Genomic DNA, 57,671 nt, shown 5'->3' with positions numbered 1-57,671 from the left:
AAAAGAAAATTAGAGTTCACATTGATACAAGAGATGAATTTACACCTGGCTACAAATTTCATGATTGGGAGATGAAGGGTGTTCCTTTAAGAATAGAGATTGGGCCAAAAGATCTAGCAAAAGGTAAGATGGTACTAGTAAGACGAGACAATCAAAAAAAGACTGATATTTCTTTTGGCGATATTGAGACTGGTATCGAATCAACACTAAACGAGATACATCAGAGTCTCTTTGAAAAAGCAAAGAACCTCTTGGCTGAAAAAACTAGAGTAGTAATAGATTTTGAGAAATTTAAATTAGAATTAGAAAAGGGTTTGTTTTTGAGTTCTCCTTGGTGTGGTGATCAAAAATGTGAAGAAAAAATAGAGGAAACAACAGGTGCAGACATTCGTGTGCTTCCTTTTGATAGTAAAAAATCAGATGCACCATGTATAATATGTAAGAAACCTAGCAAAGAGATGGCAATATTTGGCCGTGGCTATTAATTTCTAGAATTTGTTTTATTTAATTATCCAGAATCTACTATCAGGTTACTTTTCATTTCAGGATGAATTGTAGAATAATACTTGAACGTGCCAGCTTTATCGGCAATGAAATTGATTGTCTGTGCTTGGAAATAATTCAATTTTTTAGTATGTACGTTGAATTCATCTATGTTTAGATCATGTTGTGTTCCAGTCTCTTTATCCTCATTGATTACGTGAAGAGCCACTAATTGTCCCTTAATTACATGAATTGATGCGTCTATTGCGCCTGATGCCAGAGTTTTTTTGCCTTGCCTGGTTGATTGCTCTTCAAAATAATAACCATTCTGACTATCATGTGTAGCCAGAATGTAAATATTAGTAGGAGGTGCAAAAACTGGAGTTGTTCCATTAACTGGAATCAGAGTACCCAAGGAAAAATATCCGCCAATTGATGCCGCTGCTGCAATAACTGCAATACCAATAATTGTGCCTCTAGTAAAGAATTTATTTTTATTATTGTTTTTTTGATGTTTTCGCACTGATAAATAATCTATGCTTGTGTATATTTAGGTAACTAAGGTTCATTGAAGAACAATGATTCGTAAAGAATATCTATTACTTTTAAAATATTTTACTTCGGTGACAAGAAACGAAAAGGACAGAGGTTATTCTTATAACTGCAGTAATAATTCTTGCAGCCATAGTTACAATTCAATCTACTAATGGTAATCCCCTTACGAAAAATTCTCTTGCAATAGCACCTGGTCCCCAAGGTCCACCTGGTCCACAAGGCATACAAGGTCCACAGGGCCCTCCTGGTCCTCCCGGTTCATCAGATCAGACATCAACTGGACAATCAGATCTTACATCAATATTTAAAAAAGTAGAAAATTCTGTTGTCCAGATAACAAGCAAGGTCTCAACTGTAGACAACAATGTAATCATAAACGGAATGCCGCTTCAAAGTCAATCCACTAGACTTGGTTCTGGATTTGTATATGATAAAGAAGGACGCATTATTACAAACAATCATGTAGTAGAAGGATCAAAAACTGTAAATGTCACTTTTGTTGATGGAAATACCTATACTGCCAAAGTAGTAGGAACTGATCCTGATAATGACATTGCAGTTATACAAATAATTGATAATTTTTCAGATGAAAATATCACGCCTCTAATATTTGGAGATTCATCACAACTTGAGGTGGGCCAGCAAGTAATTGCAATAGGCAATCCATTTGGTCTGAGTGATACAATGACACATGGAATAATCAGTCAGGTTGGTCGCCTCTTACCAAATGAAAACTTGGGATTTAACATACCTGATGTAATTCAAGTAGATGCTCCCATCAATCCTGGCAATTCAGGAGGGCCATTGCTAAACACCCAAGGTGAGATAATTGGGATGAATACTGCCATTAATACAAACACAGGTGAATTTTCTGGAGTTGGATTTGCCATTCCATCTAATTCAATTCAGCGAGTGGTTCCACAATTAATCAAAAACGGAACATATGCACATCCATGGCTTGGCATAGCTGGAACTAGCATGAATCCAGATGTTGCATTAGCAAATGGATTGGCCAGAAATTACAAGGGTGTAATTGTTGATCAAGTTGTAAAAGATGGGCCTGCATTCAAGGCAGGACTGGTACCTGCTACTTTGGATAATAACAACATTCCTCATGGAGGAGACATAATCACTGCAGTTGATGGGCACCCAATTAAAACAATCTATGATGTTATCTCCTATGTGGATGATCAGAAATCTGTTGGAGACAAAGTAGTTTTAACAATAAACAGACTGGGTAAAACAATGGACTTGACCTTATTGCTACAAGCAAGACCTGCGGCATCTTAAAATTGAAAACTATAAACTAAAATTCCAAAGTTTATCAGTTGCTTTTTTAATTCCAATTCTTGGCCTTGCCTTAATTTCAGATTTTTTTATTTCCTTTCCTTCAATAACAAATAAACCAGAACGTTTTGTCAAATCCTCGCCATATTGCTTTTTTGTTATTTGTAATGCCTGTGTGAGTTTTGCAGGACCGTTTGCAAGGTTTGAGATTGTGGTTTTTCGTTGTTTTATCATAAAATCAATTCCCTCTATTGGTTCTAGTGCACGAAAAAGAACAGCGCCTGCTCCAAAATCATTATTTTTTGCAACCACGTTTACACAATAATGCATGCCATATGTGAAATAGACATATGCCTTTCCTACCTGCCCAAACATTGCCTTGTTTCTTTCTGTCATACCTACAAAAGAATGACTAGCTGCATCATCTTTGTATCCATATGCTTCTGTCTCAACTATCATGCCAGAGATTATTTTTTGTCCAATTCTTCGTACAAGCAGTTTGCCTATCAAATCTTGTGCAACATCAACTGTATCTCTATCATAAAATGACCGTGAGATAATTCTCATGGTATAGTCTCTACTTTGATTCCTTTTTTCATTTTCTCAAGTGTTTCTACCAGTGTTTTAATGTCATCTTTTAAGACCTGTCCAAGAGTTGGGGTGTATATTACCGCTGCTGGATGTACACTAAGAAAATACAACTGGTTATTTTTTTTTATTATTCTACCCCTGTTCTTTGTGATAGAGTCACCACCCAAGATAGAAGCATATGCAGTATTTCCCAATATACAGATAATTTTGGGTTTAATGATATCAAGCTCTCCAGATAGGTATTGGTGACAGGAATCTCTTTCTTCTTCTAGTGGTACTCTGTTGTTTGGTGGCCTGCATTTTACAACATTTGTTATAAAAACATCATCTCTTGATAGACCAGCATACTCTAATGCTTCTGATAGAATTTTTCCTGCAGCACCCACAAATGGCTCGCCCTTTAGATCCTCGTTTCTTCCTGGTGCTTCCCCTATGAACATTATTTCTGCATTGTAATTTCCTTTTCCTGCAACAGCATTAGTTCTTGATTTTGAAAGATTACATTTTGTACATGATATTACTTGTAATCGTAATGCATCCATCAAATCTGACATTATGTTCCCACACTTTTTACTGTAGCAATTCCTCTCACATGTGGCCCACCATTACCCATTCGCATAATTTGCATAGGATCGCCCTTACCGCAATTTGTAATTGGTCTTATTGTGAAATCTTTTCCACATGCATCAATAGAATTGAAAAAATCAGGTGCAATTCCCATAACAATCACATCCCTAAGTAATTCTCCTAATTCGCCATTCTCTATCTTTTGTGCAAACTGGCACGATATGCTCCAGTTGTATCTCATCATATCAATAGATGGAACTTTCATGTTAGAAATAAGATAGCCATTTTTTACTTCTTTTATCATTTCTTGAGGATCCCAATCTCCTCCCTTTATTGCCGTACATGCCATTCTAATTAACGGCATAAACCCATAGCCTGTAGCTCGCATTCCGGAATTTGGCTCTGTATTGAAAATAGATGCAGTTTCTCTGCTTTGCATGTGATTTATTAGAATGCCATTTTCTATCAGTGATTTTGGTTTTGCAAAAACTCCCTCATCATCATATTTGTAATATCCAAGACTAGGCAGTGTAGGATCATCTATTACATTTAATTTCTCAGAACCAATTTTTTCTCCTAGCTTTCCTGCCCACCAAGCACCCCCCGCCCAAGCCATTTCCTTTCCAAGTACTCTATCTGCCTCTGAAGGATGACCTAGAATTTCATGCGAGAGTAGTGCAACAAAATCAGGATTCATTACAACAGTTGCTTTATCTTCTTTAGCAGTTTTAGCATCTAAAAGCTCTGATGCCTTTTGTGCTACAAATTCAGATGTATTCATGATGTTATTTTTATCTAGTATCATCTCCAATCCTCCCCTGCCCCCTTCTGTAGCATTAACAGATTCTGTCAGGCCAGATTCATGTGCAGTTGCGGTAACATTGGCTATTGTATCCTCGAATCTTTGAGTTATTTTTGCGCCATCACTGTTTACAAAATATTTTGAAATAGTATCATGCTCCATTGATATGGAAGATTTGTGAATTCTTTTTTTACTATGTATTATTCCATCACACTCAAAACCAATTTTTGTCAGCTCCTCTAGTGTGGGTTTTCTTGATACTGGGAAATTTATCTCATCTACATATACATGACACTCTGCAAGTTTTACCTTTTGTTTTTTATTTGTAGAATAATGTAATGCACTTTTTACTGCATCTAGTGTGGCATTTTTTATCTCATCTAGTGACTTTGGATTAGAAATGGAAAAAAATCCCCATGCCCCATTAGCAAGCACTCTAATTCCCATTCCAGAGTCCCTTGAAGATGTAAAATGTTCAATCTCACCATTTTCTAAAAGAAATCCATCACTTTGTACTGCTTCATACCTAACATCACAATATTGGGCACCACAATCCATTGCAAACTGCATTGACTTTTCAGCAAAATCATACAATTCCATTATAGAACAGTTTGGTTCTTCCCAACTATTTATTTATGCTAGGGGGAGGAATTTGATTTAATTTTTGGAAGGATGAAGGAAAATGTGGCACCTTTACCCAGTTCACTTTCTACCCATATTTTACCATCATGTGTTTCAATTATTCCCTTACAGATTGAAAGCCCAAGACCGCTGCCACCCTTTTCTCTAGTTGAGGACGTATCTACCTGATAGAATTTTCTAAATATTTTATCAAGAGCGTCCTTTGGCAATCCAATACCATTATCCTTAACTGAGACCTTGACTTCATCAGATAGTTCTTCAACTGATATCTCTACTTTACCATTTTTTGTTGTAGCCCTAAATGCATTTTTAATTAGATTAGTAAGCACCTGACTGATACGTTCTTCATCATAATATGCATGGACATCTGTTTTAACATGGTTCAGAAGATCAATTCCGTTTGAGATTGCCTGTGGCATCATTAGTACAATTATTTTTGAGATGGTGTCTTTGAGATTGTCAGTTTTTCTCACAATCTTGAGTTGTCCTAGTTCTAATTTTTGTGCATCAAGAAGATCAGATATCAATTGTAGCAGTGTTGCAGAGCTTGTTTTGATTACCTCGAGCCTTTCTTTTTGGTTTTTATTAAGACTGCCCAAATGTTCTCCAAGTAAAATATCAGCATACCCTTGAATTGGCACCAGGGGAGTTTTTAATTCATGAGTGATCATTGCCAAAAATTCATCTTTTGCAATTTCGACTTTTTTTGATTCTTCATTCTTTTGTTGTATGGTTTCTGACATGAGATTAAACGTGTGTGCCAGAGTACCAATCTCATCATTTGTGGAATAATCTATTTTTTCACCATAGAAACCCTCCTTTACACGTGAGAGTGCCCTAGTGAGCATGGCTAGTGGGTTTAGTGATCTTCTAATTGTAAACATCACTATAACAAAAACTACAATGTCTGCTACAAGCAATGCCAATACAGCATTAACTTTAGCCTTTAGTGTATCATCAATTAGTTTGTTCCACCCATCTACAAAAAATCCAGTTGTAGAAAGCATCACATCTCTTTGTGCATCTAGATTATGCAGTGACTTTCCAAATTCCGCAGAAAGCAGAGGTGTTGATTCAATAAATTGTATTTTTAGCTCTACAGATTCCCACAATGGATCAAGACTACGTAATGATGCTGCGTTTTCTCTAGGAATGGCCTGAAGTGTTTCTTTGGTTATCTGGACTCCATCAGTATTTGAAGTATCTATTGGCAGTCCTTCTAATTTTTTCAGATCAGCATCAAACATAATCCTATCTTTTTTTATGATATCAGTATAGTTTCCTTTTTCCCCAATTGAGATAAGAAGTGTGTTTTCACCAATTGATTTTGTAAGTGTTACAAGTTCTGCTGCAATTTCTTTATGCCTATTGTAATTTCTGTCTAGTGGCAAAAGATCATTAGATACACCGTTTGTTAGTGTTATTAGATCTCCATTTTTTCCTAAAATATACTCTAATGCGTTTTTGACATCAGGATTAAAGACAGACTCTTGTCTGATTTCTTCTGCCTTTTGTTTGTAAATATTCCATGCATTGCCAACATCCATGTATTTATTTTGCAGCTCATTTGGCACGGCAACAATGGTAATTCCATTTAATTGCCCTCCACTACCTAGAGTATTATAGGTACTTTCAAAGTCGGCAATTTGTTGAGTTAGGGTTTGTCTGTCCATCTCATTTCCGCTTGCTATAGAGTTTGCAGTTCCTGCAATTCTCTCAACTGTAACCTTGAGATTGCTTGCACTGCTAATTGAATGCAATACTGCTTGATTTTCCTGTGATGTTTGCAATAATACAAATAGATTAAGCAATGAAACACCGATTATGACGGCAAGCAAAATATACGTCTTAGAAACAATCTTCATTTTGTATAGTTTTAGACTAAGAGCCTATAAAAGTTGGCATGAAACTAGTCTAATCTAGTTATAATGTCTGATGAGTTTGACAAGATTGCAAGGCAGGAGATTCAAGAAGAATTAGATGGTCTAAAACAAATACTATTGCAATGCAATAATGATAATGATATTTCCAAATATGGCAATAAAATTGAGAAACATCTTCATAAAATAAAAGGACTAGCTCCCATGATGAACCAAAATAATGTTGGTGAGATTGCCAAGTTAAATGACACCATATTACAACATGTTATAGAAAATGGAGTGTCAAGTGGAATATATCAAATCATCAGTGAATCCATATCCATGATGCAAGAAATTTTTAATGATACCAATAAAAAAAACATTGATGAATTTAAAATAAAAATCCGAAATACTTTATCTCATATTTTTAATCAAAATACATAACTGCACTTAAATACAATCAAGCCTAATTTTTGTCAAAGTATGGCACGCATAATGATTGCTGATGATTCAGATGCAATTAGAATGGTATTAAGAGACATTTTAGCTATTGGACATCATGAGCTTGCAGCAGAAGCAGCAAATGGAATTGAAACAGTTGAAAGATACAATCAAACCAAGCCCGATTTACTGCTACTTGATATGGCAATGCCAAAAAAAGACGGCATTTCTGCATTAAAGGATATACTTGTTGTTAGCCCCAACGCCAAAATTATTATGATAACTGCTAGTGATAACATCAACACAATGAAAGAGTGTATCGAGGCTGGCGCAATGGCATATCTATTGAAGCCCTTTGATTTTGAAGATGTTCTAAAAACCATTACCAGGGTACTTGGTGCAAATGATTAACTGTATTTGGGTTTAATGACACCCCTGTTCTTATATAGAAAAATCATTGTGATATCATCAGGTCATGGCTCGAGTAATGATTGCAGAAGACTCTGATGCAACTAGACTAGTTTTAAGGGATTCACTCAAAATAGGCCATCATGAAATAGTAGCTGAAGCAGTTGATGGAATAGATGCAATAGAAAAATTTAATGCAACAAACCCAGACATACTATTACTAGATGTGGCAATGCCAAAAAAAGACGGCATATCAACACTCAGAGAAATAATCTCATCCAATCCTGATGCAAAAATTATTATGCTAACTGCAGACGAAAATTTTTCTACCATCTCTCAAAGTTCTGAGGCTGGTGCTCAGGCGTATATAGTAAAACCATTTCGTTTTGAGGATGTGCTAACTGCAATTACAATGGCACTTAATTAAAATCACAAATTAGTTGATCTAAAACCTTCACTTGTTATCCATTTTGCCTGTTCAAGTTTGAATTTATTATTACACCTAATACACATGTATTCAATTACGGGTTCTGGAAACTTTTCACCACAGTCAGAGCAGATATAGTAATTCTCTATGGTCTTGTAATCAACCCCAATTATTTTGATTTCCTTGTGACATTTTGGACAGATATTGTTTTTGTACGAATCCTCAACTGAGACATTTCCGCATTTAAAATGTTCAATGAGCTTGCCTTGCTTGAAATTTGTTTTGCCACATGACGGACAAGAAAAATTTTGTCCAATTTTTACAGAATTACACATGTTGCATGAAATTTCCTTTATACTTTCAATTGATATGGCTTTGCCTTCATTTGTTAGATTTTTTAAATAGTCTAAAACTTCATCGCTTTTTTTTCCAGTATATTCAGAAATTCTAGCAAGGCTGATTCTTCGAGATGTTCTAAGCAGAGAATCTATTTCCTTATGATCATCTGGAGAGGTGTGCTCGAGAGATTTATCTTCCTCCTCAAGTATCTCCATGGTATTTTTTATGTTCTCAAATCTGATTGGTTTTTCAATATATTGATAGGCGCCATGTCTTAGAACATCCTTGATGGAATCGTCTGTTCTCTCATTTGCAGTCTCTATTATTATCTTGGTGTCAGGACGAATACTAAATAACTCTGACATTATATCATTGGCATTCATGTCAGGAAGACTATAATCAAGTATGACAATTGGCATCTTGTTTGCTCGTACTAGTTCCTCAAATACTTGGATTCCAGACCTGCCGCTATTACAAATTTGTATATTTTGATAATCAAGTTTTTTAAGAAAATTCTGAATTAGTCCTGCAACAGCGATACTGTCTTCGATTATTAGAATATTCTTTTTTTGCAAAGACATTGTCATATGTTAAATTACAAACTGAATATATAGGATTTGTATAGCTATGATTAAAAAGCGCAAAATAATCTCACTAATCGATGGAAAAGATCGTAGTTGACACCAGCATCATCATAAATGGTGAGATTACAAAGTTAATTGAATCAGGCAGTCTAAATAATTGTGAGATAATAATTCCAGTTGCAGTACTTGATGAGCTCCAATCACAAGCATCACAAAGTAAAGAGGATGGATTTGTTGGGTTGGGAGAGATAAAAAAAATTCGTGAGATATCTGGAAAAAATAACATTACTTTGAAATTTGAAGGAGAAAGGCCAAGCGCAGATGACATTAAACTTGCAAGCCGTGGAAGAATAGACGCAATAATTAAAGATATTGCAAAAAAATATGATGCCATATTTTATACTGCAGACCATGTTCAATCACTAGTTGCCCAAGCAGAAGGCATTAAAACCAGATATTCAAAGCCTGATATCAAGACAACAGGTTTAGAGTTTGAAAAATTTTTTGATGAGCAGACAATGAGTGTCCACCTAAAAGAGGGAACAAAACCCATGGCAAAACGAGGAAAGCCTGGGGCATTTACACTAGTAGATTTGGAGGATATAGTCCTTACAAAAGACTATCTTAGTGAAATAACAGCAGAGATTCTTGAAGCATCAAGGGTTGCCAAGTCAGGACAAGTAGAGATATCAAAGCCAGGAGCACTGGTAATCCAGTACAAAGATTATAGAACAACAATAACACATCCCCCTTTTTCAAATAGTTATGAGATCACCATAACACATCCAATAATAAAATTATCTCTGGAACAATACACCATATCTGAAAAATTAATGACTAGATTTTCAGATAAAGCAGAGGGCATACTTATTTCTGGCTCTCCAGGTTCTGGAAAAAGTACATTTGCCTCTAGTCTTGCTGATTTTTATTCTAAGAAAGGCAAGATAGTCAAGACTCTGGAATCTCCAAGAGACTTGCAGGTAAATGAAAAGATAACCCAGTATACTCTTCTTGATGGTAGTTTTGAAAATTCGGCAGATATCTTGCTTCTAGTAAGACCAGACTATACAATATTTGATGAGGTTAGAAGATTTCAAGACTTTAGAGTATTTGCTGATTTAAGGTTAGCAGGTGTTGGCATGGTGGGAGTTGTACATGCAAATGCACCACTAGATGCAATTCAGAGATTTATTGGAAAAGTTGAGCTTGGCATGATTCCTCACATACTAGATACAGTTGTATTTGTTAAAGCTGGAAACATTGTTCAAGTTTATGAATTAGAATTCAAAGTCAAAGTACCAAGTGGCATGACAGAGCAAGACTTGGCAAGACCAGTAATAGAGGTACGCAATTTTGAGAATCATGATTTAGAGTATGAGATCTATACATATGGTGAGGAGAACATTGTCATACCAATCTCAAAAGAGGCAAAAAGTGGAGGCATAGAAAGACTGGCAGAATCAAAAATAAGAGAGACAATACGCAGATTTGATCCTAATGCAGAAATTGAGATTCTATCAAATAATAGCATCAGAGTACAAGTTGACAAGGAAGTCATGCCATCAATAATTGGGCGTGGTGGTATAACAATAAATGAACTTGAAAAAACACTAGGAGTGCATATTGATGTAGAGTCAAAAGAGGAGAGTTCTTTTGAGAGAGGAGAGAGTTTTGAAATGTCTGAATCTGGAAACAATCTCATACTAGAAGTAGATCCTAGCAAGACTGGAATGTCTGCTGATATCTATGTAAAAGACAAACTTGTAACGTCATCATATGTTGGAAAAAATGGCAGGATAATTATCTCTAAAAAATCTGACAGTGGAAAAAGAATAATGAAGGCTGCAATGTCAAAACATGATCTCAGAATAATAGTATGAAATTAATCACTCAAAATTACTAAGAACCTTGGGATTTGCTTTTAGATATGTGATGAATTTTCGCAGTTGCTTTATGGTTTTTGGATTAAGGTGGTGCTCTATTCCTTCTGCGTCTTTATTTGCTGCAGCATGATCAATTCCAAGTAATTTAAAGAACTCTAATAGTATTCCATGCTTTTGTCGTATTGTGGCTGCAACTGTATTACCTTTTAAAGTCAGATTGATTCCGCGATATTTTTCATATTCCAGATATCCATTCTCATCTAGTCTTTGCAGCATCTTTGTCACAGAAGGTGCGCTGACATTCATGTATCTTGAGATATCAAGAGTATTTGCATATCCCTTTAGCTCTACTAGTTCTGATATCACCTCTAGATAATCCTCCATTCGTGAACTGGAATCTGCCTTGGCTGACTTGTGAGCCTCCTTTATAGATTCAAGTCTTTCAGCGCGTTTTTCCTTCATATTTTGGCAAGATATACCTTGAATGATATAATCTGTTCTCTTTGTATAAGAAATCTTTACCTCGTTGTGATTGATCTTTACCATGGAATTTTAACTAGAAAAAATATAGTTCTTAGCATGGATGAACATTATAAGAGGCATATTGCTAGAATTAAAAAAATCGGCGAGTCTGCCAAGAGAAGAACTGAGATTTACTCTGGACTTGCCAGTCTAGATGACAGGGGAACTGCACGCACTCTGGGGTCTTTGCAGCGTGCATCTGCACCTGGAAAAAAACTACAAAAGATAGGATTTATCTTTCTTATCTCACCTGACCCAATTACCACGCCTCTTGGAATTCCCATGATACTTGCTGGAAGATACATGGACAGAGTCTACAACGGTGCTACCATTTCTGATGTGGGACATGAAACTAAAAAAATGGCTGGAAACTTTAGTGATATCAAAGATCACATGAGCTAAGTCTGCGTTGATTTTTTTATTTTTATAGTCCAGATAAATATACTAGAGATCTTCAATCATATTTTGAGCCCTGTTACCGCAAATAGGACATTTGCTTTCATATTTTGTTGCATGAATAGAGTAAACATTTCCACAATATCCACATGCACGCAAAGTATCCTTATTGACCATAAAATCCACAAGACCATTTATTTTATAGTTATTTAATATTGTGGAACAAGAGTATAGTTTACACAGATACCGAACCTAATTGTACAATGTTTTTACTTTGTCAACCAATTGACACTGAATAATTGCCAACTTGACAGAACCATTTTTTATGCCATTGGTTTTTAATGTCGATATAGACAAGCCAAGTTTTGTTGAATTATTTCCATAAAGAAGAATTTTAAAATGAAAAAAATTTAACTTTTTCAAATGCGAAAGATCATTAATAAATATAAGAATCCATCATATAACTTGGGTTTGGTTGGTAATCGAAGCATTTGGATATTTGGTTTCTTATCCATTCTTATTCTATCAATGCCATTGAGTTTGACATATGCCATGCCAATAAGCGCAGGCTATGATTTATTTGAGACCATTCCTGCACCTCATGATTTTGGCAGCCCTATTGGTACTGTTGTGCTAAAAGGAGTCCCCATCGGACCTGGCAATACTGATACCATAGTTCAACGCATGTCAGGAGTGCCAGCTGGTGGAACAGGAACTATTCCTATTGAGCTCGTTGAACTTTCACTTGAGAGTGTTAGTCCAGTTAATATCGGGGGAAACTTTTTTGATGTTTTTGTCACAATAGATAAATTGCATTTGCCAGGTGCACATCAACCCGATACACTAACTCCTAGTGTAGGTCAAATTCTGATTACAAGTCACAATGATGCTACTGGCGGCGGCACGATGGATAGTTTTTTTGATGTCTTTGTAGATGTGACCCTGGTACCAGTCGGAGGTAACATTAATGACCCAAATAATCCCCACTTTGCTCCCCCTACTCCACTACATCTAGTTAGTCTGGGCGATCCTTGGTCACACACCCCTCCTCAAAACTATCCCACAGATCCTTCTTTTCCAAGCGGCTCATTTTTCTCAGGGCCCATATCTTTTAATGGAATACATCCTATTGTTCCAGCCCAAGTTCAATCGACATCAATTCCAGACTTTCCATTTTCCTTTAGCTTGGTAATTATTTTTGTTGCCATATCAGCAGTGTATCTTGGTATCAGACAAAAGATGATACCAGGCTTCAAGCATTTTTAGCTACAAGGAATAATTCTTAAAAACCTTCAACTCTCAAAGAACTAATTCCCAAAAATTTTCTATATCTATTTACAAACTCTGCCATCTGCTTGTAATTATTTTTGTATTGATGTTAGTATGTGTTACAAAACTTCGCTTGTCTATATCCCCATTAGTTTTTAACTAGAGTTTTTTCTGTATATGGCGTGGCATCAAGAGCCCAAGTTCTAATACCCATAGTAATTGCTGCAGTCATAATAGGAGTTGTTGGAGTATTAACAATACCATCTGATTCCAAGCTTGCTGAAACCAGATTCCCAATGGGAACGGTAAAGCTTGACGATGTCACTTTGGATGTACAGGTAGCTGAAACTGATGCACAAAAGACACGTGGCTTGATGTTTCAAAAACAGCTTTCATATGATCAAGGAATGATCTTTGTATTTAATTATGAGCAGATAGTGCCCATATGGATGTTAAACATGCAGTTTCCATTGGACATAATTTGGTTTGATACATCTGGAAATATAGTACATATAGCAAAAAACGTAGCTCCTTGCCAATCTGCAATTGAGACAGCAACTTGCACGGTTGATAATGGCGGTGGAAAAAATGCCAAATATGTTTTAGAAGTTACTGCAGGCTTTGTTGACAAGTTTAACATTACAGAAAAATCCAAGCTTCAGATAATTTCTATCTAGTATTTTGAATGGATTGTTTTACTTCATCAAAGGCTGCCTGCACTTCACTTACTGCAGCTTCATTTTCTAGTGTGCTGATATCTCCAATCTCATCTCCCCTTGCAATTGCTTTTAGCAGCCTTCGCATTATTTTTCCACTACGTGTTTTTGGGAGTCTTGTGACAAAATACAACTGCTCAGGTGAAGCAATTGGGCCTATGACATTTCTTATGTGAAGTGTGATCTCATTTCTTAGAGATTCACTACCAGAGTAACCATCTCGTAGTACAATAAATGCAATTATTGCCTCTCCCTTTACATCATGTGGAATGCCACATACTGCAGATTCTGCGACGGATTTATGCGATACAAATCCACTTTCAAGCTCTGCAGTCCCTAGTCTATGGCCTGCAACTTTGAGAACATCATCTGCTCTGCCTAGCATCCACAAGTATCCGTCCTTGTCCTTGATTGAATAATCACCAGGATAGTAACTTGTTTTATATTTAGACCAATATACTAGATTGTACTTTTCATCATCATTCCACAATGTCAAAAGCATTCCAGGCCATGGTTTTCTAACTACAAGATATCCCTTGGTTTCTGGGGCAACCTCATTTCCTGATTCATCAACTACAGCAATGTCAACTCCTGGGATTGGTCTTGCAGCAGAGCCTGGTCTGAGTGGAACTGTCTCTAATCCAGGCACTGGTGATATCATTGCACCACCAGTCTCTGTCTGCCACCAGGTATCAACGATGGGACATTTCTTTTTGCCTATCACATCATAGTACCACTTCCAAACCTCTGGATTGATTGGCTCTCCAACTGTTCCAAGGAGACGTAATGATGAAAGATCATACGAGTTTGGAATCTCATCACCAAACTTCATGAACATGCGCAGTGCAGTTGGTGTTGTGTAAAATATTGTTACTTTATATTTTTGAATAATCTCCCACATTCTTGCATGTGTTGGAAAATCAGGAGCTCCTTCATACATTACTTGGGTTGCACCATGTAGTAATGGGCCATATACAACATAGCTGTGTCCTGTAACCCATCCAATATCTGCTGTGCAAAAATAAACATCAGAGTCCTTGATATCAAAGATCCACTTGAATGTAGAATACAAATGAGTAAGATATCCTCCAGTGCCATGCAGTACACCCTTTGGTCTTCCTGTTGTTCCAGAAGTGTATAGTATGTATAATGGATGTGTGCTTTCCAGTTTTTCTGGCTCACAGTTTTGTGATGCAGTCTTCATAAGATCAGACCATTTTTTGTCCTTTGGTGATATGGTTATTGGAATCTTTGCTCTCTCCAATACTATGACATTTTGTACAAAATCAAGACCAGAGATTGCTTCATCTATTATTTCTTTTAGTTTTATTATACTACCACGCCTGAAACTCCCATCTGCGGTAATCACAATTTTAGAGCCAGAATCTTCCACTCTGTCTTTAATTGACTTTGCACTAAATCCAGAAAAAATTACAGAGTGAATTGCACCAATTCTTGCACATGCAAGCATTGATATCAATAATTCTGGAACCATTGGAAGATAGATTGTTATTCTGTCTCCTTTTTTTACTCCAAGTGATTTTAGTACATTTGAAAACCTGGATACTTCAATCCATAAATCATGATATGTGATTTTACGGCTCTCGCCATTCTCACCTTCCCACAAGAGCGCAGTCTTTGTTGCGTTTTTTTGTACCATGACATCAAGGGTATTATATGAGGCATTGAGCTTGCCGCCTACAAACCACCTTCCAAATGGGGCATTCCATTGTAAGGTGTGATTCCACATCTCAAACCAGTGGAGGTTTTTTGCCTGCTCTGCCCAGAATGTTATAAAATCGTTGTCTGCTCTTTTTCTTGTATTTGAATCGCTGTTTCCAAGACCAATCAAATAATCAATCAATATGATATCTATTCATTCTCTATTAAAAAAAAGATTTGCCAAAAAGGAGGCTGGGAGCGAACCCTAGTCCTATTCTTTTGACTTATTGGGATGACATTCTACTAAGCCAATCTGAATCTTGAGAATCTTCTGCACCGTCGGCTCCAACGGCAACAGGCTTTGGCGATTGAGTGGGGGGAGTTGTATTAGTAATCGCCTGGCCAGGTGTTGGTGCTACAGGTTTGGTTGGCTCTGTAATCGGGTTGCTTTCTACTTTACCCAAATACGAAACGGCGGCTGAATGAAGTTGTTCCTTTGGGTTTTCGGTACGCTCCACATTTTCCACGGAAAGGTCTGATATTCTGTGTTGAATGTTTACAATTTCTGCCTTTTCATGCTCTATGTGTTCTATTATCTCTACAGTCTGTGTCTTTACAGATTCATACTTTGCATCTGAGATCTCGTTGCTCTTGTATTGCAACTTGGCATCAAACACAAGCATTCTGATTGACTTGAGTTGGCTATCCAACTCTGAGAGTCTGTGATCTAATTTTTCTTTGATCTGTTTTTCAGATTCATCTAGAGTTAAAAGTTTCATCTTGTATTTTTCGTGGATGAGCTCTGCATCCTCCTTCATGTCGTCATTATCAGATACGATGTCTATCAAAGCTCGTATTCGGCGCAATGTGAGACCCTTTTCACGTAACAATCTTTGAGCTTCTAATCTCCACCTAGGGATGAAAATTACAAAAGCACCTTGTACTACTAGTTGTTCAAACGGTATCTGCCTGAGTCCTTCAGAGCCACAATCAACACCAACGGTTTGTACACTTCCGTCAATATCAGTTATGGTTCCGACAACCTTGCCGATAAAAGTGCCGTACATGTCCTTGACTTGCTTGCCGATAAACTCGATCTCTTCTTTGCTCATTGCGTATTGGTTCTGAAATCAATATAATCAGCAAAGTGTTAACAAGCTTTCAAGTTTTGGTAAGATCATTTTAGCTAAGTCTACGAGAGGGATTTGGGAAAATTTCGCAATTTTAAAATGTCTATTGCATATCATCATAATTATGATTCAAAAAGAAGACTTGGACGAAATTCTGCATTTTGTATCAAAAAGATGGGTTGACTTGAGCCGCGATGAACAAAACAAATCCTTTGAGAATTTGCCAACTGACTTTTGGATGAACTCAATTGGAGGAAGAGCTGGCACTGGCAGATGGGTGACAACTCTGATGTATACTGAAGACGAATCAGAAGCTGAATCATTTAAGGAAGTGCTTCTTCGCTGGCAATCAAAACACAATTCGACAATGCATCATTTCCCTGATCTAATTCAAATTGGAAAAAAGTAGATTATTTATAATTGAATAGAGTCGAACATATAATGTCGGAATTTTCCAGTTCTGAAAAAGAAATTTTATCAAAGCATTTTTCAAACACAGAGGATTCTGTCTTTGCAATCATAACACCAAGACAAGTTGATCGCGGAGCACTAATGTCAAGATACAGCAGGTCGGATAAGAGCATGCGAAAAATTTTTCTTAATGAATTTTTACAAAACGAAAACCGCGGTGAAGAATTTTACAATCGTGTCTTACTTGAATATGGTGATGATTCAGTAGCCGAGCTTGGTGAAGCACAAATTGCAATCGAAGGTCTCTCCAACATTGCAGTAAAAAAAATTGAAGACCGTAGAATTGGTTTATCATATCTTGAAAAATCTTCTCGCTATGTATCCTGGGATAAAAAAATAAACGGCGAGTACAAATTTTTTAGAGAACCTGATATAATGAATTCTAAATTTGCTGACAGATATTTGGAATCATGTAATCTTGATTTTGAAATTTATTCAAAAAATATACAGCCAATGATCTCTTTTATCCAGGAAAGAGAACCAATCAACAATCAAAAATTTAAAAACAATGCAGGAGATGAGGTTTCCTTTACACGCCTCTCAAGTGATGATGAGATAAAATCAGCCACAAGAATTTACAATGCCACAATAAAGGCAAAGGCACTAGACTCACTACGAGGCATCTTGCCTGCATCCACTCTAACTAATGTTGGAATAACAGGAAACGGCAGGGCATTCGAGTATTTACTCACAATACTATTTAGTTCAGCACTAGAAGAGGAGAGAACACTAGCCTCAAAGATACACCAGGAGCTTGACACTACCATCAAGTCATTTGTGAAAAGAGCCGATGACAAATATGGCAAGGCATTGCAAAAATATCTAAATGAATTAAAAACAACTGCCATTAATCTAAATAAAAAGCACATCAAACCAAAAAGAAATGGTGGTTTTTCAGTCAACCTCGTTGATTTTGAATCATCCAAAAAGGCAGAAGAGAAGATAATTTCTGCCATACTGTATGAGCAGGCGCAAGGAATTTCATACCATGACATTCTTTACCAAGTAAAGAAGCTAAGTCCTGCAGCAAGAAAAAAAATCATCCAGACATTTGCCAACCTTAGACAAAATAGAAGACACAGGCCTCCCCGTGCATTTGAAATGACAGAGTATACTTTTGATTTTTTAACAAACTTTGGAATGTTTCGTGATCTTCACAGGCATCGAGTGCTAACATTAGAAAGACAACTACTAACAACAAATCATGGATTTTGTATTCCAGATGAAATAATAGCACTTGGAATCAAAAAAGATTTTGAAGACTGTATGTACAAATCAAAACAAGTCTTTGATGCAATGCATTTCAAAATGCCAGAGCAAGCACAGTATGTTGTAAACTTTGCATACAACTATCCATTTTTTATGCGATTAAATCTAAGGGAGGCAACTCATCTAATTGAGCTTAGAACCGTACCACAGGGTCACCAAGATTACAGGAAGGTTGCCCAGAACATGTTCAAGTTGATAAAAAAGACACACCCAAGTCTTTGTGGAATAATCAAGTTTGTTGATATGAACCAGTACAAGCTAGAGCGCCTAGAAGCGGAGAAAAAAATAGAAGAGAAACGCAAAAAACTAGAATAAACTTTTCAAATTTTAATTCTTCATAAAAGCAAAATAAAATTTTCAAAAAAAGATTATTCCAAACCTGGTAATTGAGTTTAATCAAAAAATTAGGTCTATTTTTCTATCGATCATTTTTAGATTCAAATTTTTAGATTTTTTATTAGTATGTAAGATCGCTTTACCATAAAGAAGCCTTTTGTCTGTCCCATGGCGTGTCATACTCGATCATAATACATTTGGGGATCAAGCCTTGCTGATGACTAGAACAAAATCAGTCTCAATGGAAGCTGTCGCACCAGGAATATTCAACTCTGAACCCGGCACCGCATTATACGAACAAAAAAGTCAATTAGATAAAATAAAAACAGAGCTCTTAAAATTTGGATTAACTCATAATCAGGCCAAAGTCTACATTTATCTAGGAAAGTATGGCGCAAAGACTGCTCCCGAAGTTTGCAACTCACTAGAACTACCACGTACTGAAACTTATCATATTTTAAATACATTACAAAATTTGGGAGTGGTAACATCAGAATGCTGCCAGCCTACAAAGTTTGATGCCCTACCACTATCCAAAGTAATTAGAACACTGGTAAATTCTGAAAAAGAACGAGTAAACACACTATTACAAAATGAAAAAGAACTAGTAGAAACATGGAACAAGATTCCATCATTTGCCGTAGAGACAAACGAAACAAAAATGGACAAGCTGCAAATGCTCCAGGGTGCTCCTCAAATTCACAATAAAATAAAGGACATGATCTCTCGCGCCAAAGAAGAGGTGGTCATGCTTTGTTCACCAAGAGATTTTTCAAGATTTTATCATGCAGATCTTGTGGAATTACTTGTAAAGTCTCCTGCATTTGAGAGAGTAATCATTTCACCATCTCAAACCATGCCTGAAATTACTGAAGTAAGCAGAGAGAGAATCAGAATTTTGCCAACTGGAAAAAAAGACAATCTGTGTTTTGTTATCAAAGATTTTGATGAGGCACTATTATTCTTAAGAAACGCCAATCATCCCTCACACAATGTCTTTGCGGTATGGTCAAACTCTGGTTCCATGATAGATTCCTTACGAGCACTGTTTGATTACTCCTGGGAACAGTCAGAAATCACATACTAAATCATGTCAAGGATTATAAACGAGGAAACGCAATTACCTTTCCTAGACGGGGGTATGGGTTTGATTAAAAAAGAGGGGTACTGGAACAGCATTTCCATTTATGGCAGACCATATTTTTATTCTCAATTAACCAAATTTTATTCAAATGGAGATATTGATTTATGGTAAATAAGGACCACATCCATGTCATACTACAACTAGAGGAAGCAAGAATTGGTGACCATGACAGATTAGAGTCTATAAAAAATTCTCTAAACACAGGCCAAGAATTACCAGAGTCTGACAAGAAATACATCGAAGAGCAGGCCGCACAATTAAAAAAGGCAATTGAACATCAAATGCTAGCAGACTGGGCGATGGATTTTGTTAAAAATTTAAGAGAAAAAGAAAAGGAGACTAGCTCATATAGAATAGACAAGGAATTTTTAGAACAGGCATCTACAAAATTAAGAAACGTGATAGAATCTGAAAAGGAAATAAAATGGACGCAAACCATCATTTCACAATTAAAAGAAGCAAAGATAGGAGATGCTGAAAAGCTAAACCATATCAGTATACAATTGAAGAGTGGGAAAAACATTGAGGAGATGGACAAGCAATATCTTAGAGAAAAAGAGATGCACCTTCGACAGATAATAGATTGTAAAACCAAAGTAACACTGACCCAAGTGGCAAGTAAAAAATTACAGGAAAGGGAACAGAATCATTCTAAAAAAATTGAAAGAATCATACATGCAATTGAGAACGGAAATCAAGTTTCAAACAGAGATCTTCGATATCTTAATGCGCGATATGAAAAATTGCAATCTGCACTAGACTTGCAAAACAGGACTGATTGGACCATATCCACGATTCAAAAATTAAAAGAACATGGAGTTGGAGATTTTGCAAGACTAGACGAGATCAATCAATTACTAGAAGACGAGATACCAGTTCCAGAAAATGATGTCAAATATCTCAAAGAAGAATACAAGATCCTAAAGCAAATGCTAGACCACAAAAAGAGGATAGAGCAGACAATATCCATGGTAAACGAACTGCAGGAAATAGAGATTGGTAATTGTGAGAGACTATCTGAGATCAAATTACTATTACAGCAAGGAAAGCCTGTCCCAGAATTTGAGATCAAATACCTTGCAAATAAATACAGACTATTAATGATAGTAAAATCGCAGGAAAACAGACAAGGTACAGTTGAGATTGATTTTAATTCCATTTTAAACGAACTTCGTCACTAGGCAAGTACAATCTTAAAGTTTCTAAATTAGAATTATACCCAAAAAAACAGACAGGCTTTAGATTTTAATCTACTTGAACCACTGCTCTAGGGTGTGACTTTTTTTCTCTATTGATTTTTTTAACCTGTTAATTGATGTCTCTACTCTATCGCGAGAAAAGCTTCGCTCAGAAGAAAGATAGTTTATGATTCCTTGAAAATCAGATTCTCCAAATTTTATCTCATTTACAGTAGCAATTTTGGGATGCAAAAATATCTCTCTGATTTGATTGTAATTTATCTCCTCTAGCTTTTCCTGGATTTGCGGGACTAGTTCCAGCTTGCCATGTTCCTTTATTGCCTTAAGTGCAGTCTTTGGCCCTATTCTCTCAAAACCATTTGGATTAAAATCAGTACCAATTAAAATTCCCACATCAACTAGTTGCTCTCTTGACAGACCAAGATCTGCTAGTGTTTTTTGAAGATCAATTATCTCAGGTTCAATCTCAATTGTGGTATTTCGGTTTGGCAACTTTCTTTTGCCGCTATTTGAAAAGTTTCTAACTAGTTTTTTTGCTCCAAATAATAAAGAATCAAAGTCTTGGCTTGCAGATGCGTATGCCTGTCCTGTCATGGTGAGACTAGCGGCAGTTGCCTCACCTTCAGATGGCGCCTGGATATATGGAATGCCAAATAATCCCAAAAGATGTTTAGAGTCTTCTACCATGTCATCTTTTAGTACGGATGTCTGCTGGGCGTATTTTTTTGCCTCATCATACTTTCCTTCTGTGAGTGCCTTTTCAAACTTGATTGTTGCGTCTTTTTTTATCTGCTTTCGTCTTTCAATTTCTGCAGACTTTAGCGATGGCGGTCTTCCATCAAAAACATAAACTGGTTTTATACCAAGAGATAGAAAATTAATATTTCTATAAAATAGTCCTGTTATGTGACTGGTGATTCTTCCTCTTGCATCAGTTAATGGCAGTCCCTCAGGTCCACGTATTATGGATAGAAACTGGTAAATTGCATTATACGCATCAATAGCAACAACTTTGGATGAAAATGATTCCAGGTTTGTTTTTTCCCTGTGACAAAGCGCCTTGAGATCTAGACCCATAAAATCATATCAATGGTATAGAATTTTTGCTTTCCTATTTTTTTCTAGTGCCAGACTTTGCTTCCCATCCGCGCTCTATAATTTCTTCATAAATGTTTGAGAGTTTTGGTATTGGCTCTCCTTTTTCAGCTGCAACCCTTACCTTATCCCTGTAATAGTTTTCAATTGCCTTTGCAACCTTTCCATCAATTGTTATAGAAATTCTAGACTTTGTCATTATACCATCGTATCTACCATATCATCATATCCAGATATAAATAATAAACTATCTACTATCAACTTTACACTCAAAGCAGCACAAAGCCATCTTTTGTTATTTTTAGCGTGATGGTCTTGTCTTTTGGTAGCCCCAAGTCCATCAAAAACTCTTCAACGGTTTTATCATCTTCTAGTGCGTATTTTGTACCCTCAAACTCGATTGAGACGGTCTTTTTTGTTAGGGCTTCCAATTGTTCTTATGATATATAGTCTACTTTATATCCTTTATTATATATTTGATCACTTAAAATCCTAACTGTATTTATTTGCCAAGATAAGAGATGGTACAGGCTGCCAGGTTAGCCAAGCGGTACGGCGACCGCCTCGAGATCATACATACAAGGTAGCGGTTGTGCTTTCAGCACACAGGGGTTCGAATCCCTTACCTGGCGCCTTGAACTCATTGATTGATTGCAAAATCATATTGGAAATGAAATCATACAGAACCCAAATCAGGCTTTATCAACTATATGCTAGTTCCATTATTGGTTTATTGGAATTTCACCAGTACTTTATTGAATCTGACTATAACGAATTTAATACAATAAATGGTAATAATTGTGAAAAAATGTCAATATCAAGACCTAGAAAAGCAATCAGCGCGGTATTGACCACCATAATTATCTTGGTCGCCTCTATAGTTTTAGGAACAGGTGTGGTAATTTATAGTACAGGCCTTTTCCAGAGTGGAGGATCGCAGCAAGCAATTCAAGTACAAGGACTAAAGGGATGGGTAGCATCGAACTTTACCCAAGGTTATTCATGGGGAGCTTTTGCTGTAAAAAATACAGGAGACAAGCTTGTGTCAATCAATTCAATCACACTGCGAGGTGTAGCCGTTCCATATACTAACATGTATTCTGATATCAATCAGACACAGACAGCTGCTAACTTTCAATCTCAGCTCATAACTACAGGGATAAACAATCTAGGAAACATGCAATCCAATCCTCCTACCGCATATCAAGTTGCTACTTGTCCAGCTGTTATCACCACCAACGGTATGCCAAACGAGATTACGATTAGTGAAAACGGCACATCTGATGTAATACCTGCACCCTATTCCAGAGTGCAGCTATGCCTTTTGCAGCAAAGTGGACCAATCTCATTGTTACCTGGTAATATAGCGATTATCTACTTTAGGGGTCCTAATGGACTGTATGGTACAACTGATGTAGGTGTCACATCTACAGTTAGTGTTCTAGCAGGAACTGCGCCAGTTGCACAAACAATCAGACTAGGAAGCAGTTAGGACTTTTTTTATTATTTTTATTAAAATAAAAAACTGGGTTTGGTCAGATATCATTTTAGAGATTGATCTATAATTTAATCTGTTCATGTCTACAAAGTTGAACTAGAACAATTATCATTAATAATTTTTTTTATATAATTATGAAAAAAAGATCTTCCATTATTGGTATCATATTTAGCATGATTGCAGCTATTATTATGGTCCAGTATATTCCAAATTATACCAATTCTGATGTGGTAATCAAAAGACCATCACCTTATAATCAAAGCACAATCATTTATGATGATGCAAATATTGACATTGTAAATAATACAATCTATGTCACAGGTTCAATTAACGGTAATCAAACCAGAACCATAACCATTCCAGCAGACAAGCTTCTTTTCTCACACACGTATTTTGTAAATGAGAATTACACAATAGACCATTCCATGATCTCACCTAATCCAATAAATTATGATACATACGAAAAAATTGGATTATTTAATACAACAAAAAACATTGTATTTGTTTATCCCATTTTTACCCAAGCTGCATATGATGAAAATGGATTTTATTATTACTATAACAAATTGTGTGATTCAAAATGTCTTACTGTAAAAATTCCACAAGAAGAGCATGGCAAATACACATCTAGTATAAGGGCTACAGCCATACTATCAATTCTAAACTATTCGCATATCACTGATATTGATATTGACAAAAATCCTGGCATTTTAAAAAAATTCGACAGAGTCATACTACTACACAGTGAATATGTCACACAAAGAGAATTTGATGCCATTACCTCACACCCTGATGTAGTCTATCTTTTTCCTAATGCACTTTATGCCAAAGTAAAATCCGACTATACAAAAAATACAATCACTCTAGTTCGGGGTCATGGCTATCCTGATAATAATATACGAAATGGGTTTGACTGGAAATTTGACAACACTCAATTTGAGTATGATAACCAGTGCGATAACTGGTCATTTTATAAAATCGATAATGGCAAGATGCTAAACTGCTATCCTGCGTTTAGAATGTACTATGATAGTGAATTATTGACTGCGATCAAAGGATGATTGCTTTTCACATTATGGTAAGAAAGACACGTTAAACAGATCATATGAGGGGTTTGGGGTTCTCATATAATCTGATTAACTATACTAGGCAAAGTTTTGTAATTAAAAAAGATAGCGCAACAATAATACTGAACAATGTTACCTAAAAAATTAACCGAGTGTTGTTGCGATCTTGTCTTGATCTTTTCAGTGGATTTTGACGTGTGATCTGAGGTTGGAATTTATTTTAATATGATATAATCAGACCTTTATCTAGCCTCAAAAGATGAAGGGACCTTCCACATTCCGTATATAGTACAATCTTCTATAACAAATGGGTAAGGTATGCTTTCAGAGAGTATTGATGCTGACAAAGTTAGTGACATTGCAACAAAATTCTTCAGACAAAGCTACTCCTCTATTGAGATCATGGACAAGACCCTAAAAAATGAGATTTGGGTTGTCAAAGTATTTGTAAGCTCATTTAATCAACAGTCACATAGAACACTTTCAATCGAATCTAAGACTGGCAGGATTATTAGTTGTGAGTAACATGCAAGACTGACAGAAATAATATTAAGACTAGCATACTCTGATACGAATTGATCTTCTATACGAATATGACACAAAGCATATCTTGACAAGTGCTGATAATATCAATGGTGTATTTAGTATCAACAAAGATGCAGTAGAACAACTAGCGGAAAAATTTTTTGGACAACAACAATCTAATGTAATGGTAAGAAAGGCAGAGTCTAAAGGCAGAACATGGATAGTGACAGTGTCAACTGGCATGCCACCTGTGCTTCGTAAAGTCAGAATAGATGCAAAGACTGGAAGGATATTAGGTGTAGAGTGATCCTGGTTTTTCATATCATGAGAGAACAGCCAGCCACAAAACAGAACATTATTCCATAACATTCCACCCGATTATTTTTATATGCGGATGCGATAGATCAATCTAATGAAATATAGAAGTAGATCAGATATCACTGCAATGATCTTAGACTCGGCAAGAACAGGGGCTTCAAAAACAAAGATAATGTACAAGGCATATCTATCGTATGCACAGGTTATAGAATACCTGAAATATTTACAGCAAAACGACCTGCTGGCATATGAAGAAGGTACCCAAGTTTACAGGCCAACTGAAAAGGGATTGAAATTCTTGAATCTGACAAATGAACTAACTGAAATGACAGTTGTTGCCAGCTCAAAGAACTACAACATGTTGTAGAAATCCTAGACACTGACAAGAAAAAAATCAGTCATCTTAACCAATTGTTAATTGGTTTTTTTATTTAGTATGGTTTGTGCTGTATGAACAGTACTAGCTTTTTACTGTCTGTGGAATCTCCTGATTGTGCATATACAACAACAGAATATTTACCTAGACGAGTGTTGTCAGCAATTCTAAAGGTTTGATAATAATAGCCATGATTATCTGTCAGTCCTGAAAATGACTTTACTTGCACCCCATTAGGATCTAAAATCTTGGCTGTTATTTTGGCATTAGAAATAAAACCATAGTATTGGTCAAACTTTGCTCCAGGGTTTTGATTTGTATAGAAAACTTTGGCATTTATGAAAAAAGAGTATCCAATTCTGGTATGATCAGAATATTTTACCACTAGAGTGATTTTATTTTGAGATGCATGCATTTCAGAATATGCAGCAGGTAATGATATTGCAAACATGATTACTATACCTGTGATGATTAAAAGGTCTAGTTTCATCAATATCTATAATGCTAATCTAGAATAAATGTAATACTGCTACACTCTGAATCTAATTGTTTTCTAGTATACTGTAAACGTGTTTTGATTAATTTTTAAAAAATTGAAATTAATTTTTGCGTTTTAATTTTTAGGATTTTATTCCATGATAAAATTTATTTTGTATTTTATTCTACAAATGATTTTTCAAAAAAATATTAAAAACATTAAACAGTCCAGATGAGGACAATTTTTATTCGTAAAAACTGTCCTGCCAATTCTTTTGCAATTGATTTTTTCTTTCGAGTCGTAGTTTTACGTCAAACAAGTAGATTAACATTTTGATTCTCTATAGAGATTTTCAATTCTCTATAGAGAATAATAATGCTTTAGTATCATAAAACCAAATCTTGATCATGACATCAGTCATTGAAACTCAACAAAGAAAAAAACAAAGCTGGTACATAAGGAATCCGGATGTACTTAAAGCAGTAAGATATTTTGTATCTTTTAATTTCTCTGAAAAAGAATCACTAGAGGAATTATCAAAAAGAGGATACGATATGACTGATAGAACATTTCGCAGAATCAAAAGCAAACTTGGACTAAACAAACAAAGATTAGACCATATCATAAAACAGAAATTTTTATCAAATACGGTTATTACTTTGGATACACTAGAAACTATACTTGAAAGATTATTTGAGATGCGTAAGAATTGTAAAAACCCTTCTGAGGAATTAAAGATAATTTCAGAGATAAAAAAGACCATAAAGGACATTAATGATCTACATGATTCTGGTCCTGTAATTGCCTCTCTACTAGATCTGGAAAAAAAGGAAAATGGCAATGAGAAAGAACCTACGTAGAGCTCTTGCAAAGTCAGAAATGCAACTCTCTGATTTTTCAAAGTTTGAGATTCCATATCTAGAGTGGAATTTAAAATTTAGAAAAAAAATAGAAGGTCATGCCAATGTTCTAAAATATCTACCAATGTGGCACACGCCTTATCGTGACGAATCCCCGTGGCAAATGTATTGTATAGCAAGACAATTAGGCAAGACAACATTTGGTGGAGGTCTACTAGCTTACTATGGCACACAACTGCGCAAGAAAGGAGTCTATGTCACATTTGAAGACGAGTCTCTAAGATCATTTTCTAGTGACAAATACAGGGGCTCTATACTTCACCCTGACAACCCGGAAATATTTGATACCATCAAAGGCGGGGAAAATTCCAAGGGTGCAGTATCACGAGTGGAATTTCGGACTGAATCCTCTACATCGCTTGTAACAGATGCCAACCAGATGCACCACATTGAAGGAAAATCAGCTGATCTGCTAGTCTTTGATGAGGTGCAGAACCTTGACTTGGGGGCATATGAAAAGGCAAGAGAATCGCAAGCATGGACGCAGGGGAGGACCGTATTTATGGGAATTGGCGGGGAAGTAGGAAGTTTGCACCACAAGTTCTGGCTATCTACCAATCAGATGGAGTATCATTTCAAAAGAAAAGACTGGAGGAATCATTTAGAATTTGATAAACAAGGTCTAGTCTGGGGGGACTATCTAGTGGATTTGCTTGATGGCACCTGGATTGCAAAAGCTCCCCAGAATTTGCAGCGCCATGGCTACAAGCTAACACAGGAAATGTTTCCAAACATACCATTATTAAAAAAGGATTGTGAAAAATACCACATATCAGAGGAGCATAGCATAGAATGGAAAAGGGAAAACTATACCTCTACATGGTTTCAAAAACATGTACTGGCTAATTTTGTAAAAGGACAGAGTAGACCATTCTCAAAGGAATCAATGATGAAATTGTTTGACAAGGATTCATCATTTACAAGACCAGAAGATGTTGATCATGAAGATGGTAAAGTATATGCATCTGCAGATTGGGGTGGAGGAAATGTTTCATTTACCATACCTCTGATAACCCAGTGTGTGGTTCCTGAAGCTCCTATCTTCAAGGTCTTGCATATAGAAAAGATGGACGAGCCAGATGTGGAAAAACAGGCAGACAGATTCATTGATTTATGTAATGCATACGAAGCTGATCACATTACAATAGATGCTGGCGGTGGTTCAAGGCAAGCTCAAAAAGTAGAGACAACGTTTGCTAATAGATGTACAAAAATAGCATACATTGCAAGGCCTGCCATGCCATTACCAAAAGATAGTGAGACTGAAAGACTAGACCGAGAGAACAGATACATCATTGACAGGACATATTCAATTGACAGACTAAAAGACATGATAGACCATCCATATGTGTATGGAAATTATGCATTTCCTAAATTCATAATTCCTGCTGCTGATTTTGATAAAGTGTCCTGGATAATAGATCACTTTGAGGCAGTAGAAGGTGAGATGATAAAATTGAGCTTAACAGGCCAGGAATATATGAGATATGTCCATGACACTTCAAGGCCTGATGATGCAGTTCATGCATTTAACTATAACTGGATTGGACAGATGATACATAAAAAGTCGTCAGAGATTTGGTGGAAGTCATTTTGATATGACAATACCTGATGAATTTTCAATATGGAAGTGTCCCCACTGTGGGACTGAAAATGATCACACCACCTGGCGATGTTTTAAATGTGACAAGAAAAAAGAAAAATGGTCAACTGTAAAAAAAATCTTTGCTAGACAAGAAAAGCAAAAAGAGGACAAAATTTCAAAAGAGAGACAAAAAAAGATAGACAAGTTAGAAGAGTCCTCACCAAACCATGACAGTACGATAAGCTTTGACTTTAAAAAGATCAAACGCTGGAGGTAATCCTACGATTTTAGAAAAAATAATTCTTAAAATAAATTTGAAAAGTTTTGTTGTGAGCCTTACAGGATTCACAGTATTGTGTTTAGAATTTTGAAGGTTTATTCTACTTATTTCCAAAAAGTAAGATCATTTTTTATATTCTTAAGATCAATGAAATGGCAGATTTGGGTTTAGGATTAAAGGATTCATCGTCTGGTATTGTGGCTATTTTTGTAATTACAACAATTGCTCTAATTGGATTTTCTAATCATGATGCTTTTGCTGTAAGCTATGACATTAAGGACCAAGCATCATGTCTGTCTCTACCTTCCGGTAGTCCAAGCTGGGACTCAATTGGACACATATGTACAGTTACAAACATTTCTCTGACGCTAAATAACGGAGACTCGCTTGCCATTGAACTTGGAAGTACCCTTACAACTAATGGAGGTACAATCACCATCAACTCTGGTGGTACCCTGTCAAACTCTGGCAACATTCAAAACCTTGCTGGTTCAGCCAGCGTCACCACCAGTGCAAGCATTACTAATAGTGGCACCATCACCAATTCAGGTGCCATCAATAACAGCGGTCCCATATACAACTCTGGTACCATAACCAACTCTCACTTTGCTCACATCGCCAATTCTGGCGCCATCACAAACACTGGCACCATCTCCAACCTTGGTACCATATTTCATAATCCAGGTGGCACTATCACCAACTCGGGTATCTTTACAAACTCTGGTAGCTTCAACAACGGCGGCACAATAACCAATGGCGGTACCATGACTAACTCTGGTACCATAAATAACAACCATATCATCTATAACATCGCCTCCGGTACCATCAACAACTCTGGCACAATCTACAACCCCGGCACCTTCTACAACTTTGGTACTATAGAAAATGCTGGCACCATCATCAACCACGCCGGAGTAATTATTGATAATAATCCAGGTGGCACCATCAACAATTCTGGTATCATCACCAACTCTGGCATCATCAATAACAACCTAGGAGTCATCTCCAACTCTGGCACAATTAACGAAGGTTGTGGTTCCAGTATCACGGGAAATACCATTCAAGGTACAGCTCCAATCAATACATGTACATCAATTCCAGAATTTCCATTTTCGTATAGTATGATAATTATTTTTGTTGCAGTAGCAGTGGTTTACCTATCCATAAGACAAAAGATGATGCCAAACTTCAAGCGTGTTTAGGTTAATTTTTAAAATAAAAAAAGGATTGGCCCTCTAGACACTTTTGAGGTCGTCAGCCAAATTGAGAAGAAAGGCTCCTGTCTGTTTAGTGTAATAAAGGGCGTTAAACTTTTTATCGTATTTAGGTACCTGCACCCTTTTGTGTGAGATTTTAGATATTTTTTCTATTTTTGACGTTTTTTGAGTATTTTGGAATAATCTAAATTTATCTCTTTTATGAGATTTAAGGTATCATCTTGGATTAGATCAAGATTTGGAATAACGCAATGGCCTCCAATAAATCCAGGAAACATCTTTGGCCTGTTTCCTAGGAATTTATGAATTTCATCTGCAAAAGACCACATTTCATCATAATCTACCTGGTTCTTGATTGCAATCATCTTGCTGAGTTGTGCATAATTGATTAGCCACCCATAGTATGAAGTATCAACTACAATCTTTGCAAGCTCTAGTGATATTGGTTTTGACATTCTTTTTGTTTTAACTTTAGACTTTTTCATTAGTTCTTCATATGAAGTGATTGCCCAGCTTCGCCTTGGTGCATCTTCCTCTATTGCATAAAACTTGGTATAACGCCTTAGATCATTTAACATTCTCTTATGCACTCCCCTAGTTGCACTGTACATTACAGGAATAGATAGTAGTGATTGAATTTTTTTTGTGGTACCAGGGCTAATTGTACTATGAATGACTATACCTTCAGGTGAGAATCTTTTTGATAAATTGACAACATCTTGTGGAAATTTATCTGAAAATGGAATACAAATGTGCAAAAGACGTGTCTTGAGATTTACAAATTTTTCATGTTTCTTGCTGTCAACTAGTTTTTCATTTTTATCATACCCAATTGTTGGAATGCTTTTTGAAATTAACTTCATGATTGGCATTCCTATTTCTCCTAATCCTGCTACAACATCTTTACTTTGCAAATCAATTCCACTAGGATTATCCCCTAAATTAACTAACAGTTTTTAGTTGTAAAAAAATTCTATCGATGTTGATGATTTTCAGTTGAAGATAATTGAAAAAATATTTGTGAGCCTAAAAAGAAAATAGGTTTATTCTCTATACACTTTTTAGGTCGTCAGCCAAGTCAGCCGAGTCTTTTGCAAGATCAGCGGTTGCTTTTGCCAATGCTTTCAGATCAGATGTAGTTTTTTCATGATGAAGTATATCTTTTGCAAGGTCTGCTGTTATCTTGTCTACTTCTTTTTGGTCATGTGCAACATCTCTCTTGTCTTGAGCAATGTCATCGCATTGCTTGTCATACTTTTCACTATTACAGTCCGTGCCTTTGTTATTGTTATCGTCTTTGTCTTTTCTATCTTTTTCATGTGACTTGTCATTGTCTCTGGAATTTGTTTTTCCATGGTCACTATCTGCATAAGCAAGTGATGGGACAACAAGGACCGCACTCAAAAGCAATACTACTGTAAGAGTAGCAAATGAGATTGACGTCTTTTTTGTTTTATTGGCAGTCTCTTTATTCAAGTTGATCTCAAATATAACAAGGGGTACTAAAGTCTCATATTGTAATGATATACTACATACCACTTCCACTTTTGGGAATGAGAATCATCTCAAATCATATGTAAAAATGGAGATTAACGCGTCTTTTTTTTATATTACATAATGGTTTAGTGTGTTTCAGCATGTGATTTTGGTTGTTTTATTATGGGTAAAAATCCTTCAGGTTTGATTCAAGATGCACGTAGAGTAATTACAAATTAAATACATACACCAATCTATATCACAAGAATCCGTAGTTATACCATGTCTGAAACCGTACTAGACAACAAGGATCTGGAATTAAAGATTCATCTTTTATTTGAGACTCTGAAACAGCACAAAAAGATTTTTGCATCTCATCACTCCTCAGAAATTAAAGTGAATCTTTTATCTGACAACTTTGAGCATTTATTTAGTAGAGTTAGAGACTTTTGTGATTCCATAACAGGATACTCGAGAGAGCTTGAAGATATCGTATCAGAGACCTATAGATCACATGATATCATAACGGCACCATAGTGAACAGTCCTCAATTGATTTTTTACACAAGATCAACTGCAGATCATATAGAACTTAAAATCATATTCCGACAAAAAAATAAAATTATGTCACACAGTTTGAACAGAATCTGATCAAAGCATACTACAGATTCAAAATAAAATCATAAAGAAATAATTATGAATTTAAAAAAATAGAATTGTTTTCTACTTTATGCTTGCCAAGTCTGCAGCCAAGTCAGCCGAGTCTTTTGCCAAATCGGCATTTGCTTTGGCTAGTGCTGCCTTGTCATCTGCAATGTCTTTAGCGTTCTTTGCCTTGTCTTTTGCTAAATCAGCGATAGCTTGTGCAAGGTCTTGCTTGTCTTCTGCAATATTCTTTGTGGCATCAGCTATTGCTTCCTTGTCTTTTGCAATGTCTTTCTTGTTCTTGTCTTTTGCCAAATCAGCTGTTGCCTTGTCTAGTGCTGCTTGATCCTTTGCAAGATCTTTTGTGGCCCTATCTATTGCTGCCTGGTCCTTTTCAATATTTTTACTGTCACCTGCAATGTCGTTTGCAAGATCTTTAGTTGCCTTGTCTATTGCAGCTTCGTCCTTTGCAACATCTTTCCTGTCTGCTGCAATGTCATCGCATTGCTTGTCATATTTTTTACTATTACAATCTGTGCCTTTGTTATCTTTGTCTTTATCTTTATCGTCCTTGTCTTTTCTATCCTTGTCTTTGTCTTGACTTGTTGCATATGCTGCAGTTGGTACAAGTAATGCAGAGCCTAGCAGTATTACTATCGTCATTGCAGCTAAACCGATATACAATTTCCTTGCTTCTCCTACATTACTATTAGACAACTACCGATCGATCGAATATGCTATATTAAAGCATTATGTCACAAAAAAAACAAACAGGGGGAATTTCCAACTTTGGAAATTGCTCTGTATTTAAATTTTATATCATTTTTGAAAAAATAATAATCAATTACACGTATAAGAAATTAATTCATATCACTTGAAAACTTTTTGTAATTTTTTAATTTTTTTGTAATGTGTAGTCAAGTTAAAATAAAATTATGATAAATTTTTCGTGCTTGACTAGTTTCATATTTTGTTTTGAATTTTTTTCTACCAGTCTACACTTGTATATGAAATAATTAATTTTATTTTTGGTATAGTTCTTCAAATATTTTAATTTCTACAAACCTTGCAGGATTGCTATTTTTTATCGGTCAACAAATCAAATCCCACTCCAATCATTGTCATCATCCTTTTGAATTTTAATGTCTGCACTTTTATCTTCATCTTGAATTTTTGTTCTTGTGCTTTCCTCTTCTTCTTTTATTGTAGGACTGGTTTCTGAAACTTTTTGTTCTGACTTGGATCTTTTTGCTATCAGATTAATTATAATTATAGTAACAGCAAGTACAATTCCAAGACCGACAACAATGTAAAGTGATGTTTTATCTAATTTTTGCACTACACTTAATGTTGTTTTATTTGCATTGTTGTATGTAAGATTCATTTTGTTTAATGCATCAACGTTTGTAGGATCAATGGCAAGAACATTATCATAATATAAGATTGCTTTATCATGCTTGCCTAGATTGTCATATGCTATGCCAATGTTATATAATGCATCTGTGTCACTTGGATTAATAGCAAGAACCTTGTCATAAGATGAGATTGCTTCGTCGTATTTTCCCAAATTTGCAAGATCAACACCTTTGTTGTTTAATGAATCTGTGTCATTTGGAGTAATAGCAAGAACCTTGTCATAATATGAGATTGCATCATTGGTATTGTTCAGTCTATCAAGTGCAAGAGCAGTGTTGTAGAGCGCGTTTATGTTAGCAGGGTCTATGCCTAGTGTCTTGTTATAGTATGATATTGCGTCTTGGTATTTACCTTGGTCAAAAAGAGCATTTCCTTGCTTGTATAATTGCTGAGATATTGGAGCTGGCGTGGTTGCATTGTTTACTGGTGCTGATTTAATGGTAGGAGAATTAACAGGTGAGGTGCCATTTGACAGGGTTGCAGATACTTTATCTTTCATATCTAGAGAATCAGGAGGTAGGGTGTTGTTTGACAGAACTGGGGATTCAACAGGTGAGGTGCCATTTGACAGAGTTGCAGATACTTTATCTTTCATAGCAAGAAAATCATAAAGTGATTCACGAAATGGTGCGTGTGAATAGGATTTATTTGAAAATACTTGCGCATCACTTTGATTTAAGGTGGAAAATATTACCATTATAGATAGCAATACGATGAATCCGTAAAATTTCATGCATATGGTACCTCCTTTCCTGATTGAAAAGGTTGCGTCTCTTTCTTGAAGAACCATAGTTCGGATCATATTACGAAGGAGATACAAAATAAAAATTTGTGACCATTCTTAACGAGATTGCAACAACCCAAATACAAATAGGTAATGCCATGAGCAGATTTATTCTCCGGCTCAAATAAAATAATGCTATTGCTGCAGGTATTTGAAAAGGAATGTCGTAGAATACTCTAGATTGAATTAAATCATTACCAAAAAGTAGAGGAAGAATTCCAATAGCAAGAAAAAGTGCCAAGAGAATATTTGGAGGCTCTCGTAGATTAGATCGAACAAGCCAGTATAAACCTAGAATCAAAATTATAAAATTTCCAAATTGTCCACCGGCGAAATTTTGCATGGTATCATTTAGAGTGCTCCAGGATAGAATCAACTGTGGTATACCAGCTCCTTGGCTAGCAAGAGTTACATCTTGTGAGATCGCGCCGTGCACATTAGTTATGACAGTCCTTGAAACATCGATTGCAACTGTGAGTAGGACAACTAGAAAAACAAGCGCTACTCGTTTTTTGTCATAGTGATGTAATTTATACATGAGAATCAAAAAAACAGACATCACCGCTGTTAGGACAGTCCATGTGTGTATGTGACTAAAAACCAAGGCTATCATTAGTGAGATGTAAGCAACAAGGTTTAGCTTACCAGATTTTTTTAAGAATCTAATTAGAAATACAAATGATAAATATCCTATAACAAGTGCAAACAAATTGGCATAATATCCCGCGTATATGCCGATTAATGTCTGAGCTGAAACAGCTGTGAGAAAGGCAGCAAAAAGTGACATGTTATCGTTTGAGGTAAGCTCGCGCGTCAGAAGAAATATGCTCAAAACTAGCATTGGAACAAGTATCATTGGTAAATGATCAACGGTTACCGATAGATCGCCAGGTATCATCTTTGCCAGACCATACAAAAAGATCAAGGTGATTGGTCTATCTCCACCACTAATTCCAACAAAGGCCTGATGAATAAATCCTGAGGGGTCTTTTGAATCCATCAGATTCCTTAAAAAAATAACATAATATGCACTATCAGCCCCAACCTGTTGATTATTGTTATTGATTGCAGGATAATGAGGTACAAGTGAAAGAGCAACTGAGAAGAGAATAATGAGTAACAAATATGGGATTTTATTTCTAGATTTTTTGTTGGAATCAGAAAAAAAGGAATTCTCATCAGTTTTGAACATTTTGATTAGAGATTTTCCTACCAAAAGTTTTACCGAAGATCCTGTGATTAAAAGAAATATCAAAAGAGATGAAAAACTACCAAATAACAAAAAGATATCATAGGCGTAATCCTTGACTATAATTTTGTTTGATTGAAAAGAAAATAATTGTATCACTGATACTATCAAACTAACAGTGGCTAAAGCAGTAAATAGTATGGCTAGATAATTTAGATTTAAGTTTGTTGAGTAACTAAGAATCTTTACAGTTGCAAAGCGATTGTAAATTAAAAATGACAATATAATTGGAAATGAAAATAATATGGCAGCATCAAAAGTGATATTACCTCCAAGTGCTGCTATAGCTGTAGAGCCGACATATATTATAGGTATGAAAATTTTTGGTTTCTTCAATAGAGACAAAGCAAGCCAAGAAGCTGTTCCACAGACAATAATTAGCTGATCAACATGTTTGTCTAAAATGTGAATAAGAAATGGTTCATGATAATTAAAACGATTTTCAAGAGGAGCTATTCCCACTTGAAAATAAGAACCGACTGAAAAAATATAGAAAAATAAAGTTGCTCCAAATATTACGGAAGATATGATCAAGGCGGGTGGATTTCCATGACCAAGAACCTTTGCCAAATTGAGACTAGAAATCATTGTTGACGCCATAAAGTTGCATAATATTTGATATCATGAGACCCATGTTAAAGATATTTCCAACATAGAAAATTATCATCTCTCCTAATGATTCGTATGTAAAGAACATTACAGATAAATCATTATAATACTTGAACATTAGTTCATAATGACATTGATGGATTTATCTACGTTAAATAAATACGACCGCAGCGGAATGCATAAAATTTATGATATATGGCCTGAACTGGCATTGGAATCTTACAAAACAAAAATAGACGTTGTTGATTTTAACGGCATAGACCACATAGTGTTTGCTGGAATGGGTGGTTCTGGTGCTATTGGAGATATTTTTTCTTCCATATTATCGAAAACTAATGTTCATGTTAGTATAGTCAAAGGATTTGTTCTTCCAGAGACAGTAGATTCCAATACTTTGGTTGTAACAACAAGTGTTTCTGGCAATACCGTGGAAACTCTTGCGATTTTGGATTCTTCATATAAAAAGAACTGTAAAATAATTGCCTTTTCTTCGGGTGGAAAGATGCAAGAATATTGCATAAAAAATAAAATCGAGCATCGAAATTTTCAACAGATGCATTCTCCTCGGACATCATTTCCTATCTTTCTATATGGTGTATTGAAAGCATTAGGGAATATTATTCCTATGAAAAAAGAGGAGGTTCTAGAATCTATCAGATCTTTAGACGAACTACAAAAAAAGATAAACTCATTAAATCTAGATAATAAAAATCTCGCTCTGGATATTGCATCTTGGATTTCAGGAATTCCTCTTATTTACTATCCTTTCGGATTGCAATCTGCTGCTATCCGATTTAAGAATTCACTTCATGAAAATACAAAGAGCCAAGTCTTTTTAGAAGAAATAAGTGAAGCATGTCATAATGAAATTGTTTCCTGGGAAAGACCTACTAATGTCAAACCAATTTTAATTGAAGGACAAGATGACCATATCACAACCAAGGAAAAATGGCAAATACTAAAAGAATACTTTGGAACAAAGAGAATTGATTATAAGGAGGTGGTTTCTGTTCCAGGAAACATTCTAACCAAATTAATTAATTTAATTTATCTACTTGACTATGCGTCTATCTATTTAGCTGTCATGGGAGGGGTAGACCCATCTCCTACACACTCCATTGATTTTGTAAAGCGCAGACAGGATATTCACAATATAGAGATTATCAAATCCAAATTTCTATAGAATTCCGAAGCCGATAAAATCACTACCACACTACACACCATCCAGCCGTTAATTCTGTAAGAGACAGTGGGAACATAGTTTTATGATTGTGGTAGTGATGGTCTTTTTACTAATAAGATAATTTGTGAAATTATAACTGTACACAGAAAAATGGATGAGAGCTTGAGACTTTTGCATATAAATCAATAATACGAACCATGTGTGTTATAGATAATACGGATAAAAACTCAAATAGAAGAGTCTCGTTTGATCGGATACAATGGTCAGGGAACAGGATAAAAAAATTATTGTTTGTATTCCCGCATATAATGTGGCTAGGGTTATCCGTCACTTAGTAATAGAATGCCTCAAGTATTCTGATGATGTAATTGTCTGCGATGATGGTTCCATAGACGATACTGCGGCAGAGGCTAAGAAAGGTGGTGCCACTGTAATAAGTCATTCAAAAAACAGCGGCAAAGGAGCTGCAATGAAATCTCTTTTCAATATTTCAAAATATCTGAAAGCAGATGTAACAATAACAATGGATGGCGATGGTCAATTCCTGCCACAGGAGATTGATAAAATTGTTAAACCTATCTTTGAAGGAAAGGCCGACATAGTAATAGGCTATAGATTTGAGGAAAATAATCAAATACCAGCATACAGAAAAGTAGGTAACAAGATTTTAGACAAGATGACCAACATGTCATCCGAGTTGCGTTTCCGAGATACACAGAGTGGATTTAGGGCTTATTCAAGTAAAGCAGTAGATCTTATTAGCTTTGAATCAGAGCGGTTTGGTGCAGACGCAGAGATTCTCATTGATGCATCAAGAAAAGGATTAAGAATTGCAGAAGAAAAAGTCACAGTTCTGTACAATACAGGAGAAAAGACTTCGACTAAGAATCCCATTTCTCATACTGGAGAGGTTGTAAACTCTCTAGTGGAATTGATTGCGCTCAGACGTCCTCTAAGATATCTTGGATGTCCAGGTATTGTATTAACGTCCCTTGGATTAGCGTTTTCAATTCTGACAATAGGGCTCTTCAATCATACTAGGTATTTTTCCATCCCAATGACGATGGTTGCCATAGGATGCGTTATGGTAGGAGTAATGCTCATTTTAATGTCGGTAGTTTTGTTTAGCATTGGCAGAGCTATGCGAAAAGGATATTCATAATTAACATTACTATGTCATTAGTAATTTCTGATCTTAACTACCGATCTTTATTGATAATTTTACCCATGTTTGAGAAATTTGCTATTTTAAAATAATCGTGATTATTTTTGAAATCAAAATATTCACAAAATGAATCAGGAAAACATATGGAGGAAACTACAAATGGATAACACCTTATCAAATAAATGTAAAGGAAAGACAATCTTTGTTACTGGAGGAGCAGGATTTATCGGATCAGAGGTCATTAGGCAGATATCGTCTTTTGGAGCAAATGCCATCGTTTTTGATAATTTATCCTCTGGTAAAAGACACTATTTGTCAAATCTCAAAAATGTAAAATTTATCAAAGGTGATATTAGAAATCGAGGAGTAATTTCTCGAGCATTAAGGAATTGCGATTACATTATAAATTTGGCTGCATTGCCATTTATACCTGATTCTTATCACTATCCACAGGAATTTTTTGATGTTAATACAAATGGTACCTTGAATGTTGTTCTTGAAGCAATAAAGCAAAAAAGTATAAAGAATTTTGTCCATGTTTCCACAAGTGAAGTTTATGGCTCGGCTAAAAAAAATCCAATGGATGAAAACCATCCTACCCTTCCGCAATCCACATATGCCGTAAGCAAACTTGCTGCAGACCGAGCGGTTTTTACGATACATAAAGAACATGATTATCCGGCTGTTATTATCAGACCTTTTAATTCCTATGGCCCAAGAATAACTCAACCATATATCATTCCCGAAATTATTAACCAAATATTACATAGAAAAGATACAGTAAAACTTGGAAATGTTGAGTCGTATAGAGATTTTACCTATGTCGCAGATACAGCTAGAGGTATGATTTCCGCTTTGTTTAATGAAAATGCGGTTGGAGAAACCATCAACATTGGAAGCGGTGAAACCTACAAGATAAAAGATTTAGTGGAAATCATAGCTGGTATAATAGGAAAAAAGATTCACATTACAATTGACAAGAAACGTTTCAGACCATTTGATGTTCAAAAATTAATTTGTGATAATCGTAAAGCAAAGAAGGTATTGGCATGGGAACCGGAAATTTCAATTAAAGATGGATTGACTAGAACTGTTAATTGGATGAGACAGAATCCGCCTGATTTTGCTACTCCCTTTGAAGGATGGGCAAAAACTTACAGAATGAACTTGAATCGCAAAAAGTGATCAATTGAACACTGTACCAAAATCAGTAATCAAAGCAATCGAAGAAAAAATCAAAAAGCATACAGACTTCATACCTGGACAGAGTAAGATCCCATTAATAGAGCCCTCCTTTGGATCTGCCGAAATAATAGAAGCATTAGATTCATTGTTAACCACAAAAGTGACTATGGGAGAAAAGGTTAGAAAATTTGAGAAATTATTTGCAAAATATCTCAAATCTTCTTATGCCTCAATGGTCAATTCAGGTTCATCTGCTAATTTAGTGGCACTATCTGCATTAACTAATCCTTGGTTTTCAAAAAGGTTGAAGAAAAATAGCGAAGTGATAACACCAGCAGTTACTTGGGCAACAACAGTCTATCCAATTACCAATCTTAATTTAAAACCAAAATTCGTGGATATTAATTTAGAAAATTTCTGCATAGATACAGAAAATTTAGAAGATACGGTTTCTTCTAACACTTCATTACTTTTACCCGTTCATCTACTTGGAAATGTGTGTGACATGTCAAAAATAAAAGAAATTGCAACAAAAAAAGATCTTCTAATAATGGAAGATTGTTGTGAAGCTCATGGAGCTCAATACAGGGGTAAAAAAGTAGGAACGATAGGAGATATTGGAACTTTTAGTTTCTTTCTTTCCCATCATATTACTACCATTGAAGGCGGGATGATAGTTACTAATGATGAAACATTATACGAGTTATCTAAAGCATTAAGAGCATTCGGATGGATTCGCGATCTTAAACTTAAGAATCAATATACAAGAAAATACCCCCACATAGATCCAAGATATTTGTTTGTAAATACTGGTTATAATTTCAGACCCACTGAGATTCAAGGTGCTTTTGGCATTCACCAAATTTCAAAGTTAGAAAAGTTTATCAAAATAAGAAAGGAAAACGCAAGATATTGGGATAAAAAACTTGGACAGTATGAAGAGTATTTTATTTTAACAAAAGAAGCTCCAAGAACAAGATCAGTTTATTTTTGCTATCCATTGACTATCAAAAAAGACTCTCCATTTGATAGAAAATCACTTTTGGAATATTTGGAAAAAAAGAAAATTGAAACACGTCCTATAATGTCAGGTAATTTTTTGGAGCAACCAACTATACAATTCATTCCTCACTTAAAATACGGTAAATTGGACAATTCAAGGCTGGCTATGCGTAACTCATTTTTCTTTGGAAATCATCACAAAATTGGCAAACAGCAACGAGAGTATGTAGTGGATATGATAGCACAGTTTATAGAGAGAAAATTATGGAAGCGATGAAACTGCATAGAACTAAGTAAATAACAGTCTACTGTAAGTCATTTGCATTATCAAAGATATTTTTTAGTAGATTGTTTCTATTAGTAATAGAAAATTCTCCTTCTTCCAAGGTTTTCTTAGCTGCCCCCCCAATTTTATCTCGCAATTTTTTATCCTCTATAAGTAACTGCATTTTCTCGGCAAGTTTTTCAGTCATATATGATCTGATTTTTCTCACTTCGTGCAAGTATGACAGGGCATGTTCATTTGGTAATTCGTTATTGGAATAAAATTTTTCAATATTAGTAGGTCGTATTAAAAATCCATTAGTACTGTCACGAATTAATTCGGATGTGTTAAAAATATCAGTGGCAATTGTTGGAAGACCATAACTCATGGCTTCCAAGACAGAAAGATTCATAACTTCATAACCAATATGTGGAAAAATATCACAGGTAAGATAGAGATCTTGTATTTCTTCCTGGCTGATCATATTTTCAATAAGTACTATACCCTCATTATTCATAATTTGGTTTCTTAAGCTTTCAGGAATTTTTGATTTAATAACTAGCTGTATTTTATTACCGTATTCTTTTTGCAATCTAATAAACGCCTCAAGAGTTTCGTAGAAGCCCTTGAACTCAAAATTTAACATATTTCCGATATTTGCACTCCCCATAAACAGGAAGCGTATGATAGAATCTTTTTTCTTTTTTTGAATTGTTTTCACATCAGTGGTATATCTGACAACTTGAATTTTTTTTTGTATTACCTCATCATCAAAAGATTGCACGATTGTTCTTTTTGCCCACTCACTCCATGCAATAATTTTTTTACAATTATCCTGTCGCAGTTTTTTTGCAATCATTCCCTTCACCAGGGACAAATCAGAATATCCACTCCAAGTGGATGCATGTTCAGCATCTACTACCCACGGTTTCTCACTGGTTATGATGTGCTGAGCAGCATAAATCAAATCAGTATTTGGCGGTATTGGCACGTTGTCACGGAGTTGGTAAATTAAATACGGTAATGCCTGTACTTGATATAGTATTTTTTTGTATATTGCACTACGATTTTTACTTGTCAGTGTGCTGAATCTATTTACAGTTGAATTTTCAGGAATTATTATATTATATCCCTCTGGTGGATTTCTTTGTATTTGCCTGTAAATCTGATGCACTGGTACACCGTTAAATCGTGGCTTTACGAATACAGTTTTCAATAATTTATAATTCAAAGTTCTATTGTATAATTGTTAATCCTCAGATTTCGCATCTTGAGATGGTGTAATTTTTAATATTTTCAAACTAATTTGTCTCTTTCTTGGTTAACCTAAGATAATGTCGTAGTATCGTAGGGAAGATTATGCTTTCATCAAATTGTTCTGCTTTAATTTTCGCGTTGTTACCTAATTTTGACCGTAACGAATCATCAGTAGAGAGCAAACCAATAGCGTCTTTGAGCTCATGAGAATTATAGGGATTGATAAGCAATCCCTCTTTACTATGTGTGATCAAAACTCGGTTCGCCGGAATATCACTACATATTATTGCACAGCCGCAACTCATAGCTTCCTGTAATGCACTTGACATACCTTCCGTGTAGGATGGGAGTACAAAAATATCGAAGGATGAAAGAATTCTAGAAATATCAGTTCGATAGCCACAAAAAATAATTTTATCTTCAATATGTTGTCTTTTAGCCTCCTCTTTAAGATGAAATTCCTCGAGGCCTGTTCCAACTAAAACCAATTTTAAAAAAGGATGGTCTTGTATTACTTCTTTAAATGAATCTAACAACGTAATGAGATTTTTCTCTGGAGATAACCTACCTACGAATCCAACAATTTTTGTTTGATCATCTATGCCTAATTCTTTTCGGATCAAATCTCTATCGGTTTGTGAGAACGTAAAATTTTTTAATTTTAGTGGAGTTGGCATGTATTCTACTGTTTTACCAAGAATCTTCTCATAGTAGTCCTTTATTTCAGAATTCGAACCCATAGTACTGTCTGCACTCTTTAATGTGAAAATATCTAGATTATATTCAAGCTTTAGTAATATTTTACCTAGTCTCCCTTTGAGGGTAGATGTAAGAGTTCTATGTCTGATTCCGTGTGAATCTACTATGACGGGTATTTTCAGAATCTTGCCAGTTATTACTGCAGCCAAGCCTGAATAGCCACTGTCTAATGCGTGTATTAGTCTTATTGGCGTACTCATATTAATTGATAGAATTTTGACTATACAAAGTAATGAGAAGAAAATCTTAGAAAGCATGTAAACAGCATACGGTGCATTTACTACGATTCCTTTTCCATTATTTTTTTTATCTTTAGTCATTTCAAGGTTAGGTAAGTAATTTACTTTTACGCCCAGAAATTTGCTGCCAATGATGACTACATTCAAGTTCTGTTCCCTTAACCATCTGCCAAGAGAAAGTGCGTAACCCTCCTCTCCAAACACTGATTCAGAAATCCTGCCTTGTGTTACAATACAATACATAGACTAGTCATTTCCCATAATATTATTTGTCCAGCAGATTATGAACCATCTGAAAAGTAGCATATCCATAGGACAGAGAGATATATTTGGACCACGGATCATACTTTACATCACCCCTTGTCACCAAATATAAAGAAGATGTTAAGAGTCTGGTGAAATATGTTTGGTTGTTATGATTTTTCTTTTGTTATCATCTAGATTTTTTATTGTACACCTATTCAGATGCAATAAGAAGAGTATGTTATTTGGAAAAAATATGATTTATAATAGTAGCACAAATATGTGTAAAAACGTAGGATTATCAAGATTTGTCAGACACAGTTATAGTAAGATCAAATTTAATTATTTATGATCCTAGAGTAGGGAAAATAGCAAGATCATTAAAGAAAAGATACCCAGTAACGGTATTGGGATGGAATAGAGAAGGAATCTCGGCAGAATTAATTAAGAGTTATGCGATTCCACTCAAACTTTTTAATCTGAAAGCACCGGCCGGAAAACCTTCTCTTGTTGCATATTTGCCTTTATTTTGGATTTGGATTTTTTTCAAGTTGGTTATTTACAGACCACAAGTTGTTTACGCGTGTGATTTTGATACTATTTTTCCTTGTTATCTTTACAAGATAATATTAAGGAAAAAATTGGTTTTTGATATTATTGACAGATATGCCATGACACACATTCCTCAAAAATTTACAATATTGTATATGCTTGTAAATTTATTTGAAGAAATATTTGGAACAAAAGCTGATATGTTTGTAACTGTTTCAGAAAAATTACTTTCAACATTCAAAAGAAAATCAAAACAATGTGCCATCATAATGAATTGCTCGGAATATCGTCCTAAAAATGAAATAAAATCAAGAGACAACATTCTGACTCTGGTTTATACCGGTGCAGTAGCAAAGATGCGTGGATTAGAGAGAATAGCTGAGGCAATAAAGGGTCTAGATGGTGTAGAATTTGTAGTCGCAGGTAAAGTTTTGGACCAGGACCTTCTAGAACAAATTTTAAGACTGTCCAATATAAAATATAAAGGTCTTTTCCAGCAAGCGGAATCTATAGATCTAGAAGCAAGTTGTGATGTGATGATTTGTTTATACGATTTGAGGATACCAAATTTCAACTTCGCATTACCTGTCAAAACATTTGAAGCCATGATGTTGGGATTGCCAGTAATCACAAACGTGGGATTTGAATTAATTGATGAAGTAGACTGTGGCATTAAGGTAGAATATGATGATCTAAACCAAATAAAATCAGCCATAGTTCGTCTCAGAGATGACCAAGAATTACGTAGAAGACTAGGAACCAACGGTCGTAAGGCATTTGAACAAAAATACAATTGGGATAATTCTGAACAGGAATTGTATAAAATGTACGATAAGTTGTTGAGATAACTATCCTGATAAAAAAATTAATCAAAATAATTCTCAGTTTTTTCTATACGATTTGTTTTCAAGTTTGTATTATGAATATTTCTCTGAGTAAAAGGTTACTAAAAATTTTTGTATTCTTTTAGAAACGGAACGTCATCAATTCAAATTTTTGACATGGATAACATTTATACCTTAAATCTGCCATGTCATATAAAAATATACATTCACTATTGGTAGCGTATAATATATTGGTCAAATTCTTCTCATTTGTATCCCTCAATAAGATTGTCCTGAAAGGTCTAAATGTAGATGACTGTCACTTTTCACATGGATGTAGGTCTTGTATCATTTGTAATAAGATTAAGAAATACTCCAAAACGTTTTCTGTTAGAATGCTTGAAGAGTGCACTATCCCAGACATACAATAACATTGAAATCATACTAGTTTTTGATAAGGGCGATCCGGACAAAGACGCAGGAATTCGTGAAGTAATTTCTGGTTTTCATGATGAGAGAAGATTACAAGTTTTTTACAGAGAAAAAGGTGCTGGTCTGTCCGATGCAATGAATTACGGTCTTATGAAATCAACAGGAAAATTTATTGCTGTTTTAGATGCTGATGATAAATGTTCAGAAAACCGAATTGAGCGTCAGCTTCAATACATGTTGGAGAAAAAGCTTAATTTTGTGGGGTCATGGGCTAACATTATTTCAGAAGACGGGAATGTAATTGCTAGATTTAAACCTCCATTGTCCCACATTGATATTCGCAATAACGTAATGATCCATAATCCCTTCTACCACAGTTCAATACTTTACGAAAAGGATATCTTGACTAAAGTGGGCGACTATATCACATACTCAGGTTCTGAGGAATACGATTTTTATCTGAGAGTAATTAGTAACGGATACAAAGTTGGTAACGTTCCAGAATTTCTATGTTATTATCGGAAATGGGAATCTTCCTTTGTAACTTCTTCCAAATGGGGTCAACGGAAAGGATATGTCAAAATAAAATTTAATGCAATAAAGAAATATCATTATTTGCGATTGACTGATTTGTTCTATGCCATACTATCGCTTATGGTATTTTTTGTGCCATTAGGAAAAGAGAATTTGGCATCATCAACGTTGGGATGGTATGAAATTATTAATACAGCACAAGATTCATCACAGGAAAAAAAAATTGATTAAGTTTTTACAAAGAAATCTAATCAAGTGTTTAATCAATAGGAATGACTAAAATAATTGTTGAAAGAGAAGTACATATTTTTACTTACATAACTATTAAACAGAGATGTTTATGAAACTTAATTATGCAAAATGCTACCAAGATAATCACTTTGGCAAAATTCAAAAGGAATCAAATCTGTTCTCATCTACTTTGTCACCTTTTGTAATTTGTGCATATAGGTGAATGACTTGAAAATCTTATTCTTTTTACACTTTTCAAATCCATCTCCTAGCGCCGCTTGGACTAGGATATCATTCTTTGCAGATTACTTTAGTAGAAAAGGAATTACGATCTTTATCGCTGGCGTATTTTCTTTTAAGAGTCTTGGTAGAGCAGGACGTGGTAAATGGAATGAATCAAAAATTTTCAATACGACTCCAATTATAATGGCAACTAACATATTTGCATTAATATTCAACCATGTTTCTTCATTTTTTTCTTCTATGATATTGATCATATGCCTAAAACCAGATATAGTTGTAATCTCGGTTCCAAATGGCGACTGTGCTTTAGGTTCTTATCTGGCAGCAAAAATCTTTAGGAAAAAAATATTGATAGATTACAGAGATGAGTGGGAAGATTACATTATTAAGAGAGCTGTGTCCGGATTTTACAAGCAATCATACAAATTTCTTAAAACTCTAATAACCAGATGTTATATTAACAGCGCTCAAGTTGTAACTGTAACAAATGCACTTGCTAACAGTCTGACAGAAAGGGGTGTAAGGAATGTCAAGATTATATCTAATGGTGCAGACACTAATGTTTTCAAACCTTATGATAAACTGAAAACAAGACAAAGGCTAGGTTTTGATGAAAGAGATTTTATCATTTTGTATAGTGGTGGCATAGGAGAATACTATAAACTCGACATAGTAGTTAGAGCCTTACAGAAATTAATTAACAAAGTACAGAATGTAAAACTATTACTAGTTGGAGGCGGTCCTGAACTCCAAGTAGTGTTAAATTTATCTGAAGATCTAGGCATACGTAATAGAATTTTTTATCTTGGTCCAAAGTCTGACAAAATTGAGCTGGCCGAAATAATTTCCGCAGCGGATGTGGGGGTAGTTCCATATGATGCTAATCCGTTATGGAAGAACTCTCTGCCCGCAAAGGCGTTTGAGTATTTTGCGTGCGGTCTTCCTGTGGTCGCTACTGTTTATGAGGACTCTACACTTGGCAAATTAATATTTGAACACAAAATAGGTCTTGTATCAGATCCTGAGAATGTTGAGGCGTTAGCTGATTGCTTGGAAAGAATAAGTATTGATAATTCTTTTAGAAAAGATGCGAGTAAAAAAGCGGTATTACTAATCGAAGAATGTTTCGATAGAAATAAGATAGCTGAGAAATTTCTTAATTTGATAAAGTGTTAATTGATGGAAAAAATTAAACAAATACATTCCGCAAGGAGTCTCATTGTAGTTGTTGTAATAGCGGAACTCTTTTCATTATTTACTTTGTGGTTAGTAGATTCTTCTATAAAATATCCTCTCTTCGTTATTGAAACCCTTACTATAGTAGCAATTTATGTTGTTTTGAGCAATTATGATTTCAGGTTTGCTCTAAAAAAAGACTTCGTCAGAAGAATTTCTCCAGCTTTACTTATGGATATCGTACTAATTTATTTTGCATCTCTTTTAATTGTCTTGAATCAATTTAACATACCGGATAGTACCACTAGACTCGTCTTAGCACTTGTTTGTACATCTGGTCTATCAGGATATGCTCTTTTAAATGTCTGTAGGCTAACAAAATATTTCTCAAAACTGGAGATTGTAGTTTTATCTTTTCTTACAAGTTTTGTTTTGTCCGGATTCTGTACCCTGATTCTTTTGTGGAGCGAGGAAAGCATTCGAAGTGTAGCCATACCTTTTATATTCATCCTACTTGGTATCGCATCATTTCTAACACATCTTAAGATTAAAGGTGTTACATCATTAAAAATCAATTCGCTATCGAAGAATATCGATATTTTGCCCATAATATTGTGCATCTTCTTTTATGCCATATCTTTCTACTACATCTATCCAGATTTTACTCTTCTACATGCTACCGACGTATCGAGATATTATAGTTACTCTATAATACTATCAAGAACTCCTGATCTCTATACTGATTTTAACTATATTCTATTCAACTCTTTTAGTTCTACATTAAACATTCTCTCGGGATTTCCCACTATTACATCATTTCTTACTATCCTGACAACATTAAGTTCCATTTTACCCATATCCGTCTACATCTTTGCAAAGAGATTCCTTGCAGATGTAGACAGAAGAATCCCAGCAATTTCAATTGTATTTTATACAATATTAAGTAATTTTTCATTTATCCTTTTTACTAAAACAAAGGTCTTGCATTCTCTTACTCCTGAACTTGATTTGTTGCAATATGTGGGGAATAAATCATATAATGGTACGTCATATTTCGTACAACCTTTTCTCTGGTTTGCTCCAATCACTGTAGCCTTTATCATATTTATTTGTGCATTTCTCTTACTGAAAGTTCAGAATATTCCAAATTCAAGATTCATTCCACTGTATACTGCTTTGATTATGTCTATGTATTTTGTTCATGTAGCCGATCCCATAATTTTTGTTGCAATCTTAGGAGCTTATTCCATGATATCGAAAAGCAAGTCGTTACGGATTGATGATGCTTTATTGTCTTCGCTTATTGCATTTATTCTAGCTGCTGTAATTCAAGCGTTTATTTTAATTTTCTGGACTTCCTCCTTAAGAGTTTCAGGAATTAACATTCGAGATATGTTACCGGTGATTTTACCAATACTGTTAGTTAGCATTTCTATGGTTTGGAGACGTACACTCTTACACAAAATCCATTTTTCCATGAAATTTGTGGATAGCAAGAAATTTTATTACATTTTATCTACGACATTGGTTGCTGTCTACCTTTTTGGTTTTTTAACATGGTTCGTTAATAATGACTTTAATGTTTGGAATGTTTCTGACATATACTCTGTTCCTTGGTTCATTTACCCTCTCACATTTGGTATAGTTGGACTACTTGCCCTAATTACCATACGACACCTTGGATACATTTTACCCAATAGCTCAATAGCGCTCCTTTTTTGGTCAGTCGCATTCTCAGTCTTATTTGCTAGAGCAATTTCCTTTGTTAATTTTAATTTCACATTCTCAGGTTATTTTGAGAACAGAATTATTTGGTATACCTTTCTTTTTCTTGCACTTTTAGCTCCTTTACCACTCATCAAACTAATGGATCAGATATGTATAAAAAGAAAATTCTTTACAATTATCGGTTTCTCGATTATCGTATCTCTTATTATTGTTTTAGGTTTTTCTTCAACAGTTTTGCAATTGGAATATTGGGTTCAATTTAATAAGTTACATACATTAACTCAAAACGAATTTCTGGCCACAGACCACCTAAAAAATATTTTACAGCATGATCCTCGAGCCTTTACCATAGGGTTATCAAATTCAGACAGCTACGTTATCCCATTTGCTACTTCTCCATATCAGTTTCCAAACCCTGAAATTATTGAGTACTCAGAAAGGCCAGAAATCCCCCTATATTCGCTAAGTGCCCATGGTCTTCCTCATGCATATATCTACACGACTAGCCAAGATTTTGACATGTTGAAGGGTCAAAAGAGCTGGCTTGTTGATCATTTTCTCCCTACACTTCCAATTGTTTTTTCAAATGATGCGGCGACAATTTACAACGCGACACATGTCTCATATCCGCGCTTTAATTCAGATACACACATGCTTGTCCCAACTAGTCCTAGCACATCACTTGATTCTTCATTTTATGGATATGATATAATTTCCTTGCATGATCGTAATTATACCGTCATGTTTGACATAGATCAAAATGCACTCACGGGGAAAACTGTGATACTAAGCTATGATCCACCAGAAAATAACAACTATCAACTAAACAACTCCAGTCTGCGAGAAGCATCAGACTATATCTCATATGCAAGATCAGGAGGAAATCTGATTGTACTTAACACAAATGGATATGGTTCTATATCTAACATTTTATTTAAGTTAGGAAATTCCTCGTACGAAGTAAGTAAAATTGCGCTACCTTCTGGCGATTTCTTACCTGTGAATGCTACAGTTCTTCCTACGTTTGCTACCGAAAATGTTACAATGTCAGGTTTCTATAATTCTGCTGAAAATAATTCATCAATTTTTATTGCCAATAAAATTGTGGGTCTTGGTAAAATTAAATATGTGAACATATATCCAATAATATCTGCCTTCAACGATAATAAAATAAGTAGAACTACATTACAAAAAATATTTGAAAAAGTATCTGATCAAATTGACTTGAATACAATCAGTTCTCATTTACAAAATAACAATATTAAAACTAATTTTAGCGAAATGAATGGAAATGGTAACGTCGCTATTAATTCTACCTCACTTATCTTCCCATATGATCAATTTGCTAATATGACAATAAAAATTAATGATAAATTATCAATTGCAAATGTTACCAAATTGAGTATAGTTGGTTATCACTACGCTATTTTGCATGGAAATCAAATTTTCACTAGTAACGGAATGGGTTTATACGCAAATGCATATATGGGTAATTCGCTGAATATTTTTTTCAAAAACAATGCAACATTAACAGTAGTGTCAAATAATAACAAAACATCTAATTTTGATAATGTTTCTAATATTTTCATTGAGAATCATGAAGAACCTATACATGTCTATTTATGGCAACCAAAAGTATACATCGATGGTAACACTTTCTTCCAACAATTCTTGGGAATAGACACATTAGGAAATATATCATATAACCGTAATGACCTCAGCATCTCAGGCAAAATTTCCGAGACATTGTTTCTATCAGATGCCTATACCTATGGTAGTGCTATATCTACAAGTGACGCCATACCTGCAAGCAGTCCTATACCTGCAAGCAGTCCTATACCTGCAAGCAGTCCTGTTCAGCAAAGTTCCTATAAATATCATTATGACGAGATTGGAAATGTAATTCCATCCATCTTAAAATTCAGATTCGCATCTGTTCCTATATTTGTGGATGGTCTGTTACTAGGCCCTTTCTCAATAGCAGTTATCCTCCTTTTAATTGGAAATTCTAAAAGCGTGAAACAAGACAAAGAGTGATAATGGAGGCAGAGAAAATTTGAAAGATTTTGTATGTATGCTAAAAACTCATAAGATTTAAGAATCAACTTGTATGTTATAGCAAAGATGTGGTGATCAATAAAGAATAAACCTTCAATCACCCACTGAGTGAATAATACCTTAATTATAGCTTCATTGCTTTTAAACTCCAGTCGGTGAAAGAATTTTAGTAATACAAATCTAGGAAGGGGGGCAGTTTACCTTCTAATTGAGAACCTGATCGGAATGTTCTCCGGCTACGTTTTCTGGTTTATTATTTCAAAATTTGCTACCGCGGCAACAGTCGGTACATCCTCTGCAGTCATATCCATGGTTACAATTTTCATAAACATTGCAACTATCGGTATTCCAATTGGAGTTGAACGATTTTTAGGGAAAAGTTTTTCCGAAAAAAAATTGGGAAATGCTAGGCTCTTTGTTGAAGCCTCTACGGTCCTTGTGTCATTTGGAACTTTGGCGTGTTGTATTGCTATTCTGATTTTTAGGAATCTAATACAGAACGTTTTTAAAATTGATCCTAGTTTGATGGTTGTTGCTATTCTCCTAATATGCTCTAGTTGCATCTACAATTTATTTCGCTCAGTAATAATCTCCTCTCTTAAGACAAAAAGCCTACCTTTGATAATGATCATTTCTACTGGTGCAAAGATAGTACTATCTATCGTTCTAGTCCTAATGGGTATGGGAGCATTTGGTATTACCCTTGGTTATGCTTTGTTCTCAATTTTGGGATCTATTCTTTTTATTATTGTTGTAATTATGATTTTCAAAGGGTCAAAGAATAACGCTGATCTCAAGTTAAAGCAATCTTTTAAAAACATTCTAGAGGCGAGTATGACAAACTGGATTCCAGCATTAATTGCAACGCTAGGCTCCCAGTTAGGTACGATAGTTGTGTTTGCGTCAAATGGAGCAAGTCAAGCCGGTGTTTATTTTATTTCTTATTCCATAGTTACAGCTATAGCTGCTGTCGCATCAGTCCTCTTTACTATTGCATTCCCAGCACTAAGTGCTATGGATGATGGTAGGAAAACATTTGTATGGAGAATCATAAAAATGAGTGCAATAATTTCAATACCTTTCTCCGCCTCAGCCTTTTTCTACTCAAAAGAGATTATGCAGCTATTTGGACAAAGTTATGCCGATGGTTCTCTCTTATTACAGATAATGGTATTAGCTACATTACCTGGTCAAATTGCGTCTGGTGTTAGTACACTGACTTATTCATATGGTAAATACAGACAAGCTCTATCAATAGGCATAACAGGAAACGTTGCTCGTATCATACTCTTTTTCATATTAGTTCCAATGTATGGAAGTAGCGGTGCAGCTCTTAGCTATACATTGAGTACTATTACTAGTCTGATTATGTCTATGTACATTTCAAGGAAGATAGGATTGCATATTTTTTGGAAAATAATTGTACTCACACACATAGTGCCTTTTGTATTGGCATTTGTTCTAAGCTATTTCCAGGTGAACTTCATTATCGGTACGTTCATTACACTTGTTTCATCTTACTTACTTCTTTTGAGATTACATATTATAACTAGATCGGATATACAGGATTCAGTGGGAGTTCTTCCGGGCAGTATTGCGAATTCAACACTTAATTTATTGAATAAGATTGGTAAAAAACTGGATTCATCCTACTAGATATTGTTGCATCAATGCTAGATAGTTTATCATCTACTGATTTTACATTAATTAGAAGATGATCTTGAGCAATTTAGCAACGATCGATAAAGATTCAGAAAGTTTTGAATCTGAACTTCAGCGCTAAATTTTTTATGGTATATCTCTGAACCGCTTGTGGACATTCTTTCACGGAGGTTATCATCTGTTAGTATTTTGATGAGTTTTTCTGCGAGGATTACAGAATCACCAGCCTCAAAAAGAAAACCGTTAAACCCATCTTCTATTGTTTCCTTATTTCCACCCACCATGGAAGCTACTACAGGCAATCCAGAAGCCATTGCCTCTAAAAGTGCAACTGAGTGACCTTCTACAAATGAAGGAAGAACAAAAGTGTCTGCGGCGTTATAATATAGAGGAAGCGTGGTTGGTTCCAAGTATCCAAGGAATTTTATATTTTCACCAAGGCCATATGAAGCCACAAGTGATTCCAATTTTACCCGTTCTATGCCATCTCCAACAACAAGAACAAAAAAGTTCGGTATTCGTGAATATAGAATTCTGCAAGATTCAATAAGTGTGTAAACGCCTTTTATTTTAACCAAATTCCCTACATACAATATTACTTTCTTGTTAATAGGAAGACCTAGTCTCTGTCTTGCCATCAATTTATCTCGTCGTGAAAAAAGACTTTCGTCACACGAATTATAAATAATCATAACTTTATTCACATCTGCTCCAGCATTTAGAGCAAGTGATTTCGAAAACTCTGAAACGGCAATTATTTTTTTAAACCGAGGTAATGCAAATTTTCTAACAAGATGCATTAATTTTCCAAGTGCAACTAATTCACCTCTGTGCACAGTGGCAATGATGGGAATATTCTTGAGTTTGGCCACAATTATTGCAGTACTGGAAAAAAAATCAGGCGCTTGAACATGCATAATATCTGGCTTTATTTGATTTACCAATCTCATCATTGAAAATAAGAAGAATTTTCCTTTTCTTATCCCTTCTATCCTATATATCGTAATTGAGTCTTTTGAGGTAACTAGTTCTTCTTCTCCTACAAGAGGAACTATCAATGAGACCTTAACACCAAATTTTGCGAGACTTTTTGCAAATAAATAAATAAATGTACCAAAACCAGGTTGTTTCTTGTTTGGAAACCACGAAGTGATTATGCAAATACTCAGATTTTCTCCAGTTTTATTTTTTATTAACAATCACCTAGCATTATGATATTATCATTATTTTACTGTTAAGTAAATATTGTAATTCTGAAATAAAATCATTGACTGATATTTGTCCGTCTGCCCACCATCCAGCATTATTTTTGAACCATGATGGAATATAGGTTGATTGATGTGTGCTTGTCTGATCTTGATAGGGTAATTCTACAATACCATTTTTGATAAGATAGTGAATACTGTCTCCAAAAATGCTATCTCTTATCTGCCCGTGAGACCACAATTTTGCGCTAATTTTAATCGATGTGGAGAGCGTCGTATTAGATTCAGATGGAGTTGCTATGTTGATATTGGAATGATTTTCATTTGGTAATTGTATCCTGCCAGAGGTCACATTTAATAAAAGATCTCCTAAATTGGAATTCTGATATGACCCACTTATTTGGTATTGCCCAGTTAAGGAATCTTTGTCAAAGATCATAGGATAATAAAAAGAACCTGCTGATGTGACATCAGCTTGATTTTGTTCAACAAATCCATCTGGTCGTATAATGCTTAAAAGAACTGAACCTCCCTTTGGATTGGTTACCTTACCGAAGATATTTACTGTAATGGATTTCCCAACTGACACAGAAAGTTGGCCTTGATTCCCATTTACGAATCCATTTGCAGATTGCGTGATTATACTCATATTCAAAACTTGATTTGACCGGAGAGTTGGCACATTCATTTGAGGATGATATGTACCGTTAAGTATCTCCAATAGTATTGTCGAATTTGATGTATTCTTGGTAGTGTATGTGTCTAAAATTACTGTATTTTTTCCTTTATCATCAAAATTCGGACGAGTCATTTGTCCGCCAATAATTATATTATATGATGCTAATGGATCAATGTTAGCACTGATTGCGTTAGAGGGTAAATCCCAAAAAATAACATTGTAAAAAGCCTCCCAGTAATGTTCCATATCCTTTACACCATAAGTAGTCATAGAACCGCCCTGAAATTGCAAATCTCTGAAAGTATTTCCAAAAAAACCTGTCCTCCATGGTATATATTTACCCGTGAAATCAAATTCAATTCCCCTTACAAAACTATTACCGTTGATGTTATAGAATGTATTCGCGCTTATGTAGTTTGGTGAGGATGTATTAAAATCAATTACAATAAAAGGATTGGTTATAACCATATTCTCTACAAGATTAAAGGAAACAGCTTCACCCTGCATTAAAATTCCAATCCAATTCCTCGTAACAGGAAATGCTTCGTTTATGTTGCCACCGTCTATCACAGATTGAAATGTAGCGCTGTTGAATCGGAATACGTGTCCTCCATATCCAGATGGAACTACAATGTATGCATTATGTGCTAATCTCAAATATGTATTAGATTTAAGATCAAATCCTGAAAAATTTGAGGATAAGTTGTATGTGCCTTCTGCTATGTATATGTCACCTCCCCTTTCAAGAGCAGTCTTAATTACAAATTCAGGTACCCCACTGCTGGTAATTATGTTGTTTTGCGAATCTGTCACATAATAATAATTGTTACTTTGATATACGATTGTTTCGAAATTATTTGGCAAATTTGTGGTTTGGGCAAACGTTCCCGTAAACAGAAAAGTAGATGAAATTAAAAGTCCGATAAGTGCAATTATAATTTTCATTTATGATAAATTCAGAATACCTGACATACCATAAGTTTTGCGCATGAATTTCCTAGTATTTACCGTCAATCAGCAAAAACGGTCTCTAATGCCTTTTACTTACATAACTATTAAACACAGATGTCTATAAAAATGATTTATGAAAATTGCATCAGTAGTAGGAGCCAGACCAAATTTCATCAAATTAATTCCTATTCATAAAGCAATCAGGAACAGCTTTGATCATAGAATAATACATACAGGTCAGCACTACGACTATGAATTATCAGAAATTTTCTTTAAAGAATTCAATTTACCAAGACCTAATTTTGATCTAAATGTAGGTTCAGGTACTGCCTGCTATCAGATCAGCGAAATGATTAAGAAGCTTGAAAAAATTTTTCTGGCGACAGATTTTGATTTAGTAATTGTTTACGGCGATACTAATTCTACTTTTGCAGGTGCACTTGCGGCAAATAGATGTGGTATAAAGGTAGCGCATGTAGAAGCAGGCTTGCGAAGTTTCGACAGACGCATGCCGGAAGAAAACAACAGAGTGTTAACAGATCATATTAGCGAATATCTGTTTGCACCAACAAAGACAGCTGTCAAGAACTTGAATAGAGAACATGTAACTGGACAGATAATGTACACTGGTGACATTTCGGTTGAAATTGTGAATGAAGCTATCAGGCTATCATCAAGATCCGAAATTCTGAATAATCTTCAAATTGAACCAAAATCGTATGTTCTTGTCACGATGCATAGAGCCGAAAATACTTTATCTGAGAATTCATTAATCTCAGTCATCAATGCATTTGAGATACTATCGGAAATGCAAATAGTATTTCCAATCCATCCAAGAACAGAGAAAATACTAAAAGAAAAAAAATTGTATGAACGTCTTAAGAGATGTCAAAATGTGAAACTAATCAAACCAGTAGGGTATATTGACTTCATAAAGTTAATGAAAAATGCCAGAAGGATAGTAACCGACTCGGGCGGAATACAAAAAGAGGGATATCTCCTATCCATCCCTTGTATAACAATTCGAGACAACACAGAATGGGTAGAAACTGTAGAGATGGGTTGGAATATTCTTACTGGTGTTCATACTAAAAAGATTGTTAAAGCTGTGAGGCATTGGGAGCCTTCACGTACCCTAAAACCAATTTTTGGTAATGGTCAAACATCCAAAACTATCAAGGAATTAATTGTATCACTGACCAAGAATAATAAAAGGTAGAAAAAAGCAGGCAAACTAGTGGTGAAAATGTATTGATTTATTTTAAAGACGTTGTCATCATGTACTATGACATTAACTCATCTCATGAACGCCTATATGCGTGATATAGGACAGATACTTGGAATTCTGATAATTGGGTATTGTAAATTCTCAAATCATCAATTAGAGTACCGCTCTTAACAGCTTGAATTCCATTTGCTGATGCACCTATTGCTAAATTTTGATTATTTGATATGGAATATGTTATAGCTTTATTGGTTCCTTGTTTATCCTTTATTCCGTTCACATAAATTTTCATGCCATTTTGATTTTTCGAACCATCATATGTACAAACAATATACTGCCACGAATTATTGTTTA

57 protein-coding genes and 1 tRNA gene (1 of these 58 running past the window's edge) are annotated in these 57,671 nt (G+C 35.2%); 34 read left to right on the top strand and 24 right to left on the bottom strand.

What is annotated here, in order from left to right; genetic code table 11:
* Positions 1-485, top strand: partial view of a proline--tRNA ligase gene (proS, locus tag VEU72_09520; GenBank protein ID HYL67369.1) — the end only. The gene continues 958 nt to the left of window position 1, outside the view; only the last 485 of its 1,443 coding nucleotides appear in the window; its start codon lies off the left edge, out of view; it ends in the stop codon at positions 483-485.
* A 23-nt stretch (positions 486-508) separates the two neighbouring features.
* Here the strand turns inward: proS and VEU72_09515 are convergent, their stop codons facing one another.
* On the bottom strand, positions 509-1,006 hold the full coding sequence (locus VEU72_09515; GenBank protein ID HYL67368.1) for a cupredoxin domain-containing protein: 498 nt from the start codon (positions 1,004-1,006) through the stop codon (positions 509-511).
* A 413-nt stretch (positions 1,007-1,419) separates the two neighbouring features.
* Between VEU72_09515 and VEU72_09510 the strand changes: the two genes are divergently transcribed.
* Complete coding sequence (locus VEU72_09510; GenBank protein ID HYL67367.1) at positions 1,420-2,328, top strand: trypsin-like peptidase domain-containing protein; 909 nt, start codon at positions 1,420-1,422, stop codon at positions 2,326-2,328.
* A 9-nt stretch (positions 2,329-2,337) separates the two neighbouring features.
* On the opposite strand, the gene VEU72_09505 is transcribed toward VEU72_09510, so the two are convergent.
* The 4 genes from VEU72_09505 to VEU72_09490 form a co-directional block, all read right to left on the bottom strand.
* Positions 2,338-2,892, bottom strand: coding sequence for a DNA-3-methyladenine glycosylase (locus VEU72_09505; protein HYL67366.1), 555 nt, complete (start codon positions 2,890-2,892; stop codon positions 2,338-2,340).
* Positions 2,889-3,470, bottom strand: coding sequence for a uracil-DNA glycosylase (locus VEU72_09500; protein ID HYL67365.1), 582 nt, complete (start codon positions 3,468-3,470; stop codon positions 2,889-2,891). The genes VEU72_09505 and VEU72_09500 overlap by 4 nt, the downstream gene beginning before the upstream one ends.
* The gene (locus VEU72_09495) at positions 3,470-4,855 is read right to left on the bottom strand and encodes a TldD/PmbA family protein (GenBank protein ID HYL67364.1); all 1,386 of its coding nucleotides are present in this window, start codon (positions 4,853-4,855) and stop codon (positions 3,470-3,472) included. The genes VEU72_09500 and VEU72_09495 overlap by 1 nt, the downstream gene beginning before the upstream one ends.
* A 68-nt stretch (positions 4,856-4,923) precedes the next feature.
* Complete coding sequence (locus VEU72_09490; protein HYL67363.1) at positions 4,924-6,792, bottom strand: HAMP domain-containing sensor histidine kinase; 1,869 nt, start codon at positions 6,790-6,792, stop codon at positions 4,924-4,926.
* Positions 6,793-6,855: 63 nt separating this feature from the next.
* Between VEU72_09490 and VEU72_09485 the strand changes: the two genes are divergently transcribed.
* From VEU72_09485 to VEU72_09475, 3 genes are all read left to right on the top strand, one after another.
* Positions 6,856-7,230 (top strand): hypothetical protein, encoded by a 375-nt coding sequence (locus VEU72_09485; GenBank protein ID HYL67362.1) that lies wholly within the window; start codon positions 6,856-6,858, stop codon positions 7,228-7,230.
* 39 nt (positions 7,231-7,269) lie between these two features.
* Positions 7,270-7,638 carry a response regulator gene (locus tag VEU72_09480; GenBank protein HYL67361.1) on the top strand — a complete coding sequence of 123 codons (369 nt, stop codon included), beginning with the start codon at positions 7,270-7,272 and terminating at the stop codon, positions 7,636-7,638.
* Between the two features lie 64 nt (positions 7,639-7,702).
* Complete coding sequence (locus VEU72_09475; protein ID HYL67360.1) at positions 7,703-8,062, top strand: response regulator; 360 nt, start codon at positions 7,703-7,705, stop codon at positions 8,060-8,062.
* Positions 8,063-8,064: 2 nt separating this feature from the next.
* Here VEU72_09475 and VEU72_09470 read toward each other — a convergent pair whose 3' ends face one another.
* On the bottom strand, positions 8,065-8,982 hold the full coding sequence (locus tag VEU72_09470; GenBank protein ID HYL67359.1) for a response regulator: 918 nt from the start codon (positions 8,980-8,982) through the stop codon (positions 8,065-8,067).
* An 80-nt stretch (positions 8,983-9,062) separates the two neighbouring features.
* On the opposite strand from VEU72_09470, the gene VEU72_09465 reads away from it, so the two are divergent.
* Positions 9,063-10,865, top strand: coding sequence for a PINc/VapC family ATPase (locus VEU72_09465; protein ID HYL67358.1), 1,803 nt, complete (start codon positions 9,063-9,065; stop codon positions 10,863-10,865).
* A gap of 6 nt (positions 10,866-10,871) precedes the next feature.
* Here VEU72_09465 and VEU72_09460 read toward each other — a convergent pair whose 3' ends face one another.
* The gene (locus VEU72_09460; protein ID HYL67357.1) at positions 10,872-11,330 is read right to left on the bottom strand and encodes an iron dependent repressor, metal binding and dimerization domain protein; all 459 of its coding nucleotides are present in this window, start codon (positions 11,328-11,330) and stop codon (positions 10,872-10,874) included.
* 117 nt (positions 11,331-11,447) lie between these two features.
* Between VEU72_09460 and VEU72_09455 the strand changes: the two genes are divergently transcribed.
* The gene (locus VEU72_09455) at positions 11,448-11,792 is read left to right on the top strand and encodes a hypothetical protein (GenBank protein ID HYL67356.1); all 345 of its coding nucleotides are present in this window, start codon (positions 11,448-11,450) and stop codon (positions 11,790-11,792) included.
* A 42-nt stretch (positions 11,793-11,834) separates the two neighbouring features.
* Here VEU72_09455 and VEU72_09450 read toward each other — a convergent pair whose 3' ends face one another.
* Positions 11,835-11,963: a hypothetical protein gene (locus VEU72_09450; protein HYL67355.1), complete on the bottom strand. Its 129-nt coding sequence runs from the start codon at positions 11,961-11,963 to the stop codon at positions 11,835-11,837.
* Positions 11,964-12,209: 246 nt separating this feature from the next.
* Between VEU72_09450 and VEU72_09445 the strand changes: the two genes are divergently transcribed.
* Together VEU72_09445 and VEU72_09440 are read left to right on the top strand one after the other, a co-directional pair.
* A complete protein-coding gene (locus VEU72_09445) occupies positions 12,210-13,052 on the top strand; it encodes a hypothetical protein (GenBank protein ID HYL67354.1) in 843 nt (280 codons plus the stop codon).
* Positions 13,053-13,237: 185 nt separating this feature from the next.
* Positions 13,238-13,732: a DUF192 domain-containing protein gene (locus VEU72_09440; GenBank protein HYL67353.1), complete on the top strand. Its 495-nt coding sequence runs from the start codon at positions 13,238-13,240 to the stop codon at positions 13,730-13,732.
* Here the strand turns inward: VEU72_09440 and acs are convergent.
* Positions 13,725-15,638, bottom strand: coding sequence for an acetate--CoA ligase (gene acs, locus VEU72_09435; protein HYL67352.1), 1,914 nt, complete (start codon positions 15,636-15,638; stop codon positions 13,725-13,727). The genes VEU72_09440 and acs overlap by 8 nt on opposite strands.
* Before the next feature lie 79 nt (positions 15,639-15,717).
* The gene (locus VEU72_09430; GenBank protein ID HYL67351.1) at positions 15,718-16,545 is read right to left on the bottom strand and encodes a CdvA-like protein; all 828 of its coding nucleotides are present in this window, start codon (positions 16,543-16,545) and stop codon (positions 15,718-15,720) included.
* A 142-nt stretch (positions 16,546-16,687) separates the two neighbouring features.
* Here VEU72_09430 and VEU72_09425 point away from each other — a divergent pair, with 142 nt between their 5' ends.
* The 4 genes from VEU72_09425 (at position 16,688) to VEU72_09410 (ending at position 20,964) form a co-directional block, all read left to right on the top strand.
* A complete protein-coding gene (locus VEU72_09425) occupies positions 16,688-16,972 on the top strand; it encodes a hypothetical protein (GenBank protein ID HYL67350.1) in 285 nt (94 codons plus the stop codon).
* 32 nt (positions 16,973-17,004) lie between these two features.
* Positions 17,005-18,618, top strand: a complete 1,614-nt coding sequence (locus VEU72_09420; GenBank protein ID HYL67349.1) for an FAD-dependent thymidylate synthase — start codon at positions 17,005-17,007, stop codon at positions 18,616-18,618.
* A 238-nt stretch (positions 18,619-18,856) separates the two neighbouring features.
* On the top strand, positions 18,857-19,726 hold the full coding sequence (locus VEU72_09415; GenBank protein ID HYL67348.1) for a helix-turn-helix domain-containing protein: 870 nt from the start codon (positions 18,857-18,859) through the stop codon (positions 19,724-19,726).
* Positions 19,727-19,887: 161 nt separating this feature from the next.
* Positions 19,888-20,964: a hypothetical protein gene (locus VEU72_09410; GenBank protein ID HYL67347.1), complete on the top strand. Its 1,077-nt coding sequence runs from the start codon at positions 19,888-19,890 to the stop codon at positions 20,962-20,964.
* A gap of 69 nt (positions 20,965-21,033) precedes the next feature.
* On the opposite strand, the gene fen is transcribed toward VEU72_09410, so the two are convergent.
* From fen to VEU72_09395, 3 genes are all read right to left on the bottom strand, one after another.
* Entirely contained in the window at positions 21,034-22,059 is a 1,026-nt protein-coding gene (fen, locus tag VEU72_09405) for a flap endonuclease-1 (protein ID HYL67346.1), read from the bottom strand.
* A 34-nt stretch (positions 22,060-22,093) separates the two neighbouring features.
* Positions 22,094-22,276: a hypothetical protein gene (locus VEU72_09400; GenBank protein HYL67345.1), complete on the bottom strand. Its 183-nt coding sequence runs from the start codon at positions 22,274-22,276 to the stop codon at positions 22,094-22,096.
* Positions 22,277-22,346: 70 nt separating this feature from the next.
* Complete coding sequence (locus tag VEU72_09395; protein HYL67344.1) at positions 22,347-22,508, bottom strand: hypothetical protein; 162 nt, start codon at positions 22,506-22,508, stop codon at positions 22,347-22,349.
* Between the two features lie 102 nt (positions 22,509-22,610).
* Between VEU72_09395 and VEU72_09390 the strand changes: the two genes are divergently transcribed.
* The 6 genes from VEU72_09390 to VEU72_09365 all read left to right on the top strand — a co-directional run bounded on the left by VEU72_09390 (position 22,611) and on the right by VEU72_09365 (position 25,852).
* Positions 22,611-22,709, top strand: a tRNA-Ser gene (locus VEU72_09390).
* 32 nt (positions 22,710-22,741) lie between these two features.
* Positions 22,742-23,569: a hypothetical protein gene (locus VEU72_09385; protein HYL67343.1), complete on the top strand. Its 828-nt coding sequence runs from the start codon at positions 22,742-22,744 to the stop codon at positions 23,567-23,569.
* Positions 23,570-23,709: 140 nt separating this feature from the next.
* Complete coding sequence (locus tag VEU72_09380; protein HYL67342.1) at positions 23,710-24,636, top strand: hypothetical protein; 927 nt, start codon at positions 23,710-23,712, stop codon at positions 24,634-24,636.
* 324 nt (positions 24,637-24,960) lie between these two features.
* Positions 24,961-25,167, top strand: a complete 207-nt coding sequence (locus VEU72_09375; protein HYL67341.1) for a hypothetical protein — start codon at positions 24,961-24,963, stop codon at positions 25,165-25,167.
* 85 nt (positions 25,168-25,252) lie between these two features.
* Positions 25,253-25,474, top strand: coding sequence for a hypothetical protein (locus VEU72_09370; protein ID HYL67340.1), 222 nt, complete (start codon positions 25,253-25,255; stop codon positions 25,472-25,474).
* 105 nt (positions 25,475-25,579) lie between these two features.
* Positions 25,580-25,852, top strand: coding sequence for a winged helix-turn-helix domain-containing protein (locus VEU72_09365; protein ID HYL67339.1), 273 nt, complete (start codon positions 25,580-25,582; stop codon positions 25,850-25,852).
* A 64-nt stretch (positions 25,853-25,916) separates the two neighbouring features.
* On the opposite strand, the gene VEU72_09360 is transcribed toward VEU72_09365, so the two are convergent.
* The gene (locus VEU72_09360) at positions 25,917-26,351 is read right to left on the bottom strand and encodes an MG2 domain-containing protein (protein HYL67338.1); all 435 of its coding nucleotides are present in this window, start codon (positions 26,349-26,351) and stop codon (positions 25,917-25,919) included.
* Positions 26,352-26,746: 395 nt separating this feature from the next.
* On the opposite strand from VEU72_09360, the gene VEU72_09355 reads away from it, so the two are divergent.
* The 4 genes from VEU72_09355 (at position 26,747) to VEU72_09340 (ending at position 30,326) form a co-directional block, all read left to right on the top strand.
* Entirely contained in the window at positions 26,747-27,199 is a 453-nt protein-coding gene (locus VEU72_09355) for a hypothetical protein (GenBank protein HYL67337.1), read from the top strand.
* On the top strand, positions 27,180-28,856 hold the full coding sequence (locus VEU72_09350) for a hypothetical protein (GenBank protein HYL67336.1): 1,677 nt from the start codon (positions 27,180-27,182) through the stop codon (positions 28,854-28,856). The genes VEU72_09355 and VEU72_09350 overlap by 20 nt, the downstream gene beginning before the upstream one ends.
* Before the next feature lies 1 nt (position 28,857).
* Positions 28,858-29,121, top strand: a complete 264-nt coding sequence (locus VEU72_09345) for a hypothetical protein (protein ID HYL67335.1) — start codon at positions 28,858-28,860, stop codon at positions 29,119-29,121.
* Positions 29,122-29,276: 155 nt separating this feature from the next.
* Complete coding sequence (locus tag VEU72_09340) at positions 29,277-30,326, top strand: hypothetical protein (protein HYL67334.1); 1,050 nt, start codon at positions 29,277-29,279, stop codon at positions 30,324-30,326.
* A gap of 164 nt (positions 30,327-30,490) precedes the next feature.
* Here VEU72_09340 and VEU72_09335 read toward each other — a convergent pair whose 3' ends face one another.
* Positions 30,491-31,255 carry a GDP-mannose dehydrogenase gene (locus VEU72_09335; protein ID HYL67333.1) on the bottom strand — a complete coding sequence of 255 codons (765 nt, stop codon included), beginning with the start codon at positions 31,253-31,255 and terminating at the stop codon, positions 30,491-30,493.
* 136 nt (positions 31,256-31,391) lie between these two features.
* Positions 31,392-31,817 (bottom strand): hypothetical protein, encoded by a 426-nt coding sequence (locus VEU72_09330; GenBank protein HYL67332.1) that lies wholly within the window; start codon positions 31,815-31,817, stop codon positions 31,392-31,394.
* A 282-nt stretch (positions 31,818-32,099) separates the two neighbouring features.
* Here VEU72_09330 and VEU72_09325 point away from each other — a divergent pair, with 282 nt between their 5' ends.
* The gene (locus tag VEU72_09325; GenBank protein ID HYL67331.1) at positions 32,100-32,354 is read left to right on the top strand and encodes a hypothetical protein; all 255 of its coding nucleotides are present in this window, start codon (positions 32,100-32,102) and stop codon (positions 32,352-32,354) included.
* Positions 32,355-32,539: 185 nt separating this feature from the next.
* Here VEU72_09325 and VEU72_09320 read toward each other — a convergent pair whose 3' ends face one another.
* The 3 genes from VEU72_09320 to VEU72_09310 form a co-directional block, all read right to left on the bottom strand.
* On the bottom strand, positions 32,540-33,178 hold the full coding sequence (locus tag VEU72_09320) for a hypothetical protein (protein ID HYL67330.1): 639 nt from the start codon (positions 33,176-33,178) through the stop codon (positions 32,540-32,542).
* Positions 33,179-33,560: 382 nt separating this feature from the next.
* On the bottom strand, positions 33,561-34,610 hold the full coding sequence (locus VEU72_09315; GenBank protein HYL67329.1) for a tetratricopeptide repeat protein: 1,050 nt from the start codon (positions 34,608-34,610) through the stop codon (positions 33,561-33,563).
* A gap of 70 nt (positions 34,611-34,680) precedes the next feature.
* A complete protein-coding gene (locus VEU72_09310) occupies positions 34,681-36,498 on the bottom strand; it encodes a hypothetical protein (protein HYL67328.1) in 1,818 nt (605 codons plus the stop codon).
* 148 nt (positions 36,499-36,646) lie between these two features.
* On the opposite strand from VEU72_09310, the gene VEU72_09305 reads away from it, so the two are divergent.
* The 4 genes from VEU72_09305 (at position 36,647) to VEU72_09290 (ending at position 41,331) form a co-directional block, all read left to right on the top strand.
* Complete coding sequence (locus VEU72_09305; GenBank protein HYL67327.1) at positions 36,647-37,702, top strand: SIS domain-containing protein; 1,056 nt, start codon at positions 36,647-36,649, stop codon at positions 37,700-37,702.
* Between the two features lie 259 nt (positions 37,703-37,961).
* Positions 37,962-38,864: a glycosyltransferase family 2 protein gene (locus VEU72_09300; GenBank protein HYL67326.1), complete on the top strand. Its 903-nt coding sequence runs from the start codon at positions 37,962-37,964 to the stop codon at positions 38,862-38,864.
* 162 nt (positions 38,865-39,026) lie between these two features.
* A complete protein-coding gene (locus VEU72_09295; protein ID HYL67325.1) occupies positions 39,027-40,052 on the top strand; it encodes an SDR family NAD(P)-dependent oxidoreductase in 1,026 nt (341 codons plus the stop codon).
* A 4-nt stretch (positions 40,053-40,056) separates the two neighbouring features.
* Entirely contained in the window at positions 40,057-41,331 is a 1,275-nt protein-coding gene (locus tag VEU72_09290) for a DegT/DnrJ/EryC1/StrS family aminotransferase (protein ID HYL67324.1), read from the top strand.
* A gap of 28 nt (positions 41,332-41,359) precedes the next feature.
* Here the strand turns inward: VEU72_09290 and VEU72_09285 are convergent, their stop codons facing one another.
* Complete coding sequence (locus VEU72_09285; GenBank protein HYL67323.1) at positions 41,360-42,535, bottom strand: glycosyltransferase family 4 protein; 1,176 nt, start codon at positions 42,533-42,535, stop codon at positions 41,360-41,362.
* 85 nt (positions 42,536-42,620) lie between these two features.
* Positions 42,621-43,817: a glycosyltransferase family 4 protein gene (locus VEU72_09280; GenBank protein HYL67322.1), complete on the bottom strand. Its 1,197-nt coding sequence runs from the start codon at positions 43,815-43,817 to the stop codon at positions 42,621-42,623.
* Between the two features lie 308 nt (positions 43,818-44,125).
* Here VEU72_09280 and VEU72_09275 point away from each other — a divergent pair, with 308 nt between their 5' ends.
* The 5 genes from VEU72_09275 (at position 44,126) to VEU72_09255 (ending at position 53,251) form a co-directional block, all read left to right on the top strand.
* Complete coding sequence (locus tag VEU72_09275) at positions 44,126-45,217, top strand: glycosyltransferase (protein HYL67321.1); 1,092 nt, start codon at positions 44,126-44,128, stop codon at positions 45,215-45,217.
* Positions 45,218-45,523: 306 nt separating this feature from the next.
* Positions 45,524-46,390, top strand: a complete 867-nt coding sequence (locus tag VEU72_09270; GenBank protein ID HYL67320.1) for a glycosyltransferase — start codon at positions 45,524-45,526, stop codon at positions 46,388-46,390.
* A gap of 228 nt (positions 46,391-46,618) precedes the next feature.
* Positions 46,619-47,809 carry a glycosyltransferase family 4 protein gene (locus VEU72_09265; GenBank protein ID HYL67319.1) on the top strand — a complete coding sequence of 397 codons (1,191 nt, stop codon included), beginning with the start codon at positions 46,619-46,621 and terminating at the stop codon, positions 47,807-47,809.
* 3 nt (positions 47,810-47,812) lie between these two features.
* Positions 47,813-51,574 carry a hypothetical protein gene (locus VEU72_09260; GenBank protein HYL67318.1) on the top strand — a complete coding sequence of 1,254 codons (3,762 nt, stop codon included), beginning with the start codon at positions 47,813-47,815 and terminating at the stop codon, positions 51,572-51,574.
* Between the two features lie 246 nt (positions 51,575-51,820).
* Positions 51,821-53,251 carry an oligosaccharide flippase family protein gene (locus VEU72_09255; GenBank protein ID HYL67317.1) on the top strand — a complete coding sequence of 477 codons (1,431 nt, stop codon included), beginning with the start codon at positions 51,821-51,823 and terminating at the stop codon, positions 53,249-53,251.
* A 47-nt stretch (positions 53,252-53,298) separates the two neighbouring features.
* Here VEU72_09255 and VEU72_09250 read toward each other — a convergent pair whose 3' ends face one another.
* Positions 53,299-54,456 (bottom strand): glycosyltransferase, encoded by a 1,158-nt coding sequence (locus VEU72_09250; protein ID HYL67316.1) that lies wholly within the window; start codon positions 54,454-54,456, stop codon positions 53,299-53,301.
* Positions 54,457-54,466: 10 nt separating this feature from the next.
* Positions 54,467-56,086 carry a hypothetical protein gene (locus tag VEU72_09245; protein ID HYL67315.1) on the bottom strand — a complete coding sequence of 540 codons (1,620 nt, stop codon included), beginning with the start codon at positions 56,084-56,086 and terminating at the stop codon, positions 54,467-54,469.
* Positions 56,087-56,225: 139 nt separating this feature from the next.
* Between VEU72_09245 and wecB the strand changes: the two genes are divergently transcribed.
* Positions 56,226-57,311 (top strand): UDP-N-acetylglucosamine 2-epimerase (non-hydrolyzing), encoded by a 1,086-nt coding sequence (gene wecB, locus VEU72_09240; protein ID HYL67314.1) that lies wholly within the window; start codon positions 56,226-56,228, stop codon positions 57,309-57,311.
* A gap of 82 nt (positions 57,312-57,393) precedes the next feature.
* Here wecB and VEU72_09235 read toward each other — a convergent pair.
* Positions 57,394-57,671, bottom strand: a 278-nt coding sequence (locus VEU72_09235) for a LamG-like jellyroll fold domain-containing protein (GenBank protein HYL67313.1), incomplete at its 5' end; no start/stop codon positions are given.

This window comes from Nitrosopumilaceae archaeon, from assembly GCA_035631875.1.
Lineage (GTDB): Archaea > Thermoproteota > Nitrososphaeria > Nitrososphaerales > Nitrosopumilaceae > TA-20.
The sequence above is the reverse complement of the archived record's forward strand: the minus strand, read 5'-3'. Positions and strand labels throughout refer to the sequence as shown.

Bases quoted from the DNA above. Each gene is read 5' to 3' on its own strand.
- VEU72_09465 (HYL67358.1), top strand. From the start codon at position 9,063: ATGGAAAAGATCGTAGTTGACACCAGCATCATCATAAATGGTGAGATT.
- VEU72_09410 (HYL67347.1), top strand. From the start codon at position 19,888: ATGGTAAATAAGGACCACATCCATGTCATACTACAACTAGAGGAAGCA.
- VEU72_09425 (HYL67350.1), top strand. From the start codon at position 16,688: ATGATTCAAAAAGAAGACTTGGACGAAATTCTGCATTTTGTATCAAAA.
- VEU72_09310 (HYL67328.1), bottom strand. From the start codon at position 36,498: ATGATTTCTAGTCTCAATTTGGCAAAGGTTCTTGGTCATGGAAATCCA.
- VEU72_09475 (HYL67360.1), top strand. From the start codon at position 7,703: ATGGCTCGAGTAATGATTGCAGAAGACTCTGATGCAACTAGACTAGTT.
- VEU72_09420 (HYL67349.1), top strand. From the start codon at position 17,005: ATGTCGGAATTTTCCAGTTCTGAAAAAGAAATTTTATCAAAGCATTTT.
- VEU72_09495 (HYL67364.1), bottom strand. From the start codon at position 4,855: ATGCAGTTTGCAATGGATTGTGGTGCCCAATATTGTGATGTTAGGTAT.
- VEU72_09430 (HYL67351.1), bottom strand. From the start codon at position 16,545: ATGAGCAAAGAAGAGATCGAGTTTATCGGCAAGCAAGTCAAGGACATG.
- VEU72_09255 (HYL67317.1), top strand. From the start codon at position 51,821: ATGTTCTCCGGCTACGTTTTCTGGTTTATTATTTCAAAATTTGCTACC.
- VEU72_09490 (HYL67363.1), bottom strand. From the start codon at position 6,792: ATGAAGATTGTTTCTAAGACGTATATTTTGCTTGCCGTCATAATCGGT.
- VEU72_09280 (HYL67322.1), bottom strand. From the start codon at position 43,817: ATGTATTGTATTGTAACACAAGGCAGGATTTCTGAATCAGTGTTTGGA.
- VEU72_09455 (HYL67356.1), top strand. From the start codon at position 11,448: ATGGATGAACATTATAAGAGGCATATTGCTAGAATTAAAAAAATCGGC.
- VEU72_09350 (HYL67336.1), top strand. From the start codon at position 27,180: ATGAGAAAGAACCTACGTAGAGCTCTTGCAAAGTCAGAAATGCAACTC.
- VEU72_09375 (HYL67341.1), top strand. From the start codon at position 24,961: ATGCTTTCAGAGAGTATTGATGCTGACAAAGTTAGTGACATTGCAACA.
- VEU72_09505 (HYL67366.1), bottom strand. From the start codon at position 2,892: ATGAGAATTATCTCACGGTCATTTTATGATAGAGATACAGTTGATGTT.
- VEU72_09295 (HYL67325.1), top strand. From the start codon at position 39,027: ATGGATAACACCTTATCAAATAAATGTAAAGGAAAGACAATCTTTGTT.
- VEU72_09480 (HYL67361.1), top strand. From the start codon at position 7,270: ATGGCACGCATAATGATTGCTGATGATTCAGATGCAATTAGAATGGTA.
- VEU72_09445 (HYL67354.1), top strand. From the start codon at position 12,210: ATGCGAAAGATCATTAATAAATATAAGAATCCATCATATAACTTGGGT.
- VEU72_09340 (HYL67334.1), top strand. From the start codon at position 29,277: ATGGCAGATTTGGGTTTAGGATTAAAGGATTCATCGTCTGGTATTGTG.
- VEU72_09485 (HYL67362.1), top strand. From the start codon at position 6,856: ATGTCTGATGAGTTTGACAAGATTGCAAGGCAGGAGATTCAAGAAGAA.
- VEU72_09380 (HYL67342.1), top strand. From the start codon at position 23,710: ATGAAAAAAAGATCTTCCATTATTGGTATCATATTTAGCATGATTGCA.
- wecB (HYL67314.1), top strand. From the start codon at position 56,226: ATGAAAATTGCATCAGTAGTAGGAGCCAGACCAAATTTCATCAAATTA.
- VEU72_09300 (HYL67326.1), top strand. From the start codon at position 37,962: ATGGTCAGGGAACAGGATAAAAAAATTATTGTTTGTATTCCCGCATAT.
- VEU72_09450 (HYL67355.1), bottom strand. From the start codon at position 11,963: ATGGTCAATAAGGATACTTTGCGTGCATGTGGATATTGTGGAAATGTT.
- VEU72_09270 (HYL67320.1), top strand. From the start codon at position 45,524: ATGGATGTAGGTCTTGTATCATTTGTAATAAGATTAAGAAATACTCCA.
- VEU72_09305 (HYL67327.1), top strand. From the start codon at position 36,647: ATGACATTGATGGATTTATCTACGTTAAATAAATACGACCGCAGCGGA.
- VEU72_09360 (HYL67338.1), bottom strand. From the start codon at position 26,351: ATGAAACTAGACCTTTTAATCATCACAGGTATAGTAATCATGTTTGCA.
- VEU72_09500 (HYL67365.1), bottom strand. From the start codon at position 3,470: ATGTCAGATTTGATGGATGCATTACGATTACAAGTAATATCATGTACA.
- VEU72_09510 (HYL67367.1), top strand. From the start codon at position 1,420: ATGCCGCTTCAAAGTCAATCCACTAGACTTGGTTCTGGATTTGTATAT.
- VEU72_09400 (HYL67345.1), bottom strand. From the start codon at position 22,276: ATGACAAAGTCTAGAATTTCTATAACAATTGATGGAAAGGTTGCAAAG.
- VEU72_09245 (HYL67315.1), bottom strand. From the start codon at position 56,086: ATGAAAATTATAATTGCACTTATCGGACTTTTAATTTCATCTACTTTT.
- VEU72_09325 (HYL67331.1), top strand. From the start codon at position 32,100: ATGTCTGAAACCGTACTAGACAACAAGGATCTGGAATTAAAGATTCAT.
- VEU72_09470 (HYL67359.1), bottom strand. From the start codon at position 8,982: ATGTCTTTGCAAAAAAAGAATATTCTAATAATCGAAGACAGTATCGCT.
- fen (HYL67346.1), bottom strand. From the start codon at position 22,059: ATGGGTCTAGATCTCAAGGCGCTTTGTCACAGGGAAAAAACAAACCTG.
- VEU72_09460 (HYL67357.1), bottom strand. From the start codon at position 11,330: ATGAAGGAAAAACGCGCTGAAAGACTTGAATCTATAAAGGAGGCTCAC.
- VEU72_09365 (HYL67339.1), top strand. From the start codon at position 25,580: ATGAAATATAGAAGTAGATCAGATATCACTGCAATGATCTTAGACTCG.
- VEU72_09415 (HYL67348.1), top strand. From the start codon at position 18,857: ATGACTAGAACAAAATCAGTCTCAATGGAAGCTGTCGCACCAGGAATA.
- VEU72_09355 (HYL67337.1), top strand. From the start codon at position 26,747: ATGACATCAGTCATTGAAACTCAACAAAGAAAAAAACAAAGCTGGTAC.
- VEU72_09260 (HYL67318.1), top strand. From the start codon at position 47,813: ATGGAAAAAATTAAACAAATACATTCCGCAAGGAGTCTCATTGTAGTT.
- VEU72_09315 (HYL67329.1), bottom strand. From the start codon at position 34,610: ATGAAATTTTACGGATTCATCGTATTGCTATCTATAATGGTAATATTT.
- VEU72_09345 (HYL67335.1), top strand. From the start codon at position 28,858: ATGACAATACCTGATGAATTTTCAATATGGAAGTGTCCCCACTGTGGG.